This is a genomic window from Bacillus sp. SD088, assembly GCF_017355205.1.
Classification (GTDB): Bacteria; Bacillota; Bacilli; order Bacillales; family Bacillaceae_C; genus Lederbergia.
The window spans coordinates 1-57,671 of the sequence record NZ_JADIJK010000017.1 but is presented as its reverse complement, the minus strand read 5'-3'; the positions used below and the strand labels follow the sequence as shown (position 1 = coordinate 57,671).

Sequence of the window (57,671 nt, the reverse complement as noted above, 5' to 3'; positions counted from 1 at the left end):
CGTACGATATCAATCAAAATGTGACTCATACTTACATCCGAAAAGATATTAATTATTAATCGAGCAGGAATGACAGCTACCATTATTCCACATAATACTGCCAGTACAACTGCAACTATTTTTCCGTTCATTAATCGTTGTCGATTAGGGGTAGCGGTCAACGTCATACGATACTGCTCCCCTAGATATTCACTGCTAGCTGCGTAAACCGGCAAAATAAGAAACGCATAAATAGGAGCAAACATAACGATACCAATGTCTGACACCGTAGAAGGGGGCATATCATTTCCGAGATAAAAAATGAGACCACTTGCGTCTAATATAGCAAGTCCAATATTCAAAATCGCAGTGATGAAGATAAACATTACAATTGTTGGATTTGAGATAATTTTCGTAAATTCAGAGTGGACTACATTCGAAAGCTGAATGGCAGGTTGCCCAGAAGCTGATATCTTCATCGAGCGTCCCTCCGCTTCAATAGAATGAGTGAAATGATTAATACGCCGATAAGCCATAGCATTAACACCATGCCTCCCATTAGATTACTTGAACTAAATAGTGGACCCATATCAGGCAATTGTGCTTCTTGTAATAATAAATTACGAGCTGCACTTATCGGTGTCCATGCGTCCACAGCCGGTGCAAATGAAGCAATGGCTTGGGACATGGTCACACCAATGAATCCTCCCATGATCAAAATACCTAAAAGAGTACGTCTTGTAATAAGCGTGAAGCCTAAAGTAATCAAGGTAATCGCAACAAGGAAAAAGATACCTCCTGAAATCTTGATATATACTTGAGGTGACCATAAGAATTCCGGTCTCCAATCTTTGATCATAAAGTATGCCGTAATCAGCGACATAATGGTATAAGTGATTCCAATGCCTAACGTATAAATGATTGTCGCTATGATTTTACTAATAACCATTTGCGTTCGCGAAGGTACCGCGAGTAAACTCACTCCTAATTGACCTGTTCGGAATTCTGCTCCTGCTATCGTTGCACCAAGTAGTGGGAACAAGATTCCGGGATTAAATATTGCTGTCCCTATTGTGGAATAAAAATCCAATTCTGCATTGATAGGTCTTCTATACTCCCAGTGCATGCCATTCTCATCTATCGATTTCAATGATTCTAAAAAGCCGACCGCGCTCTGGTAATGAAAAAAAAGACCCACAGCCAATAAGATAAACGTGATAATCCAAACACTGCGCAGTGTGATTATTTTTGTGAATTCAGATCGAATCGTTGCCATCCTATTCATCACCAGCTTTCGCCGCTCTTAATACCAGTCAAGGCAAAAAAAGCTTCTTCAAGTGAATTATGATCCGCAACAACATCTTCAAGAGAGCCCGAATCAATAATCTTTCCTTTATTGATAATCACAATGTCATCGACTATTTTTGAAGTTTCGTCCATTAAGTGACTAGAGAGTAACACCGTATTACCATTTCGTGCATAGTTTTGCAGAAGTCTTCGAACACTCCGTATACCTTCAGGATCTAACCCATTCACAGGTTCGTCCAGGATAAGAATCCGGGGTTTTCCAAGTAATGCAGCAGCTAAACCGAGACGTTGTTTCATTCCGAGAGAATACTTTTTTACTCTTGTTTTTGCAGCATTAGAGAGACCCACTATTTCCAGCACTTCAGCTATTCTTTCTTTTGGAATACGATTCGATTCAGCAATCCATTTAAGGTGATCAATTCCGCGACGCTCCGGAACAGCCGCAGCACCATCTAACATTGCACCAACTGATCGTAAAGGCTGACTATGTTCAACAAATGCTTTTCCTTCAATAAAAGCCGTCCCGCTAGTGGGACGATCAAGACCAAGTAAAATACGTAGAGTAGTAGATTTTCCTGCCCCGTTAGGTCCTAAAAAGCCTGTCACCCGGCCTGGATGTGCGGTGAAAGACACATTTTCAACGGCTATCTTTGTACCATATTTCTTCGTTACATTGTTAACTGCAATACTTTCTACTCCTATGCTGCTGTTTTTTGTAAGCATGTACACACTACCTTTCTGTTTCTTGTAGCTTTTAGTATAGCTATGAACAATAAACTGCCACATTTGAATTCATAAACAATTGATAATAAAAGATTACAAATTGATAAAGCCGACTGCCAACAGGGCAAGTTTTCTTCATTCCCCACTGATGGTTAGCGAGACGAATATCAGCAAGGGCTTTGGCCTACAAGTTGGTAAGGTCATGCAGATGGCACTCTCGCCGTTCCCTTTTGGCTCTTTTCCTCGAAAAAGGGTACGGCCAGCTCTTCCGCCCTCCCCCTTTTAACTTTTTTCCTTGAAAAAGGGAACGGCCAGCTCTCCCGCCATCACCCTTTTGGCTTTTTTCCTTGAAAAAGGGAACGACCGACTCTCTCGCCCTCCCCCTTTCAGCTATTTCCCTTGAAAAAGGGAACGGCCGGCTCTCTCGCCGTCAACTTTTTAGCTTTTTTCCATGAAAAAGGGAACGGACCACACTTACGCCCTCCCCTTTTTTGCGTTTTTCCACGAAAACAAGGACAGCCATCACTTGCGCTGTCCATCTTTTTCACTTTTCATGAAAATGTCCCATATTGTCAAATGAATAGATATGCCAATTTCCCTTCGTTTTTTCGGGTTAAAGACTTATTGTTTCTAATTTTTATTTATCAAAAAACAGGTGTCAGTGGATCATCGCCATTTAAAACCGCCAAAATATTTCTTGCAGCAATGTCCGCCATCGCATCTCGTGTTTCAATAGTCGCATTGCCAATATGTGGAGTTAAGACGACATTTTTTAGGCTTTTTAAAGCATTAGCGATTTCAGGTTCGAATTCAAAAACATCTAAAGCTGCACCTTTAATATCACCATTTGCTAATGCATTTGCGAGATCTTTTTCATGAACAATGGGGCCACGAGCCGCATTAATAAGAAAAGCAGTTGATTTCATCTTTTTAAAAGCATCTTTATTAAACATGTGATGTACAGAACGGCTATATGGCGCATGAATTGTAATAAAGTCTACACTTTCAAGCAGTTCATCCTGAGACACGTAACTTGCGCCAAATTGATCTTCAAGTTCCTTTGGCTTTTGTCTTGGTCCAGTATAGATAATGTTCATGCCAAAAGCTTTGGCTCGTTTGGCGACAGCTTGTCCAATACTTCCCAAACCAATAATGCCTAATGTTTTGTCACTCAAATCCGTACCTAAAAAGAATAAAGGCGCCCAACCATTGAAACCTTTTGTTCTGCATAACTCGTCACCTTCAGGAATCCGGCGTGCCGCCGATATAATTAACCCAATCGTTAAATCTGCGGTAGCATTTGTTGAGACTCTAGGTGTGTTTGTGACAGGAATATGCCGCTCTTTTGCGGAGTTAATCGCAATATTATCAAAGCCTGCACCAAAGTTTGCGATAATCTTGAGATTTTCCGCATGACTAATAACACCTTCAGTCACTGGCGTTGAAAGAGGGCTTAATAAAGCGTCTATATCTTTTGTTTTATGTATTAACTCTTCTTCCGAAATCAGTGACTCACTGTCATCAAACATTTCAACATCGTGTTCGTTAAGCAACTTTATTGCTTTTTCCGGGACTTTTCCTGCTATAAAAATTTTTGCTATTTTGATCATCTCTATACAAAATATTATACCCACATTCCAACAATGAAAATCAAATAATAGACTGATAGTGAGCGCTTTTTTTACAACATAGTCAATGAATCATGATGAAGAAAAGCATATATGTAGCAAAATACGGAAATGCCTATTTTCCCTTAAGCTAAGACGTTCCAAACATTAAAGTAACAATGGTAAAAGTGAAACTTCATTCAGTTGGGGTTTTTTTCCATCCCCCACTGAATGTTAGTTGAACTCGGGTATTTACTGACAGTTGTCCCCCACTTACAATTCTCATTTTCACCTCGAATTCTTGAAGTGGGGGTCTTACTGCCAGTTAATGCGGGATAAATTCAATGACTTATGGGAATAGAGACTGTAAAAGTAATCACATCTTTTTGAAGTGTGGCTTCAAGCTCGCCTTTCATCGCAGTGATCAATGTCTTCGCAATGAATAATCCCAAACCTAAATGGCCTTCAGCGTTTTGCGGGTTATTCGTATAAAATCTTTGAAAGATTTGTTCTAAGGACTCTTCTTTCATTTCTGCACCATCGTTTTTAATAGCCACGACAATGTAATCATCTTGAATTGCGACCGATAATTCTAAGAGCTCTTTTGTATAACGATAAGCATTATCTAAGATGTTCTGTAGCGCACGTTCTAATTGATAGATATCTACATTCATATAGTTATGATGGAAAGACGAATGATCTAAAGAGGTTTCTATTTTGATTCCTTTTGTATGGCAATCCATAGAAACTGTGTGAAGGAAACGTTGTGACCATTCATGGCAGTATATCCATTCCAGCTGAATAGAAACAGAATCGCTTGTTTGATAACTTAAGCTTAATTGTTGCGATAATTCATTCAACAGGTGAATTTTATTTTGTATGACGCGAAAATATTCTTTTTCCTCGGATTTTGTTTGCGCAATTCCATCTTGTAAGGCTTCGATATATGCTGAAATGGATGTAATTGGTGTCTTCAAGTCATGCGAAATACTGTCAATAAATTGCTTACGTTCTACCTCAAATTGTTGGTGTTCCAGTTGTTGAACATATAACTCATTTCTCATATTGTCAAAGGCAGAGATAAGTTGGCCAATTTCGTCCTTTTTATTATAATGAATCGGCGCAGCCAAATTCCCTATTGAGATTCGCCTAGTTTCTTTTGCTACTATTGAAATAGGTGCTAGAATTCGTCTTTTTATATAAAAAATGGTCAGCACCAGCAATATACTCATAAGAAAGAGAACAAAAATCAGCAAAATTATTTGGTAGTCTTCTTTAATCTGCATGATAAATAATAAAGAACTTAGCGGAAGAATAAACAAACCAAGAAATAAGAGAATAAGCCCCTTAATAACACTATTTTTCATTTACTTCACCGTCAAATCGATAACCTACTCCTCTGATTGTTGTAATGAATGGTGTTAAAGCTAATTTTTCTCTCAGTTTTTGAATGTGGATCACAACCGTATTGATATCTCCAAATTCGTTTATTCCCCAAACATGCTGATAAATCTTTTCTTTACTCAGCACTTGATACGCATTTTTGACAAGAAAAGCTAATACATCAAATTCTTTTAAAGTCAGATGAACGATTTTCTCGTTTTTTGTAACAATTCTTGAAGATAAATCTATTTCGATATCATCGAAATATAACAGTGATTGTTTGGCGGGTTTATTTAGATAATCGATTCTTCTAAATAATGATTCCACCCGGACGATTAACTCTTTCACCGAGAACGGTTTCGTTACATAATCATCTGCACCTAATTTTAATCCAATAATTCGATCTACCTCTGTTTCTTTTGCACTGATAATAATGATTGGGACAATGGAGATGGTACGTATTTGTTTTAATATTTCCAGTCCATCCAGCCCTGGTAGCATTATATCTAATAGAATCATATCTGGTTGATACTGGTTTATTACGTTGAGCGCATGATTACCTTGACCACATATCGATGCATCATATTTTTCTCGTGATAAATAATTCCCTATCATTCTTGCTAAATCTGCATCATCTTCAATGACAAGTACTTTTTTCTGATTCATTGGTACCTCCTAAATAAAAAGGTCTTGTTTATTAAATATCTTTATTGTACCAACAAATAATATAAAGGTGAAAATGAGATAACTGCCAATCGAAATGATTCCAGTTAACAAATTAGATGAAACCAGATCATATAAAGAAACGACATACATGGACGGAAAATGGGCAGAAATCACAGGATCAAGACCTTCCATCAGTGCCTGCAAGAGTATAAGTCCCAATGCCACGCCAATTGTAACTGTTTCTTTTTCAGAAATAGCTATGACAAAAGCCAACATGGACGAATAGAAAAGAAGAGAAAGAATAGCTCCAAATAAAAAATAGGAGATGTTAAAATAATTTAATTCGATTCCTGCTACAAGAGAACCAATTGTAAGCCAGCTCGTTACAACGTGTATCAATAAGATAAATATTCCTACTAATGTCGCAACAATTATTTTTGATAAATAGTAATAGTTGCGATTGGAAGATTTAGGAATAATATTTTTAAATGTTTGGGAATGATAATCCGTAGAAAGCAAATCGGCGATTAAATAAGCACAGAGTATCCAATACATTTGCCGGAAGCTTCCAAACACCTGAATGAGAATATCTTCTCCTACGTTAGCATTTACCGCTGTGTAAATGGTTAAACCTGCTGTTAATAAAATGGTAAGTAATAGAAGTAACCGATATTTCGGATTATAAAATACATAAAATATATCATGTTTTACTTGTTGAATCATATACACCCTCCTTTATACATATAAATCCTGTTTTTTAAACAGAAAATAGCCTGCTGTTCCGAGCACGATAAGATAACCAACGAGTACACCCAGGCTGGTGATACTATAGGAAATAGACTTTTCAAACAGGTTAATGTGGAAAAATAATAAGTGTTCATAAATCACATATTGTTTTACTTGATCATAAATAACGATATATTGTCCGACGAGCGTAGATAACCCCATCAACATTGCTAAGGTAGCAATTCGCTGAATAAACTGTGAAATCAATAAAGCAATCAAACCAAAAATAAAATAAGCAAAAGCAAAGGCTAATCCAGCTAAAAGAGTCACTCCTACACCTTGCCATCCACTCGTAGTTACAGAATAAAAAACAAACGTATCTCCCCATCCGAAGAAAGAGATGCCAACGACATAACCAATTAAAAGCATGATCGATGTTAAAAGAAGCGAAAATAAAAGGATGGATAAAATTCTCGAAATATAATATTGAAATCTGGTAACAGAACGTAATAAAACAAATTTGATTGTCCCGTTATTTCGTTCCTGTATTAATATTTCTCCAACATAAATGGCAACAAATACGGCTGTAAATGTAATACCAGCTTGAAGCATTTCTACAGGAAATGATTGACCATAACCAGCAACTACTGTTTTTCCCGCACCGTAAGCTTTAAAAATAACACCTGTTAAAACATACATCGCAGCATAAATAAGTGTATAGACAAGCAGCATTTTGGAAGTCAGTGTACGTTTGAACTCGAATAAAGTCAGTGTCCATATGTTCTTCATTACGCTAACTTCTCCTTTATACACGCAAAGAATAAATCCTCTAAATTGGTGACTTGATATACATTTAATAATTCGGAAATATCTCCTTCTTCGACAATCTTGCCACTCTGAATAAAGGCTGCTTTATGACATAAATCTTCCATTTCCCGTAACATATGGCTGGAAATAAGAAATGTAATCTTTTCTTTTTCTGCCAATCGCTTAATTAATGTTTTCATTTCCCGAAGCCCCATTGGATCAACACCATTCGTTGGCTCATCCAATATAATCAAGCTGGGGTAGCATAATAAAGCATTAGCAATACCCAGACGCTGCTTCATCCCCAAAGAAAATGTCTTTACCTTGTTATCCTTCACTTCTTTCAGGTCAACAATGGATAAAACTTCATTGATTCTTGTTTTTGGCACGTTGACGGCAGCTAATTTAGCACTCAGGTTTAAATTCTGTTTGGCAGTAAGATGAAGATAAAAAGCGGGATTTTCGATAATACTGCCTACTCTGGAAAGAGCTGAAACGGAATCATTATTTATGGAATGTCCATCGATTAATATGTCGCCAGAATTAGGGAAAATCAAACGGGTAACCATTCGTAATGTTGTTGTTTTTCCTGCTCCGTTTGGACCGAGGAAACCGTAGATATCCCCCTTTTGAATCGAAAAGTGAATATTATCGATCACGGTTTGACCAGCAATTTTTTTGTTTAAATTTTTAATTTCTAAAATAGACTTTTCATTATTTACTTGCGTCATTTGCTCATCTCCTTATTTTGATAAGCTAAATTATAGCAAAGCAAAATAAGCTGAGAATATGGTTATGATAAAGTTTTGATAAAGAATCTGGAGGCAAAAAAGCCCCCTAATGTTGGATAGCATGTCCAAGATTAGGGGGAACAGTTCCCGACGTCGATATAATTTTCGCAGTACCGTTTTTTTACCGGACTTTTTGAACATCCGCTGAAACATGAGGGATTGGCACATAGCAATAAAGTTTAAGAGCAGCAAATAGTTACTTCCTAGAAATAGAAAGGAGGTGATGCCATGTCCACTTTTGCAGCTTCTCTTTGATGATAAATTTTAGCTTACTAATAACTGCCATCTTGTCATTAAAGGTAGGTACAAAAATTGGCTGGCATGAGTCTTTAATAACTTTTGGATTCGGTTGGTCTTTCAAAATAAGCTTAGAGAAATAAGGAGCAATCTTCTTGCAGTATTGTAGGTGAACCTACCTTTTATCCTCCTCATCAATCAGTTCAGATATGGCTATTTCCTTAAAATAGGAATCGTAAAATAAAAGGATGTACCAACATTTAGTTCGCTCTCTGCCCAAATCTCACCACCATGTTTATCAATAATTTTCTTACAGATCGCTAATCCCAGTCCGGCACCGCCAAAATGACGGGAGCGAGATTTCTCTGTACGATAAAATTGATCAAATACAAATGGTAAATCTTTTTGTGCTATACCTGCTCCATTGTCTGTTACTGAAACTCTAAGAGCATGATCATCAGCACTTCCCTCAATCGTTATCACTCCCTTAGTCTCAACATATCTTTTGGCGTTGCTTACTAAATTATCAAAAACTTGGGCAATTTCTTTTGCATTGACAGACAGGTCAACCTTTGGAAATGGCTTGATAACTTCCAGTTGAATTGGTGTATCTGTAAATTCCATCTTCATTGGGTGGATAATTGTTTCCAATAATTCTGCAGCATTCCAAACGGAAAAGACTTCTTCTGTATTGTTCATATCTAATTGCGAGTATTGGAAAAGGGCTTCGATTAGGTGATCCAGATTTTCTGTTTTATTTTTAATCACCGAAATATAGCGCTGAAATCGTTCTTCATCATGAATGATGCCATCCTGTAATCCTTCTACGTAGCCTTTAATCGATGACATCGGTGTACGCAAATCATGTGAAATACTGGCGATTAATTCTTTACGTGCTGTTTCATGCGCAGCTTGTTTTTCCCTTAATTCCTTTAACTCCTCTTTCATTTCATTAAATGCATGAGATAAATCACCCATCTCATCATTTTCCTGATAGGAAATTACAAAATCAAAATTCCCCTCGCGAATCTTTTTGGTTGCATGCCCTAATTCACCAAGTGGAGCCAAAATATTTCGTGAAATCACCCATCCAGTAATCCATGCACCGATGACAAAAGGGATAAGCAATGCAAGAAGAAGTGGAAGAAGGCTTCTAAAGCTGATACTATTATTCGAATAAACTCCGGAAAGTAGCGCAACCACTATCGGAAACAGGAACATAGATGAAAAAGACAAGATTAGTTTTCCTTTTACCCCTAATCTCATCTTCTGTCTCCTACAAATTTATAGCCTACTCCCCAGACAGTTTTTATCCATTTATGCGAGGTGATATCTTCTTCTATCTTTTGACGAATTTTTTTAATATGTATGGTTACTGTGTTGAGATCGCCATATTCATTTACTCCCCAAACATGGTCATAAATTTGTTGACGGGTTAAGACTTGATTAACCTTCGTGGCTAAAAATCGCAGCACCTCAAATTCCTTGGTTGTGAATTCCACCTGTTGCGAATTTATTTTTACTGTATAAGCATTCAAGTTAATTTCTAGCTGTTCAAATGATAAGACCTCATTGCTAGGTACCTCTTTTTCACTTTCACTTTTAGGAGATGCGGAGAATTGATGATGTCTCCTTAATTGTGCTTTTACTCTTGCCACCACTTCTCTTGGACTAAATGGTTTCACAACATAATCATCCGCTCCTAAACCCAATCCTAAAACTTTATCAACCTCTGATTTTTTAGCACTCAGCATAATAATGGGGATAGAGGATTCTGCTCGTATCGTCCGGCATACTTCCATGCCATCTAAACCCGGTAACATAATATCCAAGACAATAAGATCTGGCTGATATTCTCGAAAGCGTGTCAGACATTCCTCACCATCTGTGCTAATCTTCACCTCATATTGTTCTTCTTCCAAATAATCTTTAATCAATTCGGCAATTTCCAGTTCATCATCAACAACCAGAATTTTCATATTTCGCATGGACATCCCCTCCTTTCATATTCATAATTATACCAACACATCCTTCCTTTTAATAAAAAGAAAACTGCCAATATAACAGAGGATGATATAGGCTAAGATAACCCCCATATTAAAAAGGATTTCTTGCCAAGCTGTTTGGTTAATAAATAAGGCAGGAAAAGTATTCATAATATGCACAATTGAATACGCTTGAATACTTCCCTTCAATAAGGGTGCAAACATAAATAAGGCTAGAGCAGTACCAATGGTGATCCCAACATTCAGTGATAATACTGCAATAAAAAAGATCAACATAGCAAAACCAAAGACAGGCAAGATATAAGCAAATGCCGTAGTTAAAGTAAACATAACCGCGTTTCCACCTAAAAATAGCGGTTCTCCTTGAACAAGCATATGCTCTCCCCAGCCAAAAAAAATGAATCCTATACCATAGGCGGTGAGTATGGTAAAACAAACCATAAAACAGATGCAAACCAATACCCCCATCGACTTTGCACAAATAAATTGGCTACGATTAATCGGTCGTAATAATACCACTTTAAACATGCCCCGTTTATATTCTTCTGCAATGGTTTCCGCAATAAATACAGCCAGAAATATTGTGATATAAAGGGAGCTTTCGGCTAGTGCTTCCACAGGAAAAGACTGCCCATTTAATAAATGGGATGCTTGTCTAGACTGCAATACGTTTACTAGTTGAACAACAACTATAACCCCCATAAATAGATAAAGCTTTTTTTGCTTAAGGAATTTGTATAGTTCATTTTTGATTAAACCAATCATTCGATCATCTCCATGCGAATCACTTAATAAACAATTTCTTTCTTTTTAAATGTCCAGAGGGATAGCCCCGCAAACACAGCAGCGTAAATGAGAACAACACTAATATTTGCTAGCATTCCGAGCCAATCCTCTGTCTGCATAAAGTTTTCGGGAAGGTACATTAGATGATATGCTAAAGAATAAGGAGCAATGGCTGTTATATCATTTAGGTTTAATCCAATCGTAATCAGAACCAATGATATAATAATCGCTGTACTCATATTTTTGGCTAAAACAGCTATAAAGCTCGCAATAATTCCATATGCCATGGTTGGTAAAATAAATAAAGCATAGACTGCGATAGTTACGCCAATTCCCTTAATTGGCGTGTAAGTATGTCCCATGTACTCTGTTGCCTCTCCCCAGCCAATAAAATAAATTCCTAATGTATAAGATAGAATTAAAAAGATAACTGTTGAAGTAGCGATAAATACGCACAAAGTCATTATTTTTGCCAGCAGTAGTTTTGAACGAGTAATTGGTCGCAGTAAAGATAGCTTTAAAGTTCCACTCCGATACTCATTACTAATACTATCCGCCACAACAATCGGGATAAAAATAATCATAAATTGAGCAAAAATCTGGATCATCGTCAGCGGAACGGATTGTCCATACTGAAAATCCCAAACTGTCATTTTCGAACTACCAGGCTGGTAATCATATAAATTTAACAAAGTGATCCCCAGCATAACGATCATAAAAACATATAATTTTTTCATTTTAAAAAGTTTGTACAGCTCATTTTTTAAAAGTCTCATCACTTCCCGCCCCCGCTGGTTAGGTTAAAGTATAATTCTTCCAAGGAATGAACATCTCCCCGATCAACCAATTCACTGACGTTTCCTTCAGCAAGGAGCCTTCCCTCATTAAGAATCCCGACACGATTACATATTTGCCCAATCTCGTGCAATAAATGACTTGAAATAAAAAAGGTAATATTTTTTTCAGAGGAAAGCTGAAGGATCATTTCTTTTATTTCGATCATGCCTTGTGGGTCCAGTCCGTTCGTTGGTTCGTCAAGAATGATTAATCGCGGGTCATTTAAAAGCGCATTCGCAATCCCCAGACGTTGCTTCATCCCCAATGAATAAGTAGAGACCTTGTCCTTCGCTCTTTTCGTCAATCCAACCATTTCTAATACCTCTGCTATTTTTTCTTTATCCATACCGGGAATTAGATTAACCATCAAAGCCAAATTTTCATATCCAGAAAGATAGTCATAAAAAGTTGGATTCTCTACTATTGCGCCAATTTGAGAAATCACTTGTTTAAAATCAGTTCTAAGATTCAGCCCATTCATCACAACATCCCCAGAATCGGGAAAAATCAAGCCAGTTAACATCCGAATCGTCGTTGTTTTCCCCTGACCATTGCGCCCAAGAAAGCCGTATACATCCCCTTTTTTAATGTTAAGATCTAGATTGTCGATAATGGTTTTACCATGAAATGATTTTGTCAGTTTATGTGTTTCTAATAATGTCGTTGCACCCATCAGGCAGTTTCCTTTCTATAGGTAAATTTAAATGTCGATTGTATTCCCCCAGTATAGCGATGATAAATAAACTGCCACATTTGAATTTATAAACAATCGATAACAAAAGATTACATTTTGATAAAGTAAAAGAGGCTTTCCCTCATCCTCCACTGATTCAGAAGATCAAAGGCTAAATTCGCGACATCCTGTTGACCTGAGATAAAGGAGCCCAAAGGGTGTACGCAAAATTTAAGCGCTAGAACCTAAATTAGGGCAGTTTAATCCCCTTCGCTCTACATTCTCTAAAGTCTTGAAGTGGGGTCTTAGAGTACGGGGTAAACACAAAAAATCCCCGTTATAATTTCAGAACGAGGGTAAATAAGCCATACATTTTGCTATTCGTCTCCATACTTCTCTCTGTTCACTAAAGCCTTGAGGTGGGGAAATTACTTCCCTGTTAATGATTGGTACATTAACGTAACAGGGAATGTTTTCCCTTTATATGATCTAACATAATATTTAATCAAGGGGCAAATGAACTACAATAACCGTCCCTTGTCCCAGCACACTTTTTACGGAAATCTCTCCTCCATATGCAGCGATAATCTGCTGAACAATCGCCATTCCAAGGCCGGTTCCCTCTGACGGCTTTTCTGTTGAAGTCCCCCGATAATAACGGTCAAATAAATGGGTAACTGTATATTTGTCCATGCCTTTACCATTATCTTCTATCACAACTTCTGCCTGTGCTCTTTTTTGAATCGTGACTTTAACATTCGTACCTGCTGAATTATGTTCAACTGCATTTACTAGCAAATTCGTAAACGCTCTTTGGAACAGTTGTATATCCCCTTTTATATAGACAGGTTCATCATTGACTATGAATTCAAACGAAATTTCCTTATCAGCAGGCCTATTAGCTGTTTCAGCTATCACCCTGCGAAGCAATTCCACCAATTCTATCTCTTGAAAAGTTTTCTGGATATCCAGTGATTGCTGCATTCGAAAGGCGATTCCAAGGTCAGAAATCAGTTCTTCCATATGCCTTGATTTTTCTTTGATTAGCTGTAAAAACTCTCTTCTTTCTTTCTCGCTCCATGTATGTTTTTCTGATAAAAGCATATCTGTATAGCCGGATATATAGGATAATGGAGTTTTCAAGTCATGTGTCACTCCAGCCGCCCATTCCTGTCTCAGCTTGTCAAATTCCTTTCGTTTCTTCTCATTCTCTTGAAGGATAACAGAAAGGGATTCCAAATTTGCATTTACTTCACGGTAAATTCGACTGGAAGGAAATCTCTTTTTCTGCTTCGGCGCGATATAATCTCCAATAGAGAGAGTTTCTATTCTCCTTAAAACACCGTACATCGGTCGTGCAAAATAATAGCCATAAAACAAACAATATAAAAAATAAAATACTACTGCGATCCAGGATAGCACCATAATCATCACTTGATTATCTGGCTCCTGTAAGAGATAAATATATACTGCACCAGGAATCGCTAATACGAGCATCAACAAAAACTGATGCAAGATAAAACTCATTGTAAAACGGACAATCAACTTTCCATTTAGCCGCCGTTTCATAGCGAATCCCCTTCATCCGGCGATACAAACTTATAGCCAATGCCTCTTAATGTAATAATTAAGGCAGGCTGTTTTGCATCCTTTTCGATTTTTTTGCGCAACCGCATAATATGAATGGAAACCGTCTTCTCATCTCCATGACTATCGTAGCCCCAGACATTTTCATATAGCTGTCCAGCTGTAAACACTTGATTAGGATGCTCTGCTAAAAAAAGCAATAGTTCAAACTCCTTTGCCGGACAGGCTATTTCATTTCCGTTAACATGTAGCTGGGCCGATTTTTTATTAATCGTCAGCGAACCAAAATCATACACGTCCGCTGTTTGTTCCATTTGTTGCCGAAACTGCTCCTGCCTCCGAAATTGTACATGAATACGTGCTACAACCTCCAAAGGATTGAAAGGTTTAGTAATATAATCATCTCCACCGATTCCAAGTCCTGTCAGCATATCAAAGTCACCTGAACGGGCTGTAAGAAATAAGATGGAAGCATTGGTCTCTTGCCGAATTTCCTGACACAACTGAAAACCATCTGTATCCGGAAGCATCACATCCAGTACAATCAGGTCATATGTTGCCCGTGCAATTTTTGCCCTTACTTCTTTCCCTGAATAAGCACTGCTAATATTGGTATAGCCTTCTTTGCGCAGTAGTGTTTCAAGCATTTGAATAATACCTGGTTCATCATCGACTAGTAATATTTTTTTTGAATGCATCTTTGCTGCCTTCTTTCTATCTTAATCTTTTATGATCAAGCGGTATCCCGTTTTTTAAATATAATCCAGCTTAAGGCCGCCAGCACCAAAATATAAATAAGCAGAACAGATAGAGAAAAACCCAATGTCATTTCCGGTCTTGCTGGCAAATGGAAAATATACAGGCTTATATCGCTATTGGCAAAAGGCAAATATTTTAGCCAGGATAAATAGGCAGTCGCCTCTATCATGGAATTTCCTACAATCATAATAAACAAAGAAATTCCAACTGCCAATGCACTATTACGTAAAATCGTCGAAATAGCAAAAGACAAAGTTACATAGCTCAGAATAGGAAGAAAGCTCAAGCTATACATTTTAATTGCTTGCATGGGCACATTTATTTCCGTAACCTTTCCATCTGCATTTAAGAATAAGTCGCTTGTGTTCAGATTGCCAAATCCATAGAAAATGGCGTTCACACCATATCCTGTCATAATCAATAATGCCAGCATACCTAAAGCGAATAATGCAACGGAGATATACTTTGAAAATAAGATTTTCGATCGGCTATGCGGGCGAATCAGTAATAGTTTGATTGTACCACTTGTATATTCCCTTGATACAACATCTGCAGCGATGACAATGGCAAAAATAATTACCAGTTCAATTAATCCGGAAAACTGTAACAAAGCAGACCACGGATTCTCCTTGATTGGAGCAATATTATTTTCTAACCGGTATTCTGCAATTTGAAGTTTATTCTCTGTATCTACATACATTTGCGGTGAAAGCCCATCAATCTCCAATTGCCCTTTATAACGCTCTATAAGTTCCAGTTGTTCATTTTGCCAGTCAGATACAGGCGCCTCATTTATTTTGTTCATGACAAAACTTCCTATCGTTATAACAATCAACAGGAATAAAATAATCCAAGTCAGTTTACGGTTAACGATTTTCATCATTTCATTCTGAATTAATCCGAACATTGCCCTTCCTCCATCATTTTCAGAAATTTATCCTCCAGCGTCTGTTCCTGTACATGAATACTTAAGACCCGAACACCATTATCTACCAATAACTTGTTTAACTCTGGCACCTCAGTTTTAGTCATTTGAATCCATAACCGGTTTGGTTTATTACCAGCTACAGCCGTTTTACTTAAATCTGCTGCGAGCTTTTTTGTTAGTTCGATTTGTGATAACTCCACATCAAGACATACGTGGGAAACATTGTCCTTAGCAATAAACTCATGTACATTTTCAATGCTAACAAGCTGCCCCTTTTGCAAAACAGCAATTTTATCGCACATCAATTGCATTTCCGCAAGCAGATGACTGGAGACAAAGACTGCTACGCCTTCCTGATGAGCAAGTTCTTTTAAATTATGGCGAAGCTCTCGGATACCCGCAGGGTCAAGCCCATTGGTTGGTTCATCCAGTATTAACAGAGATGGGCGATGTAACAACGCCTGGGCAATTCCCAAGCGCTGACGCATTCCTAGCGAATACGAGCTTACTTTCTCATGAATACTGTCCTTTAATCCGACACTTTGAACGATCTCATTTATCCGATTTTTAGAAATACCAGAAACCATTCGCGCATAATGTTTTAGATTTTGATAACCCGTTAAATATTTATATAAATCTGGATTTTCCACTATCCCTCCTACATGTCGGATTGCTTTCTCAAACTGCTTGCTAATACTGTGACCCTTAATCAGAATATCTCCCTGGCTTATTTTGATTAGCCCTACCATCATTCGAATTGTCGTCGTTTTACCAGCCCCATTGGGACCAAGAAATCCAAAAATTTCACCGGAAGGAACAGTAAAATTCAAATCGCTTACGATTGTTTTTCTGCCAATCTTTTTGGTAGTGTGTTGAAATTGAACAATTGTCTGTTGTTTCATATACTTGTTTCCCTTTCTATTTCATAATATGGAGCGCTCATCTGACGCTTCCATTCAATTATAAAAAGTGAAAGTAAACAGACCGTAAACGGAAATGAAATAATATCTAAATTCTGAAGTAGCGAAGTTTTACTTTCTGAATTAAATCAAGAATGATTCAGTACAGGCATGATCATAAGTCCGCCTCGCGAAAACTGAAAAAATAAATTGAGGGCTGCTAAGGTCTATTGAATATTAGTTAGTAGAGTAATATATGTTCACTGCTAGTCGCTATTTACTAAAGCATTCTCTACTTAAAAGGGTATTTGACAACAATAAAAAAACCACAGCATTACCTGTTATTCAGGTATACTATTGGTTTATCATCAACGTACTCCGGGTCATCAGCAGGAGGTTGAATTTCAGTTGTTAATAAAGCAACATGTCCATTTTCATCTGTTACGGTGAACAACAAAGTCTCCCCTCTTACAATCCTAGTTCTCCTGATTCCCTAAGGAAAAATAGAAAAAGATAGCCTAATCCAATAAAACTGTAGGGCAAGGTCATGTCCGAACAGTATAACCAACGCCTGTGGAGATCATGTAAGACGGAAATGGGGATTCCTCCATTGCGCAAAGATCTGTGAATCAGGAAGCCCCTTCTTCAAGCAGTCTGTAAGGACTGGTAAGGAGGGGTTGTTGACGAGTAAACATCATACCAATATGCAAGGAATTTATAACTTCCCCATTTATCGTACACACTTTCAAGCTTTTGCTTATTAGGGGCTCCCCATTAAAGTATTTTTTGATAACATGAGCTTTATATTCTGAATCAATAGGCAACAAATCATATTTTCCAAGTATCATCGATAGTGTATTAAATGCATAAGGACCAATCCCTTTAATCTCCTTTAATTTGGTAATATCACTTTCTGGTGATGTATAAGACTCAAGGTCAAAAACAGGATCTAAAGCTTTTGTGGCTGCATTGATAATGTATGTACTTCGGTGACCGACTCGCACATGTTCTTTTAGATATAATTCACCTGCTTCTAACACGCGTTCTGGTGTGGGAAAGGTTTTGAATTCAGGCTGATGGTTGGTTTCTATTGATTCGCCTAATCCATTCACAAGATTACTCACCATATTCATAGTCTGCTTCCATCTCGTATTTGTTGTTAATATTACTTTTACTACATCTTCAAAAAGCGTAGGCGAACGCAAAAGTCTTCCTTTTCTTTTCGTTGGGCTCTTCATAATCGTGACATAGGGTATAGAACGGGTCAAAGGTATCTTGCAATCTAAACATCCAGGATACTTGGTCTTTAATCTCCTTGGTGTCATTATGTTCTAAAGGAATATTTGTTTCAGTTTCGATCATCAAATGATGAATGTGATTTGAAATACACAATAATACATTTTTCCCATTACTTAATTGTACCGGGCGATAAAATAATTGCTCTTCATTATTCCAATAATTCGGCGACAACATCCACCAACCATAATCAGTGATAGCAGCTTTGAAATTAAACGGTTCTTGTAGAGGTATGATAATCATGATATATACCAGCCTTTCAAATTAATCTACACCAAGTTCTGATTTCCAAGTTCCCTGTTGTTTTCGAATGTCTACTATTTGCCCGATATGATAGGCGGTATGAATTATTAAATGGGTAAGGGCAGCCATATTTTTATTGAAGTGATTATCCGCTGAATTATCAATGACTCGCTTCCATTCCTGCATCACTTGATCAATAGATCTTAATGATTCCTCCCACGTATATCCTTCTAAGTTATCAAAGGATTGTGCATTTGTATCGATTGTAGAACTCGTTCCCCCAATGCCTTTAAAACGGTTTAAATAACCCTGATTATAATAAAGTAAATGATTTACGATTCCCCGTATATTATTGGCGTTTGGATGGTTTTTCCACATTGCTTCTTCCTGTGTCACACCTTTCAATGCTTGTGCCAACGAAACAAACCAACCACTTTTATTATGAACGGCTTCTAACTGGAATGATATTATCTCTTTAGCATTCATTGTTTTTCCTCCTTGAGTGTATCTCTATGCTTTCGAACTCTGGATAAGTTTCCACATGTCTCACTACTGCACCAATGTTTGTGCCCGTTCTTCGTGTTGTCGTGAAAGACCCAGCGACAATCTTCATTCTTACAAAACTTCACACGCTTATATTCTGCTTTTGTAAATAGTTCGGAAAAAGAGAGAGCAATTTCAGAAATAAAAGTGTCCCAGTTCTGTTGATCAGCTACCAAATTTAATTCAAAATGATTATCCCTTTTGATTAATACTGGGCTCCGTTTTGCTTTATCCATGAAAGTATTTAATTCTATTAATTCATCAGCCGTTGGTAATTGATCCTGTGTTGTTTTCTGAAGAATATCTCTCATTAGCTGACGTAAATTTTGCAATTCATGAATGATTTGAGCGGAAGGGTAAGATAAATGAGTTAGATTCCAATCCTTTATAAAATATTCTATCCATTTCGGGTTTGTTAAGCGATCTTCGGACCTCCCTGTTCCACGATAGTCATACCACATCGTATTAATAACATCTAAGCAAATCATATCGTTAGCCAACTTGCCTTCTCCTTTATTTATTTTGAATGTGCCTTTTTTTATATCATGTAATGCTTAAAATATAAATTACCCATTACAAAAAATAGGAATGTGAGTTGATGATCAAACTTTTTTGATGATTAACCATTCTCCGTATTGAATTCGCATCATATTTTTCTAAAACAAACATAACCTCGCTCTAAATTTAGGACGAGGTTAAAATATAACTAATTAAATTTCAATAAATGGCACAAAGACTCCATCATAATATCTTTTCAATGCGATCTCATTTATCTCCATGCTTTGATAAGCTTATCAGCATCAATGAAAGGCAGTAATGGCTGTATTTCAGAAAATCCCTGTTTCTCTAGCGCATCTTCCGCTAGTTCTTGCAAGAATTCCTCTTCAAGGAATGGAGCAACGCTACATAAGGAGGAAAGACCATCACGTTCATAGCTTTGCTTACTAAGCTCTTCCATACAATTCTCGTTTAAAAAAGGGAAGAAGCTGCTCATTTCACGAAAGCCGGTTTTCGTGAATTCCATCTTTGCGATAGCATCAATACTTTCTTGAGATAGAAATGGAACAAGAGAGTTCAGTGCTTTTATTCCGTTAGACGCATACTCTCTTTCTGCTAGTTTTGACAAGTACTCATCACTTAGAAATGGAAACAGCTTAACCAAATCAGGCAGCCCACTTCCCTGGTAAAATTCCTCAACCAATTCTTCTAAATAAGCTTCACTCAAAAAGGGAGCAAGCGTGCTTAAATCAGAGGCTTGAAGCGTGTTTGTATTCGTATTTACCGAGAGATCAACTTGATCAACGGTTAAAATGGGGGCAATTGACTTCAATTCTTCAAAAGGAATATCGACTGACTCCCCTTCCTTTTCTTCAATTAGCTGTTTAACCGCCGCTGTCTCTTTTTGATTTACGAGCAGTTCATCAATGGTAACGCCAAATACCTCAGCTAACTCCGGAAGCTTTGTTATATCCGGCATCGTTTCTCCTCGCTCCCAGTTACTGATGGCCTGATATGTAACACCTAATTTATCGGCCACACCCATTTGCGTAAACTGCTTTTCTTTCCTCAACTTTGCAATTTGCTTACCAACTTTCTTCATATCCATTGCTTGATCACTCCTTTGGTTTGATTAGTTCAATTCTAGGCAAGCAAACGGAATAAGTATATCAAGTTCTGCTTGAGTGGCTTGATTCCCTTAGTGTCAATGTTTTGACTAATTATACAAAAGGTGTCACCCAGTTCCATTAGCTGGTATTGGGGGATAATGTGCAAATTATTCATTGATCTCCAAATGTGGATTCCACACTACTTCCCATAAATGACCATCCGGGTCTTGAAAGTAACCAGAATATCCACCCCAAAACGTGTCATGTGGTTGGACTGTTATAGTAGCTGCAGCCTTCCTTGCCTGTTCTATTACTTTGTCAACTTCTTCTTTACTTTCGACATTATGGCCAATAGTGAATTCAGTAGGACTGGAAACAGTCTGATTAATTTGAGCATCATGCGCAATATTTTTGCGTTCAAAAATAGCAAGCTTTATGCCAGATAGTAAATCGAAAAAGGCAACAGCACCATGCTCAAATTCTTGGCCAACTATACCTTCTGTTGGAAGCCCCAATCCGTCTCGATAGAATTTTAAAGATCTTTCCAAATCATTTACACCTAATGTTAAAACTGTAATCCTAGGTTTCATAAACATCATTCCTCCTAATTTTATATAAAATTACATGCTGTTTTCTGCCTCCAGTATACTCTTTTTCTCACATAGGTTCAGGGTTATTTAGTGCACTCTGTTTTGTACTTTTCCACGATAATCGGGATGGCCGGATCTCCCGCCGTTCCCCTTTTTGCACTTTTCCGCAATAACGGGGATGGTCTGGCCTCCCGTCGTTCCCTTTTTTGCGCTTTTCCACAATAACGGGGACGGCCCAGCCTCTCGCTGTTACCCTTTTTACGCTTTTCCACAATAACGGGGACGACCGGAACTCTCGCCGTTACCCTTTTTGCACTTTTCCACAATAACAGGGACGACCGGAACTCTCGCCGTTACCCTTTTTGCACTTTTCCACAATAACGGGGACGGCCCAGCCTCTCGCTGTTACCCTTTCTGCGCTTTTCCACAATAACGGGGACGGACTGGCCTCCCGCCGTTCCCTTTTCTGCGCTTTTCCACAATAACGGGGACGACTGGAACTCCCGCCGTTCCCTTTTTTGCGTTTTTCCACAATAATGGGGACGGCCGGAACTCTGAAAAAAAGGCGAATGTAAAATGAGACTGCAACCAGTGAAGGATGAATCCATACTGGTTGCAGTCTCACTTTAGAATGCTTCTATAGGAAGTTAGAGTAAGTTAGATCCCACTTAAACCAACTCCAACAATGACTTTTCTTCCTCTTTCCGACTGTGGTTGTTTGCAAAATATACTTATGAAAGAATTGTTCTTACTTGGGAAATATATTTTAATGTTTTTGTTCTAAATACTTCTGCCATTCATAAATATCTTCCGCCATATGATAGGCTACAAACCCTTCATTTTTCAATTTTTGCGCAGCCAAGGCTGAATAAACACAATACTTTCCTCTACAGTAAGCAACAACTTCTTTATCCTTAGGGATTTGTTGAAGATATAGGTCTAACTTCTCCATAGGAATAGAGACTGCCCCTTCTATATGCCCTGCTTCATATTCCTCTTCTGGTCTCATATCCATAAGGACAATATCTCCATCCTTTAACTTTTCATAAACTTCATCCATCGTTAGTGTATATAAACCTTCGATATCACCGAAAAAATCTTCTTGAATGCGAGTGATATCTGAAAGTTGGCTTTCACCGATACACCATAAGGAATGTAAAAAATCGTTAACAGAGGGATCAGCTAATGAATAAATGGCATATGTCCCCTTCTTGGTAAATTTTACTAATCTCGAGTCGTTGAGAACTTGAAGATGACGAGAAACATTTGCCACACTCATTCCTGTATCCCGTGCCAATCTTTCAACTGTTTTTGGACCCTGAGTCAGCAGATTTAATATTTCAAGGCGTTTATCACTAGATAAACATTTGCCAATTCTTGATAGTTGTTTAAATAACTCATCCTTATAATTCTTTGCAGAAAAAATGAGCTCTTCCATACTTATCATCCTCTACATCGATTAATTAACTATATAGTTGATGATACTACAGTGGAAGCAAAAATAGCAAAATAATGATTATTACTTCATACGCAATATGAACTAGAGAAGTGAGGGAGCATGCCTACTCCTCTAGTTTGATCTATAAAAAGCTATTAAGAATTCACCATACATTCTCAAGGAAAACTTGCCATCCCGTGTTGAGTATTTGTATTCCCATTATTCTTCAACAACATCTAATTCTGTCCAATCGAATTCGCCTTTACGTATTTTTTCCCGCCGATCTTTGGTTATATAATCCAGATCAGGATCCAAATTATAATCTCCTACTTTTTCACGATCTGCCACAGGTCGTTTTTGAGTGAGTATAAATGCAGCTAGATCAGCCGCTTGTTGATCTGTTAATGTTCCTTCTTTCCCTTTGGGCATATTGTTTTGAATAAAAGCTGTTGCTTTATTTAGTCTCGCCATGCCCGCAGCATCATTGAAAGATCCCTCTCCCCATAAAGGCGGTCCTCCCTTAGCGCTTGTTCCTGATCCGTCTTCTCCATGACAAGCGATACAACCCTTCTGGCTATATAATTCTCCACCTGCCACAACGTTGGGGACAGGTACCTTATCCTTATTATTATCCATTCGCCAAGTAATGTCGTCCTTCGATTCAAGATCTTTGGAGAGAAATTCAAAATAAGCCACCATCGCTTTCATTTCCTCACCGTCTTCATCTATCTGTTCTCCATTCATACTACGAACAAAACAACCATTTATCCGATCTTCTATTGTAGTCCACTTCTCATGATGCATTTTTGGATATAATAACGTGACACCAACCATAGGCGAATCAGGGCCAAGCCCACCCTCTCCATGACAATTAATACATGACAAGTTATTGCCTACATTTTCCGGTAAAACTGTGTTAGTCTCATCAAAGATTTCCTTACCTTTTTGTATGAGTGCCATCTCTGAATCATCAGAATCCAGATTTCGTATTTCCTCCAAGATAGCTCCCATCTCATATCCCTTATCCTCAAACTGTTGGCAAGCAGCAGAGATAAGGAGAAGAACACTAATTATGATAAAAAACCAAATAAATTTACGTTTTTCCAAAGATTCAACACCTCTTTATTCCAATTATAAGAATATCCTTAGGACTGACTGAAAACGGATACATTTTAGGTTTTTAGTATAGATTCCAAAGTAAACGTTTCCTTTTTTCAATTATTCAATTGATTATTTTGCTAATGATTTAAAAAAATTTCAAGGTCAAATAAATTGATTCACTCTTTTAATAACCTAATTAAGAACTTTTTTTGTAATTCCTTCATTCCTTTTATTTCGTTCAATTCTCCAACTTCGATTAGGGCTTTTTTCCTTCCGGGTTAATTAAATCCGTGCAATCATACTATTAACTTTATATAAATAAATCTATAAAAATTAGACCAATCCTTTATCCTTCACCACAAATACGATTTTTCATTTACCAATTTCTCCATTTATTTTCTAATATACCTAACTCCCCTAGTATACTTGTAAACAGTGTATCCTTTTCGCCTTTTAAAGCATTCTCTGTACATGATGAATGAGGTTTATAATTTAACTCTTTTGCTTTTTTTAAACTAGTCTCATCAATCCAATTTGTTACATCTGCTTTGTCAAAACACATCGGAGCAATGTACGTTCTGTAAGTATTATCAATAATAACTCTTGTACTAGGTGATGGCTTAGTTTCTTTAGGTATGAAAAAGCTAGAAATAACAATTATTCCGATTAATACCATCAAGATAACCAAATACCTATTCTTGTTTATTTTCACATTATTTCCCCCTAAGAGGTTTATAGGGTAGATGGGACTTATTGCATCTTTTCAAGCTGCTCTACCATAAAATCATAATTCATTGCCCCCATTGCGATAAATTGAATGCGCCCATCAGAGTCAATCATATAGGTTGTAGGATACGCCACAACTCGATATTCTTTTGAAACAGCTGATTCCTTATCCAAAGGAATTGTTAACGACAGGTTTAATTCATCAACAAATTTCGGAATATTATCGAGGCTCGATTCTGTTTCAGATAAGTTCACAGCTAATACTTGCACATCTTTATTATCTTGAAACTTTTGCATATCAGGCATCTCAGCGCGGCATGGGGGACACCATGTTGCCCAAAAGTTTAACATGACTCGTTTACCTTTATAATCCGACAACTTCACTGCTTCTCCGTCTAAAGTAGTAAGTTCAAAATCAGGAGCGAGCTCACCTTTACGAATTCCTGAATTACTATAATCGCTAATTTCTCCCGAATTATATATTTGCTCTGAGGCAGCACTACCATATTCCCCAGCAGTGTTTTCATTTGAAGCAGCTATTAAATCATAAGTTATCCAACCAAGTAATCCTATAACTATGACAACTAAAACCGCATTTTTCATTCCTTATTACCCCTTCACCCTAATATTCGAACCATGTATCTTGAACTCATTCCATGAGAAATTCGATGACATGATATTTGAACGATTAATAAGATAAGACCCATAACAACCATAATCACAGCACCTATTTTCATGATTATTTGGCTATGTCGAGTAATCCACTTGGTTGCCTCAGAAAAAACATCAACAGAGGAAAAGGCAAAGCCAAACCTCATCCATACATTACTCCTTGGGCTCAATTTCAACATTACTAAAGCTTTATGAAAATCTGATGAAAATTAGATAATTATTCTTGTTAAATTAGTTTCCTGGATAAAAAGGACGTCCCGAATTTATTTTTCGAGTCGTCCTTTTTGACTGATCAACTATATATGTCTAGTCAATTATGCACTTTCATTCTGTAAGATCTTTTCCTATTAAGAAGATTGTTTATATTAGCAGATTATTGGATGAAGGAAAAACCTTTACGTTTTATTTTGGATAAGCAAATATGACGTAGCGATCTGGTGCATCCCCAATGAAGGAGAAAGGATAACAAGTTGATACCGTTAATACTTCATCTGTTCGATTTGGGTCAATAACAGTTGTGTCATTGGCATCAACTATGGTATGATCCCGAATTTCATAAATAAATGTACCATGTTCCATTTTAACATGAAGTTCATCTCCATCTTCTAGTTCGCCAAATTGCCTGAACACGGTATCACGATGACCGGATAATAATATCTGCGTATTTTCACCTGGATATCCTGTGCCAATGTAGTGACCAACGCCTTCAGATAATTCTTCTTCATTCGTTCCCTCAATAATAGGTATTTCTCGATCCAGTCTGGGAATATAAAAGACGCCTACCGTATCTCCTTCTTCGATCGAATCATAATTAAATAGATTTGCATCATTAATTTCCTTAATCACGTCTTTTGAAATGCTGGCCTTAGCTTCGACTAGTCGTTTATTTTCTTTTGCTTTTGAATTATATAATTGGAAACCTCCATAAATAAGAAGTAATGTACCACCGATTATAAGAACTAATGAAAACTTTCTTACCATATTCATTCACCTCAGAGCATTCTATACTTTTATCATTTGTGAAAAAGTTGATATATGAAAAGGAGTGATGGATGATGCCAGTGTTATACCCTCCAGGCAAAAACCTCTCTATGTCTAGATTACTAAAGCTTTATGAAGGTTTGGTGAAAATGGCTAATCTAATAGGCATTATAAAAAAACGATTCAAATTTAGTCATTAGAATCGCTTTTTTGAATCATATAGAGACTGTATAGAGCTTGATATCTAAAAATGCTTCTTTAATTAACGCTATAAATTCTAATCTCTGGTTCAGCATTTAATAAATCTTTTAATCCAGTTACAACATCATTATTAAAAAGGTCACTTTGAAGATAAGCTTGAGCTTCTTCAACATTGTTAAAACCATGTAATACTTGAACATCTTCATCACGGATTAAAAGATCTTTAGAAACTGCACCAGGAATTGATTTCAAAAATGGTTCCTTATAAGTAGTATAAACCTTTGCCGCGTCTGCTCGATTGGCTGCAGCAATATCTAAAGTAATTTGTAGATAAGCTTTTGGTGTAGTGGTCATAATAATCAGCCTCCATTTTTTCATAATTTTATATTCATTAATTCAATTGCATATTTGAATAATAGATGAAAAAACATAAAGATCATATAAAAGTTCAAGACCCATTCTGTATAATTCATCTGAAACTAAACAGTGTATTTGTTTAGTGATTTCATTACTCTCTTAATGTAGGCTTTTTTACTCTACTAACTGCATAACTTTTTCCGGATCAAACCCTAATACCCATTGGCCTTCTATTTCAGTTTGAGGAACTCCCATTTGGCCAGTTGCTTGAACTAAACGGTTTGCAGCATCCGGGTCTTGCTGGACGTTTACTTCTTTAAAAGGAAGTTCATTTTCCTTCAAGAAATTTTTCATCATATCACAGTAGGGACAAGTACTTGTTGTATAAACTGTAATTTGCTTCATAAGACACCTCTCCTTAATTTTTTGTCATTCACCAACAAACTGTCTTATACATTTGATACTTATTCCTCCCAGGCACAAAGATATTGTACCTGGTCATAATGGAATCCGCAGAAAAACGTAGCCAATTAATTAGTTATAACACCTCCCTAAACATTCCAATTAACCCACTTTTGACGAAGAAATCTTATAGAGGATGTTCAAAAAGTCCGGTAAAAATGACACTTCGAATTTCTTCGTTGGCTCGCTTTTCCGCCTCGAACTTCTCGGTCCTTTTTATCCTCCTTTTTGATCACGCACTTATAGTGTTTTTATCCACCATATCCCCCAGTTGAGATACTTTACAGCTCTCTCATCTCTTTATTTTTAATGACTTTTTTACTACCAATAGACCATATCATGACCGGGATAAGTATTAATGACAAAATCCCGCCAACAAGGGATAAGGTTTCGTAGCTTGAACCAGCTACAACCATTCCCGACATAGCACTACCTGAAGCTCCAGATAATGCAATAAAAACATCTACTGTTCCTTGAGTTTTAGCACGTGTTGAGGGTTCTGTTGAATCAACAATAAGTGCCGTACCACTTATTAAGCCAAAATTCCATCCGAGCCCAAGTAAAGATAGAGCGATAATCATTAGAACTAAAGAATCTCCTGGTGCAGACGCCGATAAGACACCCGAAAGGAGCAACGTAATACCTGAAGCAATCGCCATGGCAGAACGACCAATCTTATCAACAAGAATTCCCGTTAATAGGGAAGGGAGATACATGGCACCTATATGAAAGCCGATCACAAGCCCAATTGCACGTAAACTATGGCCATGGTGCCCCATGTGAATAGGAGTCATGGTCATAATGGCCGTCATCACAATTTGCGTAAGCACCATAATGATTGCTCCAACTGCTATTCCTTTATTGATTGGATTCTTCCTCGATACTTCTTTGGATTCTGTACTTTGTTTATTCGCATTTATTTTTAAGGCGATCATGAATGGATCTGGGCGTAAAAGGGCAAATAACACAAGACCAGCTAAGATATATGCAGCAGTTGCCAAGATAAATGGCCCCGCCAATTCTGGGACACCAATCGAGTGAGCAACCTTTCCCATCACATCCACTAGATTCGGACCTGCAACAGCACCAACTGTCGTGGAAACCATCGCTACACTTACAGCAGTGCCTCGCTGTTTGTCAGTCGCTAAGTCTGTGCCAGCATAGCGGGCTTGTAAGTTCGTTGCAGAGCCTGCCCCATATACAAGTAAGAAAATAAATAATAAAAACACATTATTTAACATGGCAGCAATAATAATACCAATAGCCCCAAGTCCACCTGTTATAAAACCAGTGGCAAGACCCATGCGTCTGCCAAAACGATTGGAAAGTCTGCCTACTAACAGGGCAGCTCCTGCAGAGCCTAAAGTAAATAAAGCTGCCGGAAGTCCTGCGAATGCATTTGTTCCTAGCATTTGTTCGGCAAGCAGTGCTCCTACTGTAATTCCAGCAGCTAATCCCGCTCCACCAAACATTTGTGAAATTACAACAATCATTAATGTGCGTTTGTATAACTTCTTAACTTTTTCTGGGTGATCTATATAACTTTGTGCTAAAACATTCGCTTCATCCGACATAATAAGCTCCTTCTTCCCCCAATCAATGTAAGTGTTCTTGAAATTCATACCAATCTTGAACACTATTTTCTAGACGAAAGGCATTAATACCTTTCGTCTTTAACAACCCCACTGCTTCTACTGACATCAAACAGTATGGCCCTCTGCAATAGGCCACAACATCAAGGGTGGTTGATAAGGAAGAGAGTTTTTCTCTTAACTTTTCAATTGGAAGAGAAACAGCACCGGGAATATGGGCCTTATCATATTCTTCTTTCGGCCTGACGTCTAACAATAAAACTTCACCTTTTTCCATCCGATCTTGAAGTTCTGAAAACGAAATCCCATGCAAACCAAGATTGGTATTTAAAAACCCCTGTTTTATTTGTTGAACCTCAACAAACTGTTTTTCTGACAAAGTATGCACATTTTTTAAAAAGCCAGAAATGGCGGCATCTGCTAATTCATAAATCACGAAGTTCCCTTTCTTATGAGATTTTACCAATCTTGAATTAGCAAGGGTTTGTAAATGTTGAGATACATTTGCCACAGACATGTTAGTTGCTTTTGATAGTGATTCCACTGACTTTGGCCCTTGAGATAAAATATCAAGAATCTCTATGCGTTTGGGGCTAGAAAGACTTTTACCTATTCTAGCAAACTCCTGGTACAATAAATCTTTTAAATTTCTTTCATTGAGCATTTTATAACCACCACCAAATATACTCAATTAAATAATTGAATAGTCGAATTATAATCATAACGAAGTCATTTGTCAAAAACTCGTCTTGAATGAAGTCGCTAGTTTGAATCCCTTTTCCCAAGTCTGCTTTTGTTTTACATCCTATTAGAATCTCGTAGAAATGATTATTGTAATCTATTATTATTGATGTTCCTTTATTTCCTCTACATAATGTTGTGCAGCTTGAGCGGCAATACTACCATCGCCAGTAGCTGTGACAATTTGCCGTAACATTTTTTCGCGAATATCGCCTGCGGCGAAAATGCCTGCTACTTTTGTTTCCATTTGCTCGTTTGTTTCGATATAGCCACTTTCATTGGTAATCCCAAGGTTTTTAAATGGTGTAGACAATGGCAGCATTCCGATATAAATAAAAGCACCATCTGTACTAAATTCTTGTTCAGTTCCGTCAGCTGTTGAAACAAGAGTAACACTTCCGACTTTCCCATCTATCTCATGTATTTCTTTAACCGTATGATTCCAAATAAAATCAACCTTATCATTTGCAAATGCCCGTTCTTGGAGAATCTTTTGGGCGCGGAGTTGGTCACGACGATGAATAATCGTTACTTTTGAAGCGAACCTTGTTAAATATACACCTTCTTCAACAGCAGAGTCTCCTCCACCGACAACAACTAACTCTTTTCCTTTAAAAAAGGCTCCATCACAAACGGCACAATAAGATACACCACGACCACCGAGTTCATTTTCACCAGGAACGCCCAGTTTCTTATATTCAGCACCCGTTGTGATGATAACAGAATATGTTTTGTATTCTTTTGTACCTGCAACGACTGTTTTGATGTCTCCATGATCTACAATTCCTTTAATATCACCATAGGCATACTCTGCCCCAAACTTCTTAGCATGATCAAACATTTTTGTCGACAATTCTGGACCGATGATATTTTCGTAACTAGGATAATTCTCAACTTCTTCAGTATTAGCCATTTGCCCCCCTGGGATCCCACGCTCAATCATTAATGTAGATAAATTGGCACGTGAAGTATAAACGGCTGCCGTCATTCCAGCAGGCCCAGCACCAATAATGATCACATCATAAATCTTCTCTTCATTCATGTTGTTCACCCCTCTGTTATTCAATCGTTTTATTGAATAATTGAATTATAAATGTTATTTCTTCAATAGTCAATTTTTCAATTCCACTACAAAATGGATTGTTTCAGTTAACAAAAATACTCATGTTATCTGAATCAGGTAACACAAGTATTTTTCATAAAGGCAGAGTAAACCAGAATGTGTTTTTGTCTTCACTGGGTTTATAGCCAATTTTGCCATGATGTTGTTCTATAATTTCTTTTGTTATACTAAGTCCAAGTCCTGCCCCTCCGGTATCACGACTGCGAGAGCCATCAATTCGGTAAAACCTTTCAAACATTTTATCTTTGTTATCAGCTGGGATCTCTTGGCTTGGACCGGTGATAGAGACATAATATTCATTCTCCAACTTTTCGCCCTTTATTGTAATCGAACCTATACCTACGTAATATCGAATAGCATTATCAATTAAATTACTAATAGCTTGTAAAATTCCCTCTTTATGCATATTTATTTCAGCGCGTTCTGTATGAATTTCCACTGGAATATTTTTATCCTTCAGTTGCCAAAAAAACATTTTCGCAGATTCTTTAATCAGTAGATCAACAGCAATTTTTTCCTTATCAGAAAAAGATTGCTTTGAAATATAATCCCATTCTTTTAAGGTTTCAATTTGTGTAACCATCTTTGTTAGCCGTTCAGACTCTTTATAAAGCGAATGGTATAATGTTTCATCCCCCTCAATCACTCCATTTTTTAGCGCATATAAATACCCGTTCAAATTCGATAGTGGAGTCCTTAACTCATGCGATAAATCCATTACTAATTTCTTTCGATGTTCATGGTTATCTTTTAACTGATTAACTAATTCATTAAAATTACTTATTAATTGCCCTATTTCATCACTTGAAGTAACTTCAAGTGACTCAGGGTAATTCCCTCTTTTCATACTTTTTGTAGTCTCAATTAATCTTTTTAAAGGTTGGATTAATTTTTTCGTTAAATAAAAATGAATAATACTTCCAATCAAAATTGCAATAAGACTAAAAATCCATAAGTAATAAAAAAGCGTTGAATTAAACTGCTTTTGTTTTGCTCCATTCATCCCTTCTACTAAGAAACATGCTGTATTATAAATGGCTAGGCTACTTAGTACAATAAATAAGGAGACAATAATAATATTCAAAAAGGTTAAACGGAACAGAAATTTCTTGGGTAGCCACGACTTTTTATGTTTATTCATGAACGAATTTATACCCCATTCCTCGAACCGTTTGAATCCGTGTTGGGGAAGACGGATTTATTTCAACTTTACTTCTTAATTTTTTAATATGTGCATCAATTGTTCGATCTAATATTGTTTTATCTGCATTTGGATATAGATGATCAATTAACTTTTCTCTTGATAAGACAATATTTGGATTTCCCATAAAATAATAGAGAAGATTAAATTCATGCTTGGTTAAAGTAAGCTCTTCATCGAATAATAAAACTTCTCCTTTTCTCGGTTTTATACATAACCCATCATAGGATATTTTTTGGCAAAACTGTCCGGTTCGTCGTAATACAGCCTCTACATGAGCAAGTAATTCGTCTGGAACAAACGGTTTGGTTAAGTAGTCATCAGCACCAATTTTAAGCCCATTAATTTTCTCGTCAATCTTTGTTTTAGCGGAAAGCATAATAATTGACACTTCATTTGCCGCTTGTGTTTTCACCCACTTGCAAAATTCTTCCCCACTTAACTTCGGTAACATTAAATCGAGAATAATCAAACAAGGGTGATGTGTTAAAAAGGCTACTTTCCCCTCTTGGCCATCAGCCGCTTCAATAACCTCATAGCCATCCTTTTCCAAGTACACCTTAATAAGATTGCGGATCATTTGGTCGTCTTCAATAACTAATATTGTCTGCTTCATATATGCACCTCTAACAGATTACATAGTCTCTCCGTACCTACTCAAGTCTTTCAACTAAAGGATCTCATATGACTCTGTCACTTGTATACTATCTTGCACAGTTTGGACCATCCCACAATTTTTTCTTGCAACGGCCCCTGCCTTTTCAATTTTTTCCTGATGGAGATTTTCGCCTTTAATAGCGTAATGCAGATGTATTTTTTCAATCCGGTTAGCTTTTTCTTTATTACGTTCCACCTTGGCTGATACCTTAATATCTTTATAGTCTATTCTCATTTTCGTTAACACTACCTCCAATGTCATTGAACTGCAACCAGCAATCGAGGCAATCATTAACTGAAAAGGACGAAAGCCATACTCCGAATCTGAGGAAATAGATAATTCACCAAATTCCGTCTGCATATTATACCCATGTTTTTTCATATTCAATTCGATCATGTCCACTACTCCTTTTTACTTTTTTAGTCACTAATTACTCTCTAAGCAGCAAAATTATTTCATCTTTTCGAATTCCTGAATCATAAGTTCATAATTCAATGCTCCAAAGGCCATATTATGTATGGTACCATCGGAATTAATTAAATATGAGGTTGGAATAGGACTAATTCTGAAAAGCGTTGAGGCTTGGCTCCCTTCATCTACTAAAACGGAAAATGTAAGCTCATACTCGTCAATAAAATCAGTTACTTTTTCTATATCTTGATTAGTTTCAGTTTCAATTAAGTTAACTGCTAATATTTCAATATCTGTATTTTGATGGAATTTTTCCATATCTGGCATTTCTGCGCGGCATGGCGGGCACCATGTTGCCCAGAAATTCAACATAACTTTCTTCCCACGATAATCAGATAATTGTACCTCTTCCCCATCTAATGTTTTCAGTTTAATATCGGGAGCGATATTTCCACGTTCCAGTCCTACTTCATTACTGACCTGTTCGGTCGTATCTGTATTTCCTTTTGCTGTATCCTCTTTGTTGGATATAAATTCATATACAGCCCAACCAAACATCAGAACAAAAACAGTGATAAAAATTGCCTTTTTCATTATAGTGCCCCTTCCAATATTAACCTAATCTTGACAACCATGTATCCTCGACTAAATCAAGCAAGAAGCCTGTAATTTGCGGCATAAACCCTGAGAATAATACAAGCCCCATGATAATCATAATGACTGCCCCAACTTTCATAATGATGCCACTATGGCGGACAATCCATTTCGTTGACCCAAGAAAAAAACTGAGCACAAGAAACGGTAACGAAAAGCCAATTACATACATAACAGTATAAAAAATGCCTTGGGCGGGATTACTTGCTGCTAATAGGAGGATCGAAGCAAAAATAGGTCCGATACACGGTGTCCAGCCAGCTGCAAATCCAAATCCAATAAAAAATGAACCGATGTAATTAGCCCTTTTTTTCGTATATTGAAAACGTCTTTCCTTCATTAAGGCCGGGATATTGATCCATCCGGCTACAAAAAGCCCCATAAAAATAATGAGAATCCCCGCAATTCTTTGGATTAATAATCCTGAATCCCCAATGAGTATATCTTGAACCCATTGGCCTAGAAACGACGCACTTGCCCCGAGGCTAATAAAAACAAGCGACACTGCCAATAAGAAAAGGAAAGAATGGCTGAGAATCTCCTTCCTAATTTTGGCATTTTGGCCTCCTTGTAATTCTTTTACACTTATTCCTGTTATGTACGACATGTAAGCAGGGAAAATAGGGAGCACACAAGGCGATAAAAATGATAAAGCCCCTGCCCCCATTGCAAGAAACATTCCGACAATTAACATTGTATCTGCCTCAATTCCACCCATTAAAAATCCCTCTTTCTAAAAATGATGAAAAAATTTACGATAAAAAACAAACCTACAAACCACGGTGCCATTATATAACCAAACACTGTGACAAACGGCTGGATAAAAGTGAGAAATAAAATGCCAAAACACCAACCCGCTAATATCATGACAAATAAGAGTTTTGTACTCAAACGCCCATTTAAAAGTAAAAATAGGAGTAAGACTATCGTTATTAAGATAAAGTAGCCGTTTGGTCCCCCCTTACTAAGGAAAACGATATAAATAAATTCATATAAAAAAGACCCTACTAAAAATACAGGAAGAAACGATTTTGACAGCGAAACCACATTTATTTTTCCTTTTTTTGCTTTTAAGAAAAGGGAAACACTACTACATAAAACGGCAATATAAAACGATCTTGAATCACTTGGATAAGCGAAGATGGCTAATGGATCTTGTACAAATAAGGAGATATTTAGAACAATTTTCCCTACCCAAATAAAGACGATAAAGTTAACTAGTTCTGAAATCATCTGTTCTATATGTACTTTTTTATTTTCTTTTGATAAATTACTTGATAAATAAAAGAAAATAATCCCACCAACAATGCTCGCAACCAAAACACCAATGGGCACTAATTTACTTATTTGCACCAACAGCTTTCTCCTTTATTCAATTTATATATCTAATCAAAGCGTACAGATCTAATATGAAAATTTGATGAAAATAGCCTCTGTTTTAAACTGCTTCATAAATAAGAAAAGCGCAAGCGCCCGTTTAGCGACGTACAAACTTTTTAGGGGCCTGACGAGATAAAGGAAACACAGTGAGCCTGATAAGGCGAGTTGATGTTGACTTATCGTAGGAAGGCACCGAAAGTTTGCTAGTCGCTGGCGCTGGAGCTAGATCAAAACACTAGCCAAAACTTTATACTTTCTTATCTTCAAAATAAGGCTGTTCAGAAACTCAGTTTTCACTGAGTTTCTGAACAGCCCTTTATTTATTACGCTTTATTCAGTTGTTCAACATCAGACGCGGATTCATATGGCTTTCTGAGCGTTCCTTCCTTACTTGGAAAACTGCTTCAGAACGCCCATTAATTCCTCAATTGTCTCTTTGCCTTCACCTTGTTTAATCGCATCACTGACACAGTGGTTAATATGTCGTTCAGTCACAGCAAAACCTACATTTTTTAGGGCAGATTGAATAGCACTGATTTGTACTAGGATATCCACACAATAACGGTCCTCTTCTACCATTTTCTGTATTCCACGAACTTGGCCTTCTATACGTTTTAAACGATTAATAACTTTTTGTTTTTCATCCTGCGTTCTTGGTTTACTTGGGTGATCATGTAAGAATTTATCCAAATGGATCACTTCCTTTTGTTATATACCTTCATTATACCCCTATTAGGTATTATTTTCAACTACTACCATTGAAGACTATTTCCCCTGCTTTCGTGAGCGAGTAAACAGAAGTGACAATACTGCACCGACAATTGCTATGATACCACTCCAGAAAAATGCCTGCTGGAAACCAGCATTCAAGGCAACTACCTGTGACTCGGATGTATTAGAAGAGGTTATTTCCCCTGCAATCGATACTATTACAGCTAGGCCGACCGCTGATCCAATTTGGTAAAATGTATTGTATAAACCAGATGCAATACCTGACTTTTCTGATGCAACATCCGATACAGATGCGGTAGTGGCCGGTAGATAAGCAAGTGCATTACCTAAAGATGCTATTAACGAAGCCAGAAACACATTTGTCCAATAGTTCCCATCAACTGCAGCCGTTTGTGAGAATAAAATGCCTCCAACCCCAAGTAAGACAAATCCAGTAATCATGGTCTTTTTGATGCCGAATTTTCCCATCACTTTTTCCACTATAAATATCATGAAAATCGCCATGAATACTGGCATAGGCAGCATTGCCATTGCTCCAATAAATGGAGAAAGCTGTAAAACCTGCTGCAAGTATAACACAAGTATATAAACAAGCGGGAACCATGATGCTGCTATTAAGAAAACGGAAATATTTCCTATAGCTAAATTAGGTGTCTTAAATATATCGAGTGGCAAAAGTGGTTCTTTTTTCTTGGACTGTACCAAAAGAAAAATAAGAAATAAGATAGCTCCAACGGCTAAAGGAACTATTGTACCTGCTGACTGCCACCCACTATGCTCTGCTGTTACAATCCCATAAACCATTAACATGGAAGAAACCGTAACTAGAATAGCGCCGATATAATCGACACTACCAGTTGCTTTACGCCCAGCCTTTTGTAGAAGCTTTGGCGATAAGATCAGCACGGTAATACCAAGTGGAACATAGATTAATAAGGTCCAGCGCCACCCTAGAACTTCTGTAATAACGCCACCTAAAACGATACCCAAAGCCCCACCTGCTGCTCCAGACAGTCCCCAAAAGGCAAGTGCTTTCCCCATTTCTTTACCATTGGAAGAAAATAGAAGCATAATCAGGGACAGGGCTGCTGGTGCAATGAAAGCAGAGCCTAATCCTTGAGCACCCCGAGCCATGTTTAAACTCATTTCACTCCAAGCTAAACCGGCAAATAAGGATGACACAATTAAAATGATAACACCCAAATTAAATATGCGTCTGTTTCCGAATAAATCCGCTAATCTTCCACCCAATAATAGAAATCCCCCAAATATAATCAAAAATGCACTCATGACCCATTGTAAGTTTTCTTGACTATAACCAAGCATCCCTTTGATAGAAGGTAGGGCAATCTGAATAATTGCAGAATCCATCATCACAAGGAAATTCGCAAAACACAATAAAGCGAGTGCTTTCCATCGCTTTGGATCAGGTTGCGAAATTGTTTGTGTATGTGTAGACATAATGATATTCCCTCCAGTATTACATTAATTTGTTACGATATTGGATGATGATCCATTAAGGTAAGGGTGGATAAATTTCCTTTGGCCTTTTTATCCAAAACGAAATTAGCTTATCAATTGCTCCTTGCCTACCCTCTTCCAGAATTTATAAAATGCCTCCCGTTTTTTTCCCATTTGCGAATAGACTGCAATAATCTTTTCTACTGTTTCGTACAATTCTTCTGGAGTTAGATTCTCCTTCAATAAATATCCAACTTCCGCATCTCTTCCTTTTGCTTTTCCACCAACATATAAATTGTAATGATCCTTATACTTCATAACGCCTATGTCACTTAACATCGGTTCTCCGCATCCAATCGGACAACCTGTATAAGAAAACTTCAAGGTAAATGGTACTGGCTTTCCAGCAAAGCGTTTATTTAATTCCTTTGCCACTGGCATCCCTTCTCGTTCTTCCCCTTTGCAAAAATTACAGGTTCTCAAACTCTTTACGACGTTTCCAACTGGATAACATGCTAATCCAACGGTTTCGAATTCTTCTATGATTTCTTCTTTTTTTTCTTCTGGAATTTCAATATAGAGTTGTTGAAAGGTTGTCAACTCCAGTTTCTCATCTTCATTCATATACTTTGAGATCGTCGTAAGTTGTTTTGCGTTTAGTTTTGCCCCAAATCCGATTCCTCCGTTTACGGCGATTTTAATTTTTTCAACATCGCTGACCATATCATTTCTCCTCCTTAATCCTACATCATCTCCGTACCCCCACAGGGTATAAAATAGATAAAAAAAATATACTCGCAAAATGCAGCAAAGTATATATCGTTAGCTTACATGTAATAGTTGCTTTATCTCTTCTTTATTCTGTTCGAACCCTATTAGGCTCTTTGGTTTTCTCATCCAGCCTAGGAACGACGGATGAGAAAACACAAGTGCTGGAACAATTCTGCTTCCTGTTATCTTTACCAGATCTTTTTCTTTTGAAGGTTCTTTTGCTAAATCATATTCCTTATGAGGAATATGATGACTCTGCAAGAATTTTTTCAAGTCTTGGCAATCTGAGCAAGTAGGTCTAGTGTAGACTTCAAGTTGATAATTTTTCATCACAAAACCTCACTCCTTTGTTTATGCCTGTACTTCAATAATAAACGGATAGACATGAACATTATCATCAAACTTAAATTCAGCCCAGATTTTGTACATGCCGGGTTGAGAAAAATGCGCGTTAAACGTTGTTGTATCATCAGATGCTGGATGAACATGAATATATTGCTCAACATCCTCATCCACAATCACTACATGCCCTAGGGCACCTAGATAGGAATCAGGCGTTTCCCCATGCATATCAAATACCAAAGGGACTTCGTCTCCAACTGTTGCATGAGCATCTTCTAAAGTGACGGTCTTCCCATCGACTTCTTTTGTCCACTTATCCTCACTCTCTAGTCTTACTTTATCCGTTTCGTTCGTTCCAACTTGAACAGGATTGGGAGCGATCTGGTACGCCTTATTTTCTGGTGTAATATCGACAAAGGCTTGATAAGTGCCATCATTTAAATCTTGACTTACGGCATACGTTCCCTCCTGTTCCTTCTCCGGGTGTAAATGATAGTATTTCTCCAGATCATTGGAAACCATAATGAAGTGCATCTCTGCTTCATGTTCAATGGCTAATTCAGGCGCTGCCCCTGTATGATCCTCCAATTCAATAAAGACTTTTCCATCATTGTAAGTTACATTTGTATGAACCTCTGATTCGACCTGATGGTTATGATGATGATTGTGCTCGCTATGATCCATTGTCTCTTCCTCCTTATAAACTTCTGAAGTTTCATGGTTATTGTCTAATTTCCCGCTTTGAAAAGGGTTATTTCCAGTAATTAAGCTATATGCTAGGATAACCAATACTACATATACAATACTAAGAGAAACCCACTTTTTAATTGACATAGCTTTACTGCCCTCCCTTTAGCTTCAAGCGTTGTAACCGCAAGGCATTGAGTACAACAGATACAGAGCTAAACGCCATCGCAGCTCCGGCAACCCATGGAGCCAGTAAACCAATAGCAGCAATCGGGATAGAAGCAGAATTATAGATGAACGCGAAGAACAGGTTTTGTTTAATATTACGCATTGTTTTGGTACTCAGTTCTACACTATCAGCCACACTGTGCAAGTCTCCTCGCATAAGCGTAATATCGGCAGCCTCAATGGCTACATCCGTTCCTGTACCAATGGCCATTCCAATATCGGCAATCGCTAGAGCTGGTGCATCATTCACACCATCACCTACCATGGCTACTCTTTTATTTTCTTGTTGCAATTTCTTAATTTCATCAGCTTTTTGCTCTGGTACAACTTCTGCGATAACGCGGTCAATACCAACCTGTTTCCCAATGGCTTGTGCTGTTCGCTCATTATCACCTGTCAGCATAATGACTTCTAAGCCAAGTTCGTGCATTCTTTTAATAGCTGCTTTTGATGTGTCTTTTACCGTATCAGCTACAGCAATCACTCCTGCTAACTGTTGATCAACACCAATCAGCATAGCTGTTTTTCCATCTGATTCTAATTTCGCCATCGTTTCTTCTACAGAAGTAACATCGATATTCTGTTGTTGCATAAGTTTTCTTGTGCCGACAAAAATCGTTTGTTGATTTAGTGTAGAGCGAATACCATATCCAGGTATGGCTTCAAAGGACTCTACTTCTTCTACTTTAACACCTTTATCTTTTGCACCTTTTACAATCGCTTCTGCAAGTGGATGCTCCGAACTATTTTCAGCAGAAGCCACTAATGATAGTACCTCTTCCTCCGTAAAATTTTGTTGAGGAAGAACGTCTGTTAATTCTGGCTCCCCTTTGGTTACTGTTCCTGTTTTATCTAAAACAATCGTATTTAGTAAGCGCGTATTTTCTAAATACTCTCCACCTTTAAATAAAACACCAAGTTCCGCTGCTCTTCCTGAACCAGCCATAACCGATGTTGGTGTTGCTAAGCCTAGTGCACACGGACAAGCAATAACAAGAACTGTAATAGCTGGGACAAGTGCTGAGCGTAATTCGCCAGGTTCGACGAAGAAGTACCAAACAAGGAATGTCACGATGGCAATCCCTACTACAATCGGTACAAAGATACCTGATACACGGTCAGCGACTCGCTGAATATCCGCTTTACTTCCTTGTGCTTCCTCCACCACTTTCACAATTTGTGATAACGCCGTATCTTTTCCAACTTTTGTTGCCTCAATCGTTAAGATTCCATTTTTATTAATCGTTGAACCGATGGCATTATCGCCCAGTTTTTTATCAACAGGGATACTCTCTCCTGTAATCATCGATTCATCTACAGCAGATTCACCTTTTATAATTTGCCCATCAACTGGAATTTTTTCACCAGGACGAACAATAACGGTATCTCCAACAATGACTTCTTCAATGGCTATTTCTTGCTCGTTCCCATCGCGGATTACTCGTGCTGTTTTAGCTTGCATGCCAAGCAATTTTTGAATAGCCTGACCTGTACGTCCTTTGGCACGTACTTCAAAAAGCTTCCCAAGGATAACTAATGTGATAATGACTGACGCAGCTTCGAAATAGAGAACTGGCATCCCCACTTGGCCGTTCATTTGCCATTCAATACCGAGGAAAATGCTATAGAAATATGCGACAGATGTACCTAATGCAACGAGAACATCCATATTTGCACTTTTATTGCGTAATGCCTTATACGCCCCTCGATAAAATTGTGCTCCAACGATAAATTGAACAGGAGTCGCTAATGCCAATTGCACCCATGGATTCATTAGCATGTCTGGTGAATAAATAAAAGACGTAAACTTGAAATGCGTGACCATCGTCCATAGCAAAGGTAATGTTAGAATTGCGGAGAAGATGAATTTCCCAGTTTGGTTTCTTACTTCTTCATCCTTACTATTCGCCGTTTCTTCTTTGGATGTTGGAACCTTTAGGGTATACCCCAGTTTTTTTACCGCTTCGATCATATCTCCAGTTGTCACTTGACCGTGATCATAATCGACCGTGACATTCTCCAAAGCAAAGTTAACCGTAGCATTAGAAACGCCGTCCATTTTAGAAAGTCGTTTTTCAATTTTATTCGCACACGCGGCACAGGTCATCCCAGATATATCAAATGTTTGCTTATCATAGGCCACCTGATAGCCTAATTTTTCGATTTTGGCTTCAAAATCTTGTACATTTGTTTTCTCTGGGTCGTATACAACCTTTGTTTTTTCTATCGCAAAATTGACATTGGCATCTACCACACCGTCTATCTTATTTAGACCTTTTTCAATTTTATTGGCACATGCAGCACAAGTCATGCCTTGGATTTGTAAACTTACTTCTTTTTGTGCTCCCATTGTTGTTTCCCTCCTTGCACATACCTCATAAGGGTATATTTTTTTCTAAAAAAGGGGATCGTGCTACAGAAGCACGACCACCCTAATGGTGTGTGTTCAAAAAGGAGGATAAAAAGGACCAAATGTCATTTTTACCAGATTTTTTGAACATCCTCTATTAGGCAATATCGTAGCCTTGTTCTTCAATCACTTCTGTAATATCTTTCAAGTCTACTTTTTCCGGATCAAAGGTTACGTCCACTGTTCCAGCTTGCAAATGAACTTTTACGGTTTCGACACCGTTTAGGTCCCCAACATTTCCTTCAATAGAATTTACACAATGTTCACATGACATACCTTGCACGTTAAGTGTTTTATTTGTCATTGAAACTACCTCCTATTTATATTTTTATTATACCCTATCTGCGTATTGGTAAACAAAAGAACTATCCTATCCTGGGCACAATCGTCCGAGTGCCTCACTAGCTATATATTCTTAGGCAATATCGTATCCTTGTTCCTCAATTACTTCTGTAATATCTTTCAAATCCACCTTATCTGGATCGAAGGTTACATCGACTGTTCCAGCTTGCAAATGGACTTTTACGGTCTCAACACCGTTCAGTTCTCCGACACTTCCTTCAATAGAATTTACACAATGTCCACATGACATACCTTGTACGTTAAGTGTTTTACTTGTCATCGAGATTCCCTCCTATTTTTAATTCCTCTTCATATTACCATACCCTAGTTGGGTATTGTCAAGGTAAAAAATTATGGGGTTATCATCCAAATCCATTCCCCCTTTTGAATGATTAATTCATTCTATTTCCTCTTCACATTTATTATATTATACCCCCACTGGGTATGTAAAGGGTTTTTCTACTGCAACGATTTATGTTAAGTGAGTCTCGACCAGTGGAAGTTTTCAAGTTATAAAATATTGCCACTGCTCTACTAGTATAGAACAAGTGACAATGTTTTTATTGCCTAAGTATTTATTATTTAGATAGCCAGTGTATACTTACCAGTATTGTCCAGCGCTTTTCGTGTTAGAAATGGAACCTCCGTACAATTTCATTCTTCATCGTTTTTTCTGAAAATAGTATCATTCCAATCAGCGTTAGCAGGGCGTATAAGGCAGTTGCCGCACTCGGCCATAACACCGTTGACCAGGAGCTTAGAAACAGAATGACGGGAAGAAAGCCTAAAATAATCATTGTCGTCATATACCCAATGTATTCCCGCCATTTCATTGGCTTTCTCAGTACAATAATAGTTACAAACAATGTAGCAAGCATAACAAGAAAAGGAATAACATAATGGATCGACCATTTTGAACTGCCAGATGCAGCATCCAGGATAAAAAGCATAATGGAAAGAGCAATAACTTGAAAAATGACTTTGGAGCCAGTATGTGCTTTCGAGAGGATTGTATGATTAATTAATAACAATCCATATAAAACGGGACCCAATACATACAAGAACCATAATTGATTAGGTTCAATTAATAAATTGATTAATAAGCATGTACTAATAGCAAAAGTCGCAATAAATAAAACAATTCGCTGTGCAAAGCGGCGCCGGTGGACCTTGGTTTCATAGACGGGATAATACGGGTTATCTTCCAATTTAGCAGAAAGCTCGTGTTTACATAATGGACAATATTGTTGTTTTGTATAGGTCTTGCAATTTGAGCAATAATGTTGCATTGGTTTCACCTGCTATCATTGGAATATACTTCTATCTCCAAATTATATGTCTCGGAAAGCTCTCTAAAGAAAGTACGGATAATGTCCGCTTCTTGTATCATTCTTGCAAATGTGATGACGAGTTCATCACCGACCGCGATCATCCCTGCGTTAATTGGGCTTTTCTTTGTCGGGTATAAAACCATTTCCATATGATCAATATGTGATTCCATTGAGTAAGGAAGCCTTACTTTCCCCATATTTGTCAAGGTCATTGCTTTGGTGCGCTCACTAAAACTTCTGTAACCATACCGAATTGCATGGTATTTAAGCGGGAGCGGAATAAATCGTGCTGTCAATCTAGTTTGCCATTTCACTCGATCGTTAATACTTTGCTGCAAGCTTTCTTTTTGCACTTTCTCACGCAATTGCTTCGATGTTTCTTCGATTATTTCTTCTAAAGTCATCTTCTCTGTCACAGACATGCCGATATTGACAACACCAAAAAAATTACGCAGTGTATTGGAAGGGAAAAGGGTCCGTAAGTTAACTGGGATAGCAATCTTTATCTCTTCTTTATATGCTCGATACTGTAATCTTTCTTTATAAATAGCTGCAATTATAATGGCAGTGATAAAAGCGGTAATCGTTGTTCCGTACTTTTTGGCAAGTTGATGCACTTTACTTGCGCTCATTTTTCCATGGACAGTAATGGTTTGATCCATGGAAATACCGCGGATCTGATATGAAGGCGTCTCTTTAAACTTTTCTGCCTTTTCATCTGTCCCATAGTTTTGGTAACTATCGTCTCTTTCATAATAGCTTGGCTGATTATGAATATCGATTAATGTACTTTCATAGGTCACATCTTCTCCAAGATGAGATAGATAATAATAAATGAGTGCTTTAATAAATTCTAAAGCCCCTGTTCCATCAGTTACAGAATGAAAAAACTCCACAGCAATCCGTTTTTTATAATAAATAACACGCAATAAGAACCCGCTTGTTTCTATTGGATCAATTGGTGCACATGGATATTGGTTTTCAAGCTGAACATAAAGCTTTTCATTATTTTCTACAAGAAAATCCCAGAAAACCCCTTTTCGAAGCTTTACTGAAAAAATAGGGAGGCGTTTGAGAACATCGTCCAACGCAAGTTGCAGTTTAGCCGGTTGTACTGTGTTCTTCATAATTGCAGCAACCCGGAAGACCGAAGAATTCGCTTGCTCCGATACAGCATGGAACAACTTCCCTGCATTATCAAGTTTGTACCATTCATCCATCTGTTGAACACCTCTATACATACTGATTTTGCCTCGCACTCTATTTTACCTTATATTTGCCCTCGATTCATAATTAAGTCTTATTTTACTGACAAGAAGAGGAGGTTATCCATTTACACATTCATTATGATATCCACAATTTTCTTAGTCGCTTTTTTTGCTTCTGGAATCGGGTAAAGTACAAAGATATGATTCATTTTCGGATATTCGAAATAGTTGATTCTAGTCCCTTTTGATGCAGTAATAGCTCTGAACTTTCTAGCATCAGGTAAAAAAACTTCATGTGTTCCTATGAATAAAGTAATTTCTCCCAATCCTGTTATCTTCCCGTTGATTGGACTGAGTAAATAATGATTTGGGTCAGTATCCCCTGCATAGGCTTTTCCCATTTGGATCAAACCATAAATTCCTAACATTGGATCCTTATCTTCCAATTCATAAGCATCTGGGTTTTCCATCGTAATATCAAGCCAAGGTGAAAATAAAATGATATGCCTGGGTTGTTGCAATCCTTTTTCTAAGAGCAATTGTGCTAACGCTAATGCGAATCCTCCCCCGGCGGAGTCACCCATTAAGATAATATTTTCCTTAGCTGAAGTATTTAAAATCCATTCATATAGTGGAAGAACTTTACCAAAAGACTCTCTATATTGATGATTAGGTGCTTTAGGGTAAATTGGAACATATATTTTAACATTGGTTTCTTTTGCTACTTTTTCAAGAAAATTCCAGTGGTATATCGATGGTTGTTTTATGTATCCTCCTCCATGCAAATAAAGTATGGATCCTGAAGAAGTACTTTCCTGATTAAAAATATAACAGTCCATTCCAGCAAAATGCTGCTTTTCAATATTAAACTTTCTCTGAATATATGTTGATAAGACATAGGGTTTTTCATTTTCAATTTGTTTTGTTTTTAAAAATTCAGCGTATAATTTTTCATCGGTAAAGCTATCTTTATTACTCAGTCGTTTGAGTAAATGTTCTACAATCCAGCTTCGAATACTTCTCATATTCGTTTCCCCCCTCGCAAGTCTACAGTGTCTAACATATCCCCATAATATCAGAGTAGTACCTGCTCTATACCTATACTAGCAATAATCAATTAGCTTTGTATATTCTGTGCAAAAAAATAAGTCCAACTCACTTTTGATTAATGACTGAATTAATTTCATAATTCCTTTCTGTAAAATACAATGTTAGATCAGTATAAGATGGGAGATGATGACTCAATTACGCAAAATGACGCGTAGAATGCTACATATACCAAAATTCAAGGAAATTCTCTGTAAAACGGTACGTAGAGGCTTCTATGAACCGAATTACATGGAAAATCTCTGTAAAACGGTGCGTAGAAGATTCTATGAACCGAATTCCATGAAAAATCTTTGGAAAATGGTGCGTAGAGTGTTCTATGCACCGAAATCCCAGGAAAATCTCTGTAAAACGACGGCCAAGACAGCGCGTATTTAGCCTTTGTACCTTGACTCTCCTGCAGATCTCAACCACACGCCTCCCCCCTCCCCCGGAAAGCGTCCACTTGGAGTGAAAATCAACATTGTTCGGATTTTAATACTGAATTTTCTATTTGACATTAACGCAGCGGCATACTTTACCCTTTTAATAGGAGGTGAATTACGCTGTTTACAACAGGAGAAGTTTATCAAATGACAGGAGTAACTGAACGCTCTATACGATACTATGCCACTTTAAACTTATTGAAGGCAAAAAAGAATGGCTTAGAAAAGTTTGTTCAAATTTTTGCTGCAAAAATGACAGGTTATTTCATTTAGACTTAGCGACCTCGGAAGAAAATCTTATAAAAAGTATTAAGATGCTGCAAAATTACAACTCTAGATATTTACGAAAGAGATGATTGAAATGAGCTTGAACTACAAATTGATTAATACAATAGAACAATATGAAGAATTGCTTGCTATTACAGAATTGGAAGAAAGAAAAGAATACTTTCGTTACAAGATGATGGCTCCATTTAAGGAAATGTGGAATTTAATAAATGTTCCAATAATAGCAAAACAAGAAAATGGCTATGACGTTTTAATGGCTACAAACATGTTAGGTTACGCAAATATTTCTAACGATAAGCAAATTCAACAAGGACTTTCTATTCTGAAAGCTCATAATGCCTATGAAGTGGCAGAGACTACTATCCAAACCTGTATACAAAATGCGAAGGAGTCAGGTTTAAAAGTATATGCGGATGAAATTAAATTTGGATTATACGTAGCAGATCCAGATAAATTGAAACTTCAGAAGGGATATACGGGATTTGGCGGTATTCCTGGGTTTATTACTGTGAATATTTTTCCGAATGATTACAATATACCTAAAATTCCTGCCGTTATTGCTCATGAGTTCCATCACAATATTCGTTTTTCTTATTTCGACTGGGATCATGGCAATGTGACAGTGGGAGACTATCTTATCATCGAAGGTCTGGCTGATTCATTTGCAAAAGAGCTGTACGGAGCAGAGCAGTTAGGTCCTTGGGTGACCAGCATGGACCAAGACGATTTAGAGTATTCAATCCATGTTATTGGGGAAGCTCTAAACATAAAAGGATTTGCCGAAGTCAGCAGCTATATGTTTGGGGATGAGATTGCCAAACAAGAGGGATACCAGCCTGTAGGACTTTCTTTTTGTGCTGGTTATGCAGTAGGCTTTAAGGTTGTTCAATCTTTCATGATGAAGCATAACAAAACGATCTATGAAACAACATTGCTTTCTAGTGATGAAATCATTCATGGATCTGGCTTATTTTCATGAAAACTAAAATCTCTTGCTTATTATCTATGAGAGAAAAATTGGATTTTATTTGAAATATAATTATTGAAGAAACTGGGACATAACTATTACCTTAGTGGAGGAAATATACGTAGACTCCCGCGGGCGAGTATATGCACCATACTAGTTCGTTTTTTCTTTGGCGGAAACACTTATGTTCCAGCCTCCATATTATTAAAATCATGATTCAATTGGTAAAGGCCATGCCTGTTACTTGCCCCAATAGAAGAGTTTTTGATAATCCAAAAGAAACGCAGTCTGACTTATACGCCAAACTGCGTTTCACTTTTTTAAAAGGTAAGAAAGTATAAATTTTTGGCTAATGCTGGATCTAGCTCCAGCGCCTAGCAAACTTTCGGTGCCTGCTTGCGTAAGTCAACATCGATTCACCCTTCGGTGTCTAGCTAAAGGCGGCAGGGGCTCGAGGTCAATTAACCCTGAACCTATCAAGGGAAAACCGCCCTTCCTAGGTTCAGGAACATTTGCTTGTCGCCCCTAAGCAACCGCCTTGCGCTTTTCTTATACAGTCGTTAACATTATACAGCTGTTAACGAGTCAAGAATTTCTTGCAAGCTTAATTCGGCGCAGGCCATGGAGGTATCGGCAGCACCATAAAACATTTGGACAACATCGCCTTTTACAATTGCTCCACATGAGAAGATAACATCACCAAAGAATCCTTCAACTTCATAGTCGGCCTCTGGCTGTATAAGTGGCTTGTCTGAGCGAGCAATGACAGTAGTCGGGTCTTCAAGATCGAGTAAAACAGCGCCCATGCAATAGCGGTTATCTGTTGAAGCGCCATGGTAAAGCGCTAGCCAACCTTTTTCTGTTTTAATCGGAACAGCACCACCGCCAATACGCGCATTGTCCCACATGCCTTCACGTAACCCGAGCAGGTGCTTATGATTGCCCCAATACAGCAGGTTATCAGATTCTGCAAGCCAGATTTCAGGCATCCCGCCGCCCTTCGGTACTGGCCGGTGCATGGCAAAGTATTTCCCATTAATTTTCTCAGGAAAGATGCAAACATCCTTGTTTTCTGGAGCAAAAATCATTCCGTGACGCTCAATGCTCTTGAAGTCTTTGGTGGATACTAATGCTTCGCCGACCCCATATGAGGAGGCAGCACTATAATAAATATAGTAGACATCGTCAATTTTTGTAATCCGTGGATCCTCAATACCAAATACTTCCAATCGATCCTGAGGATAGATAAATGGCTCATCATCTATAGTAAACTCGTGTCCATCCTTACTCCTGGCAATTCGTAAATAAGATAATGACGTTAAATAGGCATAGCTATTTGGATCACTGGCTTTTCTGATCGAGCGCGGGTCTTCAAATCGATAATTCGGATTGCTCGTTCCTAGCTCAACAATATCTAATGTATTTGTCTCATGGTTATAAACAGGCGCTTTAACCACATTTTTTTCATGATGAATTGGGCGCTCTGCCACACGTAAAAGCATGATGATCTCGCCGTTGTATTCTGTAATTCCTGCATTAAATGCACCGATCACCTCGAAATCATCTCTATGTGGTGGTACATCTGTAGGTGTGACTAATGGATTTTCTTTGTATCGGTAAACATTCATATTAATTCTCCTCTTCGAACTGAGTAAATGGATCGACAATTGTTACTTTTTGAGCACTTGCATCACTAATGCCTACATATAGATCGGCTAAACCGTCTGCCCGCCTAATTAATCCGCCACTGAAAACAACTTGCTGCAAATCTGGCCGCTTTGATTCGCTAGGAAGAAAATCAGAGCGTTTGGCAATGAGCTGGAGATCGGAATATTGCCCATTTTGAGGATTGACAACAAATGCCATTGAATAGTAGTGGCGGTTTCCTTCCTCATCAAATCGAGCAATATGGCCTAATACACCAAGCAGTCCATTGGACAGTAAATGTATTTCATTGGCTCCGCCCCATTCTTCTTCTGTAAATTGTTCATCCAACAATGGGACTTGATTAATCAGATCATGTGTAAACTCTTCAATCGAATCAATCAATTGAAAACCAATTTTACCTCGTCCACCTTTTTCACCTTGTGGGCGGGTGAAGACTCCAATACGTCCGTCCGCTACTTGAACGAGACGCAAATCCTTCATGCCGTCTGGACCAGTCGCAAATTGTTTTAAATCAGAGAGAATGCTTCCTTTATAAAAAACGGTTCGCCAGCTTAACGCATCCTGTATCGTGGGGTGTGGAAATATCTCGACTCCCCCTAAAATTAGTTCACCGTTAATCCTTGTGACAAATGGGTCCTGTAATTCAAAAATAGGCGCATCTACCCGCGGCAACCATACTCCATCGTTTTCAACGAAAAAGTAGACGTAAGCATGTTCACTGTCTCGTTCTTCAACTCGGCCAGCAATCACACGTTCACCATTGTCTTCAAACGGAGCTGTAATATTGTATACATCCCGTTTTCCGACACCGGCAAACTCGATGTTTTTTGCTTGTTTAGAAGCTGGCCTGTTTTCATATTCGGCTAACAGCTCTGAGCATGTTTTCAACTCGTTTTTTATCATTGATTTCATTTAGTAGCACTCCTTTTACTTTAGCGTAAACTGCATTCCGTCCTTGAACCTTTTCGCAAAGAGCAGGAAGATAATAATAATTGGCAACGTGAGCAATACAGATGCTGCATACATTGGACCAGGGTAGCCACCATAAGGACCAAACATTTGCGAAATGAGTACGTTTAGTGTCAGCATCTGATCACTGCGGACAACAATCATATCCCATAAAAGCTCTGTCCACCGTTCCATAAAGAGAAACAAAAAGATAACTGTCGTAATTGATTTCGACATAGGTACAGCAATCTTGAACATTATTTGCAAGGTCGAAGCCCCGTCTAATTTTGCCGATTCAATAAATGTCTCCGGAATAGCCCGGAAAAAGTTGGTGTACATAAAGACTGCCCATAGACTTAATGCCTTAGGAATAATCATCGCCCAGTATGTGTCATATAACCCAACATTTTGAACTAATAAGAACATTGGCACGAGCAAAATGACGCCAGGGAAAAACATTTGAAACAGGATGACATTATTTAAAAATTTTCCGCCTCTAAACTTAATTTTTGCCAGCGTATAAGCAACGACTATGCCTGATATCATCATGAGGGCAGTGGAAGCCGCAGAGACAACAAATGTATTAAAGAACGCTCGTAACCACGGCTGTGGAATGTTAGCTTCACCGCCAATAAACAACCATTCATAGGAACGAAGTGTGAAACTAGTCGGAATTAGTTTTCGATCTACTTGGCTCCAATCTGCAAATGACATGAGAACCATATATAAGTAGGGGAAAACCATAATGCCTAATAAGGCAAATGCAATGACATAACGTAATTGAACTTTTTTGTTCTTTTTAACTCCAGCCATTTCGTTTCCCCCACAATTCTAAAAGTTTTCTGAAGACGAAAATTGATGCGAATGTTACGACAGCAGCAATTAACGCAACAGCGGAAGCATACCCAGCGTTCAGGTTTGCAAATGCTTGGTTGTAAATTTCCATTTGCCATGTATTGGTTGCATAGTTTGGGCCACCGCCAGTTAGCTGGTAGACTTCAGTAAATATCCCAAACGTAACACCAATCGATAAAATCAGCGTTGTATAGAGAGCCGGGTATAATAATGGAAGTGTTATCTTCCAGAACCGTTGTGCCGGTTTTATCCCATCAATCTCAGCTGCTTCATAGATTTCCTGATTGATGCCTTCCAAACCAGAAGTCAGAATCAGGGCATAATACCCTGAGAATTTCCAAGCAATAATGATAGCGACAACTACAAGAGCTGAAAAAGGGGTTCCGAGCCAGTTAATATCCAAGCCGAGTGTCCCGCGCAAAAATACATTCACTGGGCTGTTATACGATAATATGCCTTTTACAATCAGTGAGGAAACAACACCAGATGCTAAGTAAGGGAGAAAGAATCCGACAAGGAAAATTCCTTTAAAGCGGCTAGGTAGGCTATTAACAACAAGGGCTACAAGTAAAGAACCCACGATCACCATTGGAACAAACACAGCTAAAAATTTAAAGGTAACAAAAAAAGCTGCTTGAACCCCTGGATGGTTAACAGCATTAATAAAGTTTTGCAATCCAATCATTTCGAAATCCGGCGATATTAGATTCCAATCTGTAAAAGCCAGATAAAATGACCATACTAATGGAATGAGGAAAAAAATAAGTGTGTATATAAGGTAAGGACTGGTAAATAACCAGCCCAATTTATTATTTTCCTTGTTCATTACTGAAGTGCCCCCTCTATGGCCCTCGTCATATCCTCCCAAGCAGTTTTTGGATCTTTCGCTCCGGTTACAACTGGATTAAGGGCTTCCTGACCAATAAATGTTTGCAGTGTATTGAAATCAGGATTATCAATTGGTGGTACTCCGTAAGGAACTGCTTCTGCATACTGGACAAGCTCTGGATGGTCCTCCAAGAAGGTTTGGAACTGTTCATTCGTTCCCAAATCATCGCGTGCCGGCGGCATGTTCGTCTCTTCAAACCATTGCAAGTCCATTTCTGGGTTGTTGTAAACCCAAGTAATAAACTCCATTGCAGCTTGTTGCTCTTCCTCTGTTGCAGAGGCATAAATGACTATTCCTTTTGAATCTGCGAATGTATTCACTTCGTCTGTATCCATATCGTCTGGCACCGGAGGAGGTGTTAACACAAACGTTTCTCCATATACCATTTCTGGAAACTGCTCAGCCCAATATGGGAACGTCCATGGTCCTAAATCAGCAAAGATACTAAGACCTGTCTCGAAAGGATCAGATGCTTCATTGGTCAATAGTCCATTTTGTTCCTGCACATTGCTTAAGAACTCTAATACTTGTTGGCCAGCATCATCATCGCTAATTAATGAATCACCTTCAATAAAGTTATTGCCATTTGAAGCGGCAGCATATAAGGTGAAAAAGTCAAACCATCGCGCACCCGCATCAGGTGACGCTAATTCACTTTTCGCCCATAAAAATTTATCAGGATATTCTTCTTTTAGGGCATCAACCACTTCATACACTTCACTATACGTTCTCGGTGCTTCTTCAAAGCCAAGTTCCTTTAAAATGTCAATTCTCCATCCGAACTGCATAGAATTCGAATAAATTGGTAAAACATATTGGTTACCATCTGCAAATTCCCAAGCTTCGACAGTTTCTGTCATGTTACGTTCCGTAAGAATATCATCCCAGCCATCTAATTCATTTAAAGGAACGAGCGCTTGACTGTTCGCTAATTGGGATGCAAATCCACGATTAATATTTTCTGACATAGTTGGAGCGCTATCAGAAGCAAGAGCAGACTGAACAGTCGCTTCTGAAGTTGGCGTTTCTCTCATTTGACTGACTGCAACATGAATTTCATCTTGTGAGCTATTGAATTCATCTGCAACCTTATTCCAGAATGATTCCTGTAATGGGTTTGCTGCTGCCCAAAACTCAATCACAGTTGCACCTGCGGGTGCGTCGATATCTGCGCCCTGATCGTCTTTGTTACCACAAGCAGCAAGTGCTAACATAGAAAGTGAAACGGCAAGGACTAAATAAAGTGACTTCTTCATATGTGTATCCCCCCATACTAGTTTGTAAAAGCGCCATCTCTTATTTAGTAGCGTTACTTAATTTTTGAAATTTATTACCAAAACAGCCTGTTCAATGCTACTTATTCTTTCATTTTGAACCCACATGTAATGGAATTTAGAATTCTACTAAAACAAAGAATGACAAATTAAACATTCCTGATTACAAAAGGTGTTTTGTAATTAAAAAATAATGATAAATAACCTTACAAAACCATCATATAATGTAATCATAGATTGGTCAATGAATATTTCATAAAATAAATCGGTTTCATCTATTTGTAACAAATTGGATTTTCATGTATAGTTAAGTTTGTAACGTGACAAACAATGTAATTAACGACTTGCGAGGGATATAGATATGAAACAAAAAAAAATAACCATGCAATATATAGCTGATCAATTAAATATTTCCAAAAATTCCGTATCCCAGGCGCTGTCAGGAAAGCCCGGAGTCAGTGAGGACACTAGAAAGCGGATTGAAAAAGCTGCAGAAGAGCTAGGATATCATTATACAACGAACAAAAAGCAATCTCCTAGAAAGCGTGGAAATATTGCTTTACTTGCTTCCGACTTTGCCTTTTCACAGAAAGGCTTTTTTGGGGAAATTTATTTATCTGTTCAAAGAGAAGTGGCAAAACGCGGAATGAATTTGGTCATCCAATCGATTGATGATGAGTCAAGAGATCGGCTCATCCTGCCTTCTTTTTTTGAATACGATACAATTGACGGGGTGATTATTATTTCACATATCAGTACTGAATACATTAATCGCATTTTAAGTACAGGAATTCCAACAGTCCTAATTGACCACCATCACCCATTCAATTGCACGGATGCAATTTTACTTAATAATCGGTTTGCTGCTTATACAGCTACGCATCATTTAATTGAGCTTGGTCATAAACAGATTGGATTTATGGGAGATGTGGAACGTTCCCCAAGCTACCAGGAAAGATTGGAGGGCTATACGCTTGCCTTAAAGGAGCACGGAATCCCTTTAGAAAGAGACCATATTTTGGCTGATATTAAGGAAAGGGAAGAGGATGTTTCGACTGCTCTGGACAAGCTTAAGGAACAGCCGACAGCTTGGTTTTGTGTCAATGATGGATTTGGCTTCCTTGTGTTAACACATCTTCAGGCATTGGGCTATAAAATTCCAAACGACCTATCAGTATGCAGCTTTGATAATGGTCCGCTTTCTCGGCTGTCGAAACCAAAAATAACAACATTTAATGTAGATCTAGAATTGTACGGCAGAAAAGCAGTCGAGCAATTATATTGGCGAATGGACAATCCAACTGAACCGTTGCAGGAGACCTTACTTCATACTTCGTTAGTAAAGCGAGAGTCAACTGGACCGGCGCCTGCTCGCGATACCAATAAAAGGAAAAGCTAAAATTTCGCAGAATCAAAATATCTTAAAATTAATTAAATAAAATACTGATCGAAGTGAAAATTCTGGTAAAAGCTATGTTTTCTTTTTTTAGAAAAAAGGTAATTAGAGATGAATACATTAAAAACGACTGAAGGTTCTCTAACACCTATGAGCAGAATAAAATCCACCTAAACGAGCCGCAAGCTCAAAGGTGGATTTTATTTTTTGTTATTTTCATCTGACATAATTGGAACAATTAACGCTCCAAAACCAAGCATTTATGATTCTGCAACTGTCATAAAGTATTACTCCCTTTCACCTAAATCGTAAAAATCCGTAAAAAATAAAGAGGATGGAACAAAAGGGATTTTCACCAAGAATGAGCCGAACTACCAGGACACATCCCCATATACTTCGCTTTCCGCGGTTTGTGGATTAGTGTGTGGGAGCTTCGTGTTGGGAACATGTATACTTTTTTTATTTAGTATTTGCTTTAATCTTTTCATCGTCGTCCCACTCCAATGGACAAAATCTTTATAATCAGCAGGACTATATGAATCTATATAGCGTTTAAATAGCTCGAACAATGCACCATCAGCAGACAACTTTAATGGTTGATCCATTCCAACATCTTTTCTTAAAACATATTCGTCTATTCCTCCATCTGGATTGAAACATAAATAATTTTGGTAGCAAAGAGATTTTAAAAGCCCTCCCCAAGATGAAAAGGCATATCTTACCCAAGAAAAATCTCCAAATGTAGAAATAGCTTCCTCCATTAATTGATTTCTGGTAATGGGCCCATTCGAAACTTTATTCACGATCCACTTTTCTAGCATCTCTTTTTGTTCGCTACTAATATGGTTGAAAATAAACTTACTCTATCTATTTTCCCATTCTGTATCAAATGCTCTTTGAAACAAAGACCAATCTTCAGAGGTTATCGTGTGGATCGTACCTCTTACTGTCCATATTCTCTCTAACAATTTGCTGGTAAACATATTATTTAAAGTGTTAGCATCCACCTCAACATTTCTAGCTCTCGCTGAAAAAGCAAGTGAATGTTTTGTTTGACTTTGGATTCCAACTAATTTAGTGATAAGCTGCAGAATATCAATATTTTCATTTAGGTACAAACCTTGTCTATACGAAAATTCTGCAGCCTTTTTTGCATCTACCAATATAACTACTCCTTTCTGACCAACATCCTGTTGACCTCCGACAAGCAAATGTTCCTGAACCTGGGAAGGGGCTTTTTCCCTTCATAGCTGTTCTTGATCATTTTCCTTAACACCTTCTATTGTTAGCTGACTAGCCTTAGAGTGATATAAAATATGTTGTAAAACCTTCACAAACATTAAAATTATTGCGGTTTTGCAAATCCCGTTAGATCAAAGAGGCTAAAATAATACTACATCTACAGAAAACTAATGGTTGCAGTATAGGAGGGCTATTTATTTAATTCATATCATATTATCTTTTTAGCATGTGACAGGGGTTTTGCTTTTTTTAATCTGAGAATAACTCTATTTATCAATACTAGCAGAAAACCAAGCACGGAATGTACAAAAGTGAGCCCTGCCATAACAAAGGCTACATTTGTATAGCTGCCAACTCCAACAGGAATATTATCGTTCGGGTTTAGGAAGAAATAAGGATAGAATCCATCATACATTCCTCTGATTAATGAGATCGCACCATAAAGTATTGGGTAAACAAGCCAAAGAAGGGTTGATTTGTAACTATACCACTTTTTCCCCTCAAAGATGAGCCAGTTTAGTAAAACAAGTAATGGAATTAAATAGTGTAACGTGAAATTTGTCATCACTCTAATCCCGGTGTATTCCCCACCACTAGAGAGGATAAAGTGGTAAGTTGATAAAACGACCATCATATAAATAAGTGCTGCATTTTTACAAAAGTCCAACACCCTGCTTTCCCTTTTCCTTAACAAAAGAGCAAAGGTGCTAATTGTAAATGTTATGGTAACAATGGTATTGGAATGAATTGTGAATTTTGTAATCGATATACTTGGTTCGGGAGAAAAAAGGATGTGTAATGGCACACTAATAAGACCTATTACAGCTATTAACATATGAAATAAAAATTTTGTATGTAAAAATCTTTCAGACATAATCCACCTCAATTTTTCTATTACTTTACGGTTTCTTTAACACACCGTGAAAGATGATATTTCCAAGGGAATGGCCCAGATCCTCAGGTGAATAATCTTCATTCAACCCATAGCGGGCAACTATACGTTCAATAGCAGCAACCAGTAATTCTGCAAACACTTCTGTGTTAACTTCAGGCTTTAAAATTCCGAGGGTTTGATTTTGACTCATATTAGCTTTAATCTGGGTAACGATGCCTCTACGTAATTCCTCTGCTTGCACTCCTTCAGTAAGTACAATTTTAGTCACGTTTTTATTGGCCCCAAACAACTGAAACAAACCTATATAGGTTTGAACTAAGTGTTCTTCCACTTCAGAAGAATCCTTCTGACCAATTTGCTGACCTGTTTCTACAAATTGAGCCAGTTGTTGTTCAAAATTAAAGAATATCTCATCGCGTATTTCTTTCTTACTTTTAAAATATAAATAAAACGCTGCCTGTGTCAGACCAGCTTCACTCACAATTTGACTAACAGTTGTTCCATGATAACCATTTGCAGCAAACAAGTATTCAGCAGCAGTAAGTATCTTTTCCCTACTGACTTCACCTTTTCTTTTAGGCATTCTCTCTCTCCCTTTTTATATAACTAACTAGTTAGTTTTATTTTATTCACAAAATTATCTAATGTCAATTATAGCTAAGATAAAACATGAGATTAAGTAAGACACATGTTACAATGGACGAAATATAAGGATAGGAAGCTATAATGATAGAGAATTATTTGAACAAGGAGGCAGACAGTGGGCAACTACAACTCCTTCTAGTTGGCCAATTTGGAAATGGATTCATATTAATACCGTTGCCCCATTCAAATCATTTCGAACTAAAATAAGAAAATGGAAAAGGATTAGAGCTGTGAATTAAATAACTCCCTTACTGTCATTGCGTGATGTGTTTTAAGACTTTCAGTATGTTCATTAAAGATATTCAACAAAAGCGGGCAAGATTATGGAGCAACGTTAATTAGGGACCATTTTTGTGAACCCTAATTTTTCATTTCTATTCGGCAATTTCCATTCCTATTATTGCTTCTAACGAACCTACTTAGTTCAAATTGGTTTTAAATACATAGCTTACTTTGTCATAATCCATTTTATTTTCATAAAAACGGTGGGCTTCAGTCCGCTGTATGCCTGAAGATAAAGCAACACTCTCATAATCGTGTTCTTGTGCCCATTCATGGACATATGAGAGTAGTTTTTCACCATACCCTTTTGATCGCTTATTCATATCTGTTACTAAGTCACAAACCCAAACAAATCTACCATAATATAGTGTTATCATAGGTTTAAAACCAGTTACTGCTACTATTTCTCCATCATCCATTAAAGCAAACATTTTATACCTATCTTTCTCTTGTGCTTCTAATACTAATTCGAGATATGTCTCTTCATCAAGATGAGTTCGTAATTGGTTTATAACTGGAAATGCTTCAATCATTTCAGTTTTTGTTTGCAGTTCTTTTATTATGATTGTGTTCATCCTAATCCCCCCTTTGGAAAGTTT

Annotated in this window: 63 protein-coding genes and 2 pseudogenes (1 of these 65 running past the window's edge); 4 read left to right on the top strand and 61 right to left on the bottom strand. The window is 37.7% G+C overall.

All coding sequences use genetic code 11. The features are described from left to right. From IPU53_RS15470 to IPU53_RS15215, 52 genes are all read right to left on the bottom strand, one after another. Positions 1 to 458, bottom strand: the 5' portion of a protein-coding gene (locus tag IPU53_RS15470) for a hypothetical protein (protein WP_207451924.1). Its footprint begins 298 nt before the window's first position; the window shows 458 of its 756 coding nt (coding positions 1-458); it begins with the start codon at positions 456 to 458; its stop codon lies off the left edge, out of view. After that, positions 455 to 1,255 carry a hypothetical protein gene (locus IPU53_RS15465; protein WP_207451923.1) on the bottom strand — a complete coding sequence of 267 codons (801 nt, stop codon included), beginning with the start codon at positions 1,253 to 1,255 and terminating at the stop codon, positions 455 to 457. The genes IPU53_RS15470 and IPU53_RS15465 overlap by 4 nt, the downstream gene beginning before the upstream one ends. Before the next feature lie 8 nt (positions 1,256 to 1,263). Beyond that, positions 1,264 to 2,010 (bottom strand): ABC transporter ATP-binding protein, encoded by a 747-nt coding sequence (locus IPU53_RS15460; RefSeq protein WP_207451922.1) that lies wholly within the window; start codon positions 2,008 to 2,010, stop codon positions 1,264 to 1,266. Positions 2,011 to 2,654: 644 nt separating this feature from the next. Continuing rightward, on the bottom strand, positions 2,655 to 3,620 hold the full coding sequence (locus IPU53_RS15455) for a 2-hydroxyacid dehydrogenase family protein (RefSeq protein ID WP_207451921.1): 966 nt from the start codon (positions 3,618 to 3,620) through the stop codon (positions 2,655 to 2,657). A gap of 338 nt (positions 3,621 to 3,958) precedes the next feature. Next, positions 3,959 to 4,984 (bottom strand): HAMP domain-containing sensor histidine kinase, encoded by a 1,026-nt coding sequence (locus IPU53_RS15450; protein ID WP_207451920.1) that lies wholly within the window; start codon positions 4,982 to 4,984, stop codon positions 3,959 to 3,961. Next, complete coding sequence (locus IPU53_RS15445; protein WP_207451919.1) at positions 4,974 to 5,666, bottom strand: response regulator transcription factor; 693 nt, start codon at positions 5,664 to 5,666, stop codon at positions 4,974 to 4,976. The genes IPU53_RS15450 and IPU53_RS15445 overlap by 11 nt, the downstream gene beginning before the upstream one ends. A 9-nt stretch (positions 5,667 to 5,675) precedes the next feature. Next, positions 5,676 to 6,389 carry a hypothetical protein gene (locus IPU53_RS15440; protein WP_207451918.1) on the bottom strand — a complete coding sequence of 238 codons (714 nt, stop codon included), beginning with the start codon at positions 6,387 to 6,389 and terminating at the stop codon, positions 5,676 to 5,678. Between the two features lie 12 nt (positions 6,390 to 6,401). After that, positions 6,402 to 7,181: an ABC transporter permease subunit gene (locus IPU53_RS15435; RefSeq protein ID WP_207451917.1), complete on the bottom strand. Its 780-nt coding sequence runs from the start codon at positions 7,179 to 7,181 to the stop codon at positions 6,402 to 6,404. Next, positions 7,181 to 7,930 carry an ABC transporter ATP-binding protein gene (locus tag IPU53_RS15430; RefSeq protein WP_207451916.1) on the bottom strand — a complete coding sequence of 250 codons (750 nt, stop codon included), beginning with the start codon at positions 7,928 to 7,930 and terminating at the stop codon, positions 7,181 to 7,183. Before IPU53_RS15430 ends, IPU53_RS15435 begins: the two co-directional genes overlap by 1 nt. A 510-nt stretch (positions 7,931 to 8,440) precedes the next feature. Next, positions 8,441 to 9,493: a sensor histidine kinase gene (locus IPU53_RS15425; RefSeq protein WP_207451915.1), complete on the bottom strand. Its 1,053-nt coding sequence runs from the start codon at positions 9,491 to 9,493 to the stop codon at positions 8,441 to 8,443. After that, complete coding sequence (locus tag IPU53_RS15420; protein ID WP_207451914.1) at positions 9,490 to 10,215, bottom strand: response regulator transcription factor; 726 nt, start codon at positions 10,213 to 10,215, stop codon at positions 9,490 to 9,492. The genes IPU53_RS15425 and IPU53_RS15420 overlap by 4 nt, the downstream gene beginning before the upstream one ends. A gap of 27 nt (positions 10,216 to 10,242) precedes the next feature. Further along, positions 10,243 to 10,998, bottom strand: coding sequence for an ABC transporter permease (locus IPU53_RS15415; RefSeq protein ID WP_207451913.1), 756 nt, complete (start codon positions 10,996 to 10,998; stop codon positions 10,243 to 10,245). 23 nt (positions 10,999 to 11,021) lie between these two features. Then, the gene (locus IPU53_RS15410) at positions 11,022 to 11,795 is read right to left on the bottom strand and encodes an ABC transporter permease (RefSeq protein ID WP_207451912.1); all 774 of its coding nucleotides are present in this window, start codon (positions 11,793 to 11,795) and stop codon (positions 11,022 to 11,024) included. Then, complete coding sequence (locus tag IPU53_RS15405) at positions 11,795 to 12,529, bottom strand: ABC transporter ATP-binding protein (protein WP_207451911.1); 735 nt, start codon at positions 12,527 to 12,529, stop codon at positions 11,795 to 11,797. The genes IPU53_RS15410 and IPU53_RS15405 overlap by 1 nt, the downstream gene beginning before the upstream one ends. 501 nt (positions 12,530 to 13,030) lie before the next feature. After that, positions 13,031 to 14,098, bottom strand: a complete 1,068-nt coding sequence (locus tag IPU53_RS15400) for a sensor histidine kinase (RefSeq protein WP_207451910.1) — start codon at positions 14,096 to 14,098, stop codon at positions 13,031 to 13,033. Further along, a complete protein-coding gene (locus IPU53_RS15395; protein WP_207451909.1) occupies positions 14,095 to 14,814 on the bottom strand; it encodes a response regulator transcription factor in 720 nt (239 codons plus the stop codon). Before IPU53_RS15395 ends, IPU53_RS15400 begins: the two co-directional genes overlap by 4 nt. A 35-nt stretch (positions 14,815 to 14,849) precedes the next feature. Then, a complete protein-coding gene (locus tag IPU53_RS15390) occupies positions 14,850 to 15,782 on the bottom strand; it encodes an ABC transporter permease (protein ID WP_207451908.1) in 933 nt (310 codons plus the stop codon). Continuing rightward, positions 15,770 to 16,705: an ABC transporter ATP-binding protein gene (locus tag IPU53_RS15385; RefSeq protein WP_207451907.1), complete on the bottom strand. Its 936-nt coding sequence runs from the start codon at positions 16,703 to 16,705 to the stop codon at positions 15,770 to 15,772. Before IPU53_RS15385 ends, IPU53_RS15390 begins: the two co-directional genes overlap by 13 nt. 626 nt (positions 16,706 to 17,331) lie before the next feature. Further along, positions 17,332 to 17,835: a hypothetical protein gene (locus IPU53_RS15380; RefSeq protein WP_242698333.1), complete on the bottom strand. Its 504-nt coding sequence runs from the start codon at positions 17,833 to 17,835 to the stop codon at positions 17,332 to 17,334. A 49-nt stretch (positions 17,836 to 17,884) separates the two neighbouring features. After that, positions 17,885 to 18,241, bottom strand: coding sequence for a hypothetical protein (locus tag IPU53_RS15375; RefSeq protein ID WP_207451905.1), 357 nt, complete (start codon positions 18,239 to 18,241; stop codon positions 17,885 to 17,887). A 21-nt stretch (positions 18,242 to 18,262) separates the two neighbouring features. Then, entirely contained in the window at positions 18,263 to 18,727 is a 465-nt protein-coding gene (locus IPU53_RS15370; protein ID WP_207451904.1) for a DinB family protein, read from the bottom strand. Beyond that, the gene (locus tag IPU53_RS15365; protein WP_207451903.1) at positions 18,724 to 19,284 is read right to left on the bottom strand and encodes a CGNR zinc finger domain-containing protein; all 561 of its coding nucleotides are present in this window, start codon (positions 19,282 to 19,284) and stop codon (positions 18,724 to 18,726) included. Before IPU53_RS15365 ends, IPU53_RS15370 begins: the two co-directional genes overlap by 4 nt. Positions 19,285 to 19,553: 269 nt before the next feature. Beyond that, positions 19,554 to 20,390, bottom strand: coding sequence for a helix-turn-helix domain-containing protein (locus IPU53_RS15360; RefSeq protein WP_207451902.1), 837 nt, complete (start codon positions 20,388 to 20,390; stop codon positions 19,554 to 19,556). A gap of 168 nt (positions 20,391 to 20,558) precedes the next feature. Then, positions 20,559 to 20,981, bottom strand: coding sequence for a VOC family protein (locus tag IPU53_RS15355; RefSeq protein WP_207451901.1), 423 nt, complete (start codon positions 20,979 to 20,981; stop codon positions 20,559 to 20,561). A gap of 766 nt (positions 20,982 to 21,747) precedes the next feature. Then, positions 21,748 to 22,419, bottom strand: coding sequence for an ArsR/SmtB family transcription factor (locus IPU53_RS15350; protein WP_207451900.1), 672 nt, complete (start codon positions 22,417 to 22,419; stop codon positions 21,748 to 21,750). 219 nt (positions 22,420 to 22,638) lie between these two features. Further along, positions 22,639 to 23,526, bottom strand: a complete 888-nt coding sequence (locus IPU53_RS15345; protein WP_207451899.1) for a c-type cytochrome — start codon at positions 23,524 to 23,526, stop codon at positions 22,639 to 22,641. A 370-nt stretch (positions 23,527 to 23,896) separates the two neighbouring features. Beyond that, positions 23,897 to 24,232, bottom strand: coding sequence for a hypothetical protein (locus IPU53_RS15340; RefSeq protein ID WP_207451898.1), 336 nt, complete (start codon positions 24,230 to 24,232; stop codon positions 23,897 to 23,899). Positions 24,233 to 24,270: 38 nt separating this feature from the next. Next, positions 24,271 to 24,849: a TlpA family protein disulfide reductase gene (locus tag IPU53_RS15335; RefSeq protein ID WP_207451897.1), complete on the bottom strand. Its 579-nt coding sequence runs from the start codon at positions 24,847 to 24,849 to the stop codon at positions 24,271 to 24,273. Positions 24,850 to 24,863: 14 nt separating this feature from the next. Continuing rightward, positions 24,864 to 25,064 carry a hypothetical protein gene (locus tag IPU53_RS15330; RefSeq protein WP_207451896.1) on the bottom strand — a complete coding sequence of 67 codons (201 nt, stop codon included), beginning with the start codon at positions 25,062 to 25,064 and terminating at the stop codon, positions 24,864 to 24,866. Between the two features lie 256 nt (positions 25,065 to 25,320). Next, positions 25,321 to 25,899, bottom strand: a complete 579-nt coding sequence (locus IPU53_RS15325) for a class D sortase (protein ID WP_207451895.1) — start codon at positions 25,897 to 25,899, stop codon at positions 25,321 to 25,323. Positions 25,900 to 26,157: 258 nt separating this feature from the next. Next, complete coding sequence (locus tag IPU53_RS15320; RefSeq protein ID WP_207451894.1) at positions 26,158 to 26,454, bottom strand: hypothetical protein; 297 nt, start codon at positions 26,452 to 26,454, stop codon at positions 26,158 to 26,160. A 177-nt stretch (positions 26,455 to 26,631) separates the two neighbouring features. Further along, on the bottom strand, positions 26,632 to 26,862 hold the full coding sequence (locus tag IPU53_RS15315; protein WP_207451893.1) for a glutaredoxin family protein: 231 nt from the start codon (positions 26,860 to 26,862) through the stop codon (positions 26,632 to 26,634). A gap of 338 nt (positions 26,863 to 27,200) precedes the next feature. Next, positions 27,201 to 28,493 (bottom strand): MFS transporter, encoded by a 1,293-nt coding sequence (locus IPU53_RS15310; protein WP_207451892.1) that lies wholly within the window; start codon positions 28,491 to 28,493, stop codon positions 27,201 to 27,203. 22 nt (positions 28,494 to 28,515) lie between these two features. Beyond that, positions 28,516 to 29,175 (bottom strand): ArsR/SmtB family transcription factor, encoded by a 660-nt coding sequence (locus tag IPU53_RS15305; protein ID WP_207451891.1) that lies wholly within the window; start codon positions 29,173 to 29,175, stop codon positions 28,516 to 28,518. Between the two features lie 180 nt (positions 29,176 to 29,355). Then, complete coding sequence (gene trxB / locus IPU53_RS15300) at positions 29,356 to 30,303, bottom strand: thioredoxin-disulfide reductase (RefSeq protein ID WP_207451890.1); 948 nt, start codon at positions 30,301 to 30,303, stop codon at positions 29,356 to 29,358. A gap of 145 nt (positions 30,304 to 30,448) precedes the next feature. Continuing rightward, positions 30,449 to 31,516, bottom strand: coding sequence for a sensor histidine kinase (locus IPU53_RS15295; protein ID WP_207451889.1), 1,068 nt, complete (start codon positions 31,514 to 31,516; stop codon positions 30,449 to 30,451). Then, positions 31,509 to 32,192, bottom strand: a complete 684-nt coding sequence (locus tag IPU53_RS15290) for a response regulator transcription factor (protein ID WP_207451888.1) — start codon at positions 32,190 to 32,192, stop codon at positions 31,509 to 31,511. Before IPU53_RS15290 ends, IPU53_RS15295 begins: the two co-directional genes overlap by 8 nt. 54 nt (positions 32,193 to 32,246) lie before the next feature. Beyond that, positions 32,247 to 32,627 carry an OsmC family protein gene (locus tag IPU53_RS15285; RefSeq protein WP_207451976.1) on the bottom strand — a complete coding sequence of 127 codons (381 nt, stop codon included), beginning with the start codon at positions 32,625 to 32,627 and terminating at the stop codon, positions 32,247 to 32,249. Between the two features lie 57 nt (positions 32,628 to 32,684). Next, complete coding sequence (locus IPU53_RS15280) at positions 32,685 to 33,239, bottom strand: redoxin domain-containing protein (RefSeq protein ID WP_207451887.1); 555 nt, start codon at positions 33,237 to 33,239, stop codon at positions 32,685 to 32,687. A 19-nt stretch (positions 33,240 to 33,258) separates the two neighbouring features. After that, on the bottom strand, positions 33,259 to 34,017 hold the full coding sequence (locus tag IPU53_RS15275; RefSeq protein WP_207451886.1) for a cytochrome c biogenesis CcdA family protein: 759 nt from the start codon (positions 34,015 to 34,017) through the stop codon (positions 33,259 to 33,261). Continuing rightward, positions 34,017 to 34,652 carry a hypothetical protein gene (locus IPU53_RS15270; RefSeq protein WP_313886501.1) on the bottom strand — a complete coding sequence of 212 codons (636 nt, stop codon included), beginning with the start codon at positions 34,650 to 34,652 and terminating at the stop codon, positions 34,017 to 34,019. Before IPU53_RS15270 ends, IPU53_RS15275 begins: the two co-directional genes overlap by 1 nt. Positions 34,653 to 35,066: 414 nt before the next feature. Then, positions 35,067 to 35,369 carry a metal-sensing transcriptional repressor gene (locus tag IPU53_RS15265; RefSeq protein WP_207451884.1) on the bottom strand — a complete coding sequence of 101 codons (303 nt, stop codon included), beginning with the start codon at positions 35,367 to 35,369 and terminating at the stop codon, positions 35,067 to 35,069. Positions 35,370 to 35,444: 75 nt separating this feature from the next. Beyond that, entirely contained in the window at positions 35,445 to 36,872 is a 1,428-nt protein-coding gene (locus tag IPU53_RS15260) for an MFS transporter (protein WP_207451883.1), read from the bottom strand. A gap of 105 nt (positions 36,873 to 36,977) precedes the next feature. Next, the gene (locus IPU53_RS15255) at positions 36,978 to 37,595 is read right to left on the bottom strand and encodes a nitrite reductase (protein ID WP_207451882.1); all 618 of its coding nucleotides are present in this window, start codon (positions 37,593 to 37,595) and stop codon (positions 36,978 to 36,980) included. 99 nt (positions 37,596 to 37,694) lie between these two features. After that, the gene (locus IPU53_RS15250) at positions 37,695 to 37,973 is read right to left on the bottom strand and encodes a glutaredoxin family protein (protein ID WP_207451975.1); all 279 of its coding nucleotides are present in this window, start codon (positions 37,971 to 37,973) and stop codon (positions 37,695 to 37,697) included. 21 nt (positions 37,974 to 37,994) lie between these two features. Beyond that, on the bottom strand, positions 37,995 to 38,819 hold the full coding sequence (locus IPU53_RS15245; protein WP_242698330.1) for a hypothetical protein: 825 nt from the start codon (positions 38,817 to 38,819) through the stop codon (positions 37,995 to 37,997). A gap of 4 nt (positions 38,820 to 38,823) precedes the next feature. After that, a complete protein-coding gene (locus IPU53_RS15240) occupies positions 38,824 to 41,250 on the bottom strand; it encodes a heavy metal translocating P-type ATPase (protein ID WP_207451881.1) in 2,427 nt (808 codons plus the stop codon). Between the two features lie 157 nt (positions 41,251 to 41,407). Then, entirely contained in the window at positions 41,408 to 41,614 is a 207-nt protein-coding gene (gene copZ, locus IPU53_RS15235) for a copper chaperone CopZ (RefSeq protein WP_207451880.1), read from the bottom strand. Positions 41,615 to 41,725: 111 nt separating this feature from the next. Then, positions 41,726 to 41,932, bottom strand: coding sequence for a copper chaperone CopZ (gene copZ, locus IPU53_RS15230; protein WP_207451879.1), 207 nt, complete (start codon positions 41,930 to 41,932; stop codon positions 41,726 to 41,728). A 349-nt stretch (positions 41,933 to 42,281) separates the two neighbouring features. Beyond that, positions 42,282 to 42,941 (bottom strand): DUF6320 domain-containing protein, encoded by a 660-nt coding sequence (locus tag IPU53_RS15225; RefSeq protein ID WP_207451878.1) that lies wholly within the window; start codon positions 42,939 to 42,941, stop codon positions 42,282 to 42,284. 5 nt (positions 42,942 to 42,946) lie between these two features. Beyond that, positions 42,947 to 44,203, bottom strand: coding sequence for an acyltransferase (locus IPU53_RS15220; RefSeq protein WP_207451877.1), 1,257 nt, complete (start codon positions 44,201 to 44,203; stop codon positions 42,947 to 42,949). Positions 44,204 to 44,316: 113 nt separating this feature from the next. Then, positions 44,317 to 45,216: an alpha/beta hydrolase fold domain-containing protein gene (locus tag IPU53_RS15215; protein ID WP_207451876.1), complete on the bottom strand. Its 900-nt coding sequence runs from the start codon at positions 45,214 to 45,216 to the stop codon at positions 44,317 to 44,319. Between the two features lie 621 nt (positions 45,217 to 45,837). Here IPU53_RS15215 and IPU53_RS15210 point away from each other — a divergent pair. Both IPU53_RS15210 and IPU53_RS15205 read left to right on the top strand, forming a co-directional pair. Further along, positions 45,838 to 45,996: a MerR family transcriptional regulator gene (locus IPU53_RS15210; protein WP_313886504.1), complete on the top strand. Its 159-nt coding sequence runs from the start codon at positions 45,838 to 45,840 to the stop codon at positions 45,994 to 45,996. An 88-nt stretch (positions 45,997 to 46,084) separates the two neighbouring features. Then, positions 46,085 to 46,990 carry a DUF2268 domain-containing protein gene (locus tag IPU53_RS15205; protein ID WP_207451874.1) on the top strand — a complete coding sequence of 302 codons (906 nt, stop codon included), beginning with the start codon at positions 46,085 to 46,087 and terminating at the stop codon, positions 46,988 to 46,990. 554 nt (positions 46,991 to 47,544) lie between these two features. On the opposite strand, the gene IPU53_RS15200 is transcribed toward IPU53_RS15205, so the two are convergent. Genes IPU53_RS15200 through IPU53_RS15180 form a run of 5 tightly spaced genes read right to left on the bottom strand, consistent with a single transcriptional unit; the run spans position 47,545 to position 52,594 of the window. Next, the gene (locus IPU53_RS15200; RefSeq protein WP_207451873.1) at positions 47,545 to 48,606 is read right to left on the bottom strand and encodes a BtaManbiosPhlase; all 1,062 of its coding nucleotides are present in this window, start codon (positions 48,604 to 48,606) and stop codon (positions 47,545 to 47,547) included. A gap of 1 nt (position 48,607) precedes the next feature. Continuing rightward, complete coding sequence (locus IPU53_RS15195) at positions 48,608 to 49,549, bottom strand: MTP-1 family protein (protein WP_207451973.1); 942 nt, start codon at positions 49,547 to 49,549, stop codon at positions 48,608 to 48,610. Between the two features lie 24 nt (positions 49,550 to 49,573). Continuing rightward, positions 49,574 to 50,407 carry a carbohydrate ABC transporter permease gene (locus IPU53_RS15190; protein WP_207451872.1) on the bottom strand — a complete coding sequence of 278 codons (834 nt, stop codon included), beginning with the start codon at positions 50,405 to 50,407 and terminating at the stop codon, positions 49,574 to 49,576. Beyond that, positions 50,394 to 51,275 (bottom strand): carbohydrate ABC transporter permease, encoded by an 882-nt coding sequence (locus IPU53_RS15185; RefSeq protein WP_207451871.1) that lies wholly within the window; start codon positions 51,273 to 51,275, stop codon positions 50,394 to 50,396. Before IPU53_RS15185 ends, IPU53_RS15190 begins: the two co-directional genes overlap by 14 nt. Beyond that, positions 51,275 to 52,594 carry an ABC transporter substrate-binding protein gene (locus tag IPU53_RS15180; protein WP_207451870.1) on the bottom strand — a complete coding sequence of 440 codons (1,320 nt, stop codon included), beginning with the start codon at positions 52,592 to 52,594 and terminating at the stop codon, positions 51,275 to 51,277. Before IPU53_RS15180 ends, IPU53_RS15185 begins: the two co-directional genes overlap by 1 nt. 379 nt (positions 52,595 to 52,973) lie before the next feature. Here IPU53_RS15180 and IPU53_RS15175 point away from each other — a divergent pair, with 379 nt between their 5' ends. Further along, on the top strand, positions 52,974 to 54,011 hold the full coding sequence (locus tag IPU53_RS15175) for a LacI family DNA-binding transcriptional regulator (RefSeq protein WP_242698329.1): 1,038 nt from the start codon (positions 52,974 to 52,976) through the stop codon (positions 54,009 to 54,011). A 368-nt stretch (positions 54,012 to 54,379) separates the two neighbouring features. On the opposite strand, the pseudogene IPU53_RS25015 reads toward IPU53_RS15175, so the two are convergent. The 3 genes and pseudogenes from IPU53_RS25015 to IPU53_RS15155 all read right to left on the bottom strand — a co-directional run bounded on the left by IPU53_RS25015 (position 54,380) and on the right by IPU53_RS15155 (position 56,728). Further along, positions 54,380 to 55,126 (bottom strand): annotated as a pseudogene (locus IPU53_RS25015) (DNA glycosylase AlkZ-like family protein). Between the two features lie 332 nt (positions 55,127 to 55,458). Continuing rightward, positions 55,459 to 56,124, bottom strand: a complete 666-nt coding sequence (locus tag IPU53_RS15160) for a Pr6Pr family membrane protein (protein WP_207451867.1) — start codon at positions 56,122 to 56,124, stop codon at positions 55,459 to 55,461. Between the two features lie 25 nt (positions 56,125 to 56,149). Then, complete coding sequence (locus tag IPU53_RS15155; RefSeq protein ID WP_207451866.1) at positions 56,150 to 56,728, bottom strand: TetR/AcrR family transcriptional regulator; 579 nt, start codon at positions 56,726 to 56,728, stop codon at positions 56,150 to 56,152. 130 nt (positions 56,729 to 56,858) lie between these two features. Here IPU53_RS15155 and IPU53_RS15150 point away from each other — a divergent pair. Then, positions 56,859 to 57,029 (top strand): annotated as a pseudogene (locus IPU53_RS15150) (ClbS/DfsB family four-helix bundle protein); the annotation flags it as partial. A gap of 180 nt (positions 57,030 to 57,209) precedes the next feature. On the opposite strand, the gene IPU53_RS15145 reads toward IPU53_RS15150, so the two are convergent. Continuing rightward, the gene (locus IPU53_RS15145; RefSeq protein ID WP_207451865.1) at positions 57,210 to 57,647 is read right to left on the bottom strand and encodes a GNAT family N-acetyltransferase; all 438 of its coding nucleotides are present in this window, start codon (positions 57,645 to 57,647) and stop codon (positions 57,210 to 57,212) included. Positions 57,648 to 57,671 lie beyond the last annotated feature (24 nt).

Excerpts from the sequence above, each read along its gene's own strand:
- IPU53_RS15465 (WP_207451923.1), bottom strand. The coding sequence starts at position 1,255 with ATGGCAACGATTCGATCTGAATTCACAAAAATAATCACACTGCGCAGT.
- IPU53_RS15460 (WP_207451922.1), bottom strand. The coding sequence starts at position 2,010 with ATGCTTACAAAAAACAGCAGCATAGGAGTAGAAAGTATTGCAGTTAAC.
- IPU53_RS15455 (WP_207451921.1), bottom strand. The coding sequence starts at position 3,620 with ATGATCAAAATAGCAAAAATTTTTATAGCAGGAAAAGTCCCGGAAAAA.
- IPU53_RS15450 (WP_207451920.1), bottom strand. The coding sequence starts at position 4,984 with ATGAAAAATAGTGTTATTAAGGGGCTTATTCTCTTATTTCTTGGTTTG.
- IPU53_RS15445 (WP_207451919.1), bottom strand. The coding sequence starts at position 5,666 with ATGAATCAGAAAAAAGTACTTGTCATTGAAGATGATGCAGATTTAGCA.
- IPU53_RS15440 (WP_207451918.1), bottom strand. The coding sequence starts at position 6,389 with ATGATTCAACAAGTAAAACATGATATATTTTATGTATTTTATAATCCG.
- IPU53_RS15435 (WP_207451917.1), bottom strand. The coding sequence starts at position 7,181 with ATGAAGAACATATGGACACTGACTTTATTCGAGTTCAAACGTACACTG.
- IPU53_RS15430 (WP_207451916.1), bottom strand. The coding sequence starts at position 7,930 with ATGACGCAAGTAAATAATGAAAAGTCTATTTTAGAAATTAAAAATTTA.
- IPU53_RS15425 (WP_207451915.1), bottom strand. The coding sequence starts at position 9,493 with ATGAGATTAGGGGTAAAAGGAAAACTAATCTTGTCTTTTTCATCTATG.
- IPU53_RS15420 (WP_207451914.1), bottom strand. The coding sequence starts at position 10,215 with ATGCGAAATATGAAAATTCTGGTTGTTGATGATGAACTGGAAATTGCC.
- IPU53_RS15415 (WP_207451913.1), bottom strand. The coding sequence starts at position 10,998 with ATGATTGGTTTAATCAAAAATGAACTATACAAATTCCTTAAGCAAAAA.
- IPU53_RS15410 (WP_207451912.1), bottom strand. The coding sequence starts at position 11,795 with ATGAGACTTTTAAAAAATGAGCTGTACAAACTTTTTAAAATGAAAAAA.
- IPU53_RS15405 (WP_207451911.1), bottom strand. The coding sequence starts at position 12,529 with ATGGGTGCAACGACATTATTAGAAACACATAAACTGACAAAATCATTT.
- IPU53_RS15400 (WP_207451910.1), bottom strand. The coding sequence starts at position 14,098 with ATGAAACGGCGGCTAAATGGAAAGTTGATTGTCCGTTTTACAATGAGT.
- IPU53_RS15395 (WP_207451909.1), bottom strand. The coding sequence starts at position 14,814 with ATGCATTCAAAAAAAATATTACTAGTCGATGATGAACCAGGTATTATT.
- IPU53_RS15390 (WP_207451908.1), bottom strand. The coding sequence starts at position 15,782 with ATGTTCGGATTAATTCAGAATGAAATGATGAAAATCGTTAACCGTAAA.
- IPU53_RS15385 (WP_207451907.1), bottom strand. The coding sequence starts at position 16,705 with ATGAAACAACAGACAATTGTTCAATTTCAACACACTACCAAAAAGATT.
- IPU53_RS15380 (WP_242698333.1), bottom strand. The coding sequence starts at position 17,835 with ATGAATATGGTGAGTAATCTTGTGAATGGATTAGGCGAATCAATAGAA.
- IPU53_RS15375 (WP_207451905.1), bottom strand. The coding sequence starts at position 18,241 with ATGATTATCATACCTCTACAAGAACCGTTTAATTTCAAAGCTGCTATC.
- IPU53_RS15370 (WP_207451904.1), bottom strand. The coding sequence starts at position 18,727 with ATGAATGCTAAAGAGATAATATCATTCCAGTTAGAAGCCGTTCATAAT.
- IPU53_RS15360 (WP_207451902.1), bottom strand. The coding sequence starts at position 20,390 with ATGGATATGAAGAAAGTTGGTAAGCAAATTGCAAAGTTGAGGAAAGAA.
- IPU53_RS15355 (WP_207451901.1), bottom strand. The coding sequence starts at position 20,981 with ATGAAACCTAGGATTACAGTTTTAACATTAGGTGTAAATGATTTGGAA.
- IPU53_RS15350 (WP_207451900.1), bottom strand. The coding sequence starts at position 22,419 with ATGGAAGAGCTCATTTTTTCTGCAAAGAATTATAAGGATGAGTTATTT.
- IPU53_RS15335 (WP_207451897.1), bottom strand. The coding sequence starts at position 24,849 with ATGAAAAATGCGGTTTTAGTTGTCATAGTTATAGGATTACTTGGTTGG.
- IPU53_RS15330 (WP_207451896.1), bottom strand. The coding sequence starts at position 25,064 with ATGAGGTTTGGCTTTGCCTTTTCCTCTGTTGATGTTTTTTCTGAGGCA.
- IPU53_RS15325 (WP_207451895.1), bottom strand. The coding sequence starts at position 25,899 with ATGGTAAGAAAGTTTTCATTAGTTCTTATAATCGGTGGTACATTACTT.
- IPU53_RS15320 (WP_207451894.1), bottom strand. The coding sequence starts at position 26,454 with ATGACCACTACACCAAAAGCTTATCTACAAATTACTTTAGATATTGCT.
- IPU53_RS15315 (WP_207451893.1), bottom strand. The coding sequence starts at position 26,862 with ATGAAGCAAATTACAGTTTATACAACAAGTACTTGTCCCTACTGTGAT.
- IPU53_RS15310 (WP_207451892.1), bottom strand. The coding sequence starts at position 28,493 with ATGTCGGATGAAGCGAATGTTTTAGCACAAAGTTATATAGATCACCCA.
- IPU53_RS15305 (WP_207451891.1), bottom strand. The coding sequence starts at position 29,175 with ATGCTCAATGAAAGAAATTTAAAAGATTTATTGTACCAGGAGTTTGCT.
- IPU53_RS15295 (WP_207451889.1), bottom strand. The coding sequence starts at position 31,516 with ATGAATAAACATAAAAAGTCGTGGCTACCCAAGAAATTTCTGTTCCGT.
- IPU53_RS15290 (WP_207451888.1), bottom strand. The coding sequence starts at position 32,192 with ATGAAGCAGACAATATTAGTTATTGAAGACGACCAAATGATCCGCAAT.
- IPU53_RS15280 (WP_207451887.1), bottom strand. The coding sequence starts at position 33,239 with ATGAAAAAGGCAATTTTTATCACTGTTTTTGTTCTGATGTTTGGTTGG.
- IPU53_RS15275 (WP_207451886.1), bottom strand. The coding sequence starts at position 34,017 with ATGGGTGGAATTGAGGCAGATACAATGTTAATTGTCGGAATGTTTCTT.
- IPU53_RS15260 (WP_207451883.1), bottom strand. The coding sequence starts at position 36,872 with ATGTCTACACATACACAAACAATTTCGCAACCTGATCCAAAGCGATGG.
- IPU53_RS15255 (WP_207451882.1), bottom strand. The coding sequence starts at position 37,595 with ATGGTCAGCGATGTTGAAAAAATTAAAATCGCCGTAAACGGAGGAATC.
- IPU53_RS15250 (WP_207451975.1), bottom strand. The coding sequence starts at position 37,973 with ATGAAAAATTATCAACTTGAAGTCTACACTAGACCTACTTGCTCAGAT.
- IPU53_RS15245 (WP_242698330.1), bottom strand. The coding sequence starts at position 38,819 with ATGTCAATTAAAAAGTGGGTTTCTCTTAGTATTGTATATGTAGTATTG.
- IPU53_RS15240 (WP_207451881.1), bottom strand. The coding sequence starts at position 41,250 with ATGGGAGCACAAAAAGAAGTAAGTTTACAAATCCAAGGCATGACTTGT.
- copZ (WP_207451880.1), bottom strand. The coding sequence starts at position 41,614 with ATGACAAATAAAACACTTAACGTGCAAGGTATGTCATGTGAACATTGT.
- copZ (WP_207451879.1), bottom strand. The coding sequence starts at position 41,932 with ATGACAAGTAAAACACTTAACGTACAAGGTATGTCATGTGGACATTGT.
- IPU53_RS15225 (WP_207451878.1), bottom strand. The coding sequence starts at position 42,941 with ATGCAACATTATTGCTCAAATTGCAAGACCTATACAAAACAACAATAT.
- IPU53_RS15220 (WP_207451877.1), bottom strand. The coding sequence starts at position 44,203 with ATGGATGAATGGTACAAACTTGATAATGCAGGGAAGTTGTTCCATGCT.
- IPU53_RS15215 (WP_207451876.1), bottom strand. The coding sequence starts at position 45,216 with ATGAGAAGTATTCGAAGCTGGATTGTAGAACATTTACTCAAACGACTG.
- IPU53_RS15205 (WP_207451874.1), top strand. The coding sequence starts at position 46,085 with ATGAGCTTGAACTACAAATTGATTAATACAATAGAACAATATGAAGAA.
- IPU53_RS15200 (WP_207451873.1), bottom strand. The coding sequence starts at position 48,606 with ATGAATGTTTACCGATACAAAGAAAATCCATTAGTCACACCTACAGAT.
- IPU53_RS15195 (WP_207451973.1), bottom strand. The coding sequence starts at position 49,549 with ATGATAAAAAACGAGTTGAAAACATGCTCAGAGCTGTTAGCCGAATAT.
- IPU53_RS15190 (WP_207451872.1), bottom strand. The coding sequence starts at position 50,407 with ATGGCTGGAGTTAAAAAGAACAAAAAAGTTCAATTACGTTATGTCATT.
- IPU53_RS15185 (WP_207451871.1), bottom strand. The coding sequence starts at position 51,275 with ATGAACAAGGAAAATAATAAATTGGGCTGGTTATTTACCAGTCCTTAC.
- IPU53_RS15180 (WP_207451870.1), bottom strand. The coding sequence starts at position 52,594 with ATGAAGAAGTCACTTTATTTAGTCCTTGCCGTTTCACTTTCTATGTTA.
- IPU53_RS15175 (WP_242698329.1), top strand. The coding sequence starts at position 52,974 with ATGAAACAAAAAAAAATAACCATGCAATATATAGCTGATCAATTAAAT.
- IPU53_RS15160 (WP_207451867.1), bottom strand. The coding sequence starts at position 56,124 with ATGTCTGAAAGATTTTTACATACAAAATTTTTATTTCATATGTTAATA.
- IPU53_RS15155 (WP_207451866.1), bottom strand. The coding sequence starts at position 56,728 with ATGCCTAAAAGAAAAGGTGAAGTCAGTAGGGAAAAGATACTTACTGCT.
- IPU53_RS15145 (WP_207451865.1), bottom strand. The coding sequence starts at position 57,647 with ATGAACACAATCATAATAAAAGAACTGCAAACAAAAACTGAAATGATT.